This window comes from Pseudomonas sp. NPDC079086, assembly GCF_044542155.1.
GTDB lineage: Bacteria > Pseudomonadota > Gammaproteobacteria > Pseudomonadales > Pseudomonadaceae > Aquipseudomonas.
This window is the reverse complement of the sequence record NZ_JBITTY010000005.1, coordinates 1-55007: the sequence shown is the minus strand read 5'-3', so window position 1 is coordinate 55007 and position 55007 is coordinate 1. Positions and strand designations below refer to the sequence as shown.

The 55007-nt window shown below is 59.5% G+C and carries 55 protein-coding genes, 2 tRNA genes and 2 riboswitches (1 of these 59 running past the window's edge); of the genes, 39 read left to right on the top strand and 18 right to left on the bottom strand.

All coding sequences use genetic code 11. The features are described from left to right. The 4 genes from mgtE to ACIGEK_RS19735 all read left to right on the top strand — a co-directional run. Nucleotides 1–701, top strand: the final stretch of a protein-coding gene (gene mgtE, locus ACIGEK_RS19750) for a magnesium transporter (protein ID WP_397494956.1). 742 nt of this gene lie to the left of the window's left edge; the window shows 701 of its 1443 coding nt (coding positions 743–1443); its start codon lies off the left edge, out of view; its stop codon occupies nucleotides 699–701. A 163-nt stretch (nucleotides 702–864) separates the two neighbouring features. After that, nucleotides 865–1116 carry an OadG family protein gene (locus ACIGEK_RS19745; RefSeq protein WP_397494955.1) on the top strand — a complete coding sequence of 84 codons (252 nt, stop codon included), beginning with the start codon at nucleotides 865–867 and terminating at the stop codon, nucleotides 1114–1116. 25 nt (nucleotides 1117–1141) lie between these two features. Next, entirely contained in the window at nucleotides 1142–2917 is a 1776-nt protein-coding gene (oadA, locus tag ACIGEK_RS19740; RefSeq protein ID WP_397494954.1) for a sodium-extruding oxaloacetate decarboxylase subunit alpha, read from the top strand. 12 nt (nucleotides 2918–2929) lie between these two features. Continuing rightward, nucleotides 2930–4066, top strand: coding sequence for a sodium ion-translocating decarboxylase subunit beta (locus ACIGEK_RS19735; protein WP_397494953.1), 1137 nt, complete (start codon nucleotides 2930–2932; stop codon nucleotides 4064–4066). Between the two features lie 165 nt (nucleotides 4067–4231). On the opposite strand, the gene ACIGEK_RS19730 is transcribed toward ACIGEK_RS19735, so the two are convergent. Continuing rightward, nucleotides 4232–4549 carry an Arc family DNA-binding protein gene (locus ACIGEK_RS19730; protein WP_090382962.1) on the bottom strand — a complete coding sequence of 106 codons (318 nt, stop codon included), beginning with the start codon at nucleotides 4547–4549 and terminating at the stop codon, nucleotides 4232–4234. 393 nt (nucleotides 4550–4942) lie between these two features. Between ACIGEK_RS19730 and phnC the strand changes: the two genes are divergently transcribed. The 14 genes from phnC (at nucleotide 4943) to ACIGEK_RS19660 (ending at nucleotide 16755) form a co-directional block, all read left to right on the top strand. Further along, the gene (phnC, locus tag ACIGEK_RS19725) at nucleotides 4943–5779 is read left to right on the top strand and encodes a phosphonate ABC transporter ATP-binding protein (protein ID WP_397494952.1); all 837 of its coding nucleotides are present in this window, start codon (nucleotides 4943–4945) and stop codon (nucleotides 5777–5779) included. A 56-nt stretch (nucleotides 5780–5835) separates the two neighbouring features. Further along, complete coding sequence (phnD, locus tag ACIGEK_RS19720; protein ID WP_397494951.1) at nucleotides 5836–6840, top strand: phosphonate ABC transporter substrate-binding protein; 1005 nt, start codon at nucleotides 5836–5838, stop codon at nucleotides 6838–6840. Nucleotides 6841–6911: 71 nt separating this feature from the next. Next, the gene (phnE, locus tag ACIGEK_RS19715) at nucleotides 6912–7706 is read left to right on the top strand and encodes a phosphonate ABC transporter, permease protein PhnE (protein ID WP_397494950.1); all 795 of its coding nucleotides are present in this window, start codon (nucleotides 6912–6914) and stop codon (nucleotides 7704–7706) included. 36 nt (nucleotides 7707–7742) lie between these two features. Beyond that, nucleotides 7743–8447 (top strand): phosphonate metabolism transcriptional regulator PhnF, encoded by a 705-nt coding sequence (gene phnF / locus ACIGEK_RS19710; protein ID WP_397494949.1) that lies wholly within the window; start codon nucleotides 7743–7745, stop codon nucleotides 8445–8447. 13 nt (nucleotides 8448–8460) lie between these two features. Continuing rightward, the gene (gene phnG / locus ACIGEK_RS19705) at nucleotides 8461–8937 is read left to right on the top strand and encodes a phosphonate C-P lyase system protein PhnG (RefSeq protein ID WP_397494948.1); all 477 of its coding nucleotides are present in this window, start codon (nucleotides 8461–8463) and stop codon (nucleotides 8935–8937) included. Continuing rightward, nucleotides 8937–9548 carry a phosphonate C-P lyase system protein PhnH gene (gene phnH, locus ACIGEK_RS19700; RefSeq protein WP_397494947.1) on the top strand — a complete coding sequence of 204 codons (612 nt, stop codon included), beginning with the start codon at nucleotides 8937–8939 and terminating at the stop codon, nucleotides 9546–9548. The genes phnG and phnH overlap by 1 nt, the downstream gene beginning before the upstream one ends. Then, a complete protein-coding gene (locus ACIGEK_RS19695) occupies nucleotides 9548–10639 on the top strand; it encodes a carbon-phosphorus lyase complex subunit PhnI (RefSeq protein ID WP_397494946.1) in 1092 nt (363 codons plus the stop codon). The genes phnH and ACIGEK_RS19695 overlap by 1 nt, the downstream gene beginning before the upstream one ends. Beyond that, nucleotides 10636–11514 carry an alpha-D-ribose 1-methylphosphonate 5-phosphate C-P-lyase PhnJ gene (locus tag ACIGEK_RS19690; protein WP_397494945.1) on the top strand — a complete coding sequence of 293 codons (879 nt, stop codon included), beginning with the start codon at nucleotides 10636–10638 and terminating at the stop codon, nucleotides 11512–11514. The genes ACIGEK_RS19695 and ACIGEK_RS19690 overlap by 4 nt, the downstream gene beginning before the upstream one ends. Continuing rightward, entirely contained in the window at nucleotides 11511–12320 is an 810-nt protein-coding gene (gene phnK / locus ACIGEK_RS19685) for a phosphonate C-P lyase system protein PhnK (protein ID WP_397494944.1), read from the top strand. Before ACIGEK_RS19690 ends, phnK begins: the two co-directional genes overlap by 4 nt. 51 nt (nucleotides 12321–12371) lie before the next feature. Beyond that, entirely contained in the window at nucleotides 12372–13085 is a 714-nt protein-coding gene (gene phnL, locus ACIGEK_RS19680; protein ID WP_397494943.1) for a phosphonate C-P lyase system protein PhnL, read from the top strand. Next, nucleotides 13075–14220, top strand: a complete 1146-nt coding sequence (locus ACIGEK_RS19675; protein WP_397494942.1) for an alpha-D-ribose 1-methylphosphonate 5-triphosphate diphosphatase — start codon at nucleotides 13075–13077, stop codon at nucleotides 14218–14220. Before phnL ends, ACIGEK_RS19675 begins: the two co-directional genes overlap by 11 nt. Next, entirely contained in the window at nucleotides 14220–14783 is a 564-nt protein-coding gene (gene phnN, locus ACIGEK_RS19670) for a phosphonate metabolism protein/1,5-bisphosphokinase (PRPP-forming) PhnN (RefSeq protein WP_397494941.1), read from the top strand. The genes ACIGEK_RS19675 and phnN overlap by 1 nt, the downstream gene beginning before the upstream one ends. Then, entirely contained in the window at nucleotides 14774–15538 is a 765-nt protein-coding gene (gene phnP / locus ACIGEK_RS19665; RefSeq protein WP_397494940.1) for a phosphonate metabolism protein PhnP, read from the top strand. Before phnN ends, phnP begins: the two co-directional genes overlap by 10 nt. After that, nucleotides 15535–16755, top strand: coding sequence for a nitrate/nitrite transporter (locus ACIGEK_RS19660; RefSeq protein ID WP_397494939.1), 1221 nt, complete (start codon nucleotides 15535–15537; stop codon nucleotides 16753–16755). The genes phnP and ACIGEK_RS19660 overlap by 4 nt, the downstream gene beginning before the upstream one ends. 105 nt (nucleotides 16756–16860) lie before the next feature. On the opposite strand, the gene ACIGEK_RS19655 is transcribed toward ACIGEK_RS19660, so the two are convergent. Next, nucleotides 16861–17328, bottom strand: coding sequence for an Lrp/AsnC family transcriptional regulator (locus ACIGEK_RS19655; protein WP_069517010.1), 468 nt, complete (start codon nucleotides 17326–17328; stop codon nucleotides 16861–16863). A gap of 201 nt (nucleotides 17329–17529) precedes the next feature. Here ACIGEK_RS19655 and ACIGEK_RS19650 point away from each other — a divergent pair, with 201 nt between their 5' ends. After that, entirely contained in the window at nucleotides 17530–20997 is a 3468-nt protein-coding gene (locus ACIGEK_RS19650) for an indolepyruvate ferredoxin oxidoreductase family protein (RefSeq protein WP_397494938.1), read from the top strand. 79 nt (nucleotides 20998–21076) lie between these two features. After that, nucleotides 21077–22129, top strand: coding sequence for a Glu/Leu/Phe/Val dehydrogenase dimerization domain-containing protein (locus ACIGEK_RS19645; protein ID WP_397494937.1), 1053 nt, complete (start codon nucleotides 21077–21079; stop codon nucleotides 22127–22129). 140 nt (nucleotides 22130–22269) lie between these two features. On the opposite strand, the gene ACIGEK_RS19640 is transcribed toward ACIGEK_RS19645, so the two are convergent. Continuing rightward, on the bottom strand, nucleotides 22270–22749 hold the full coding sequence (locus ACIGEK_RS19640) for a GNAT family N-acetyltransferase (protein WP_397494936.1): 480 nt from the start codon (nucleotides 22747–22749) through the stop codon (nucleotides 22270–22272). 134 nt (nucleotides 22750–22883) lie between these two features. Here ACIGEK_RS19640 and ACIGEK_RS19635 point away from each other — a divergent pair. The 14 genes from ACIGEK_RS19635 to ACIGEK_RS19570 all read left to right on the top strand — a co-directional run bounded on the left by ACIGEK_RS19635 (nucleotide 22884) and on the right by ACIGEK_RS19570 (nucleotide 30665). Continuing rightward, nucleotides 22884–22958: transfer RNA gene (locus tag ACIGEK_RS19635), tRNA-Arg, on the top strand. Nucleotides 22959–23533: 575 nt separating this feature from the next. After that, entirely contained in the window at nucleotides 23534–23842 is a 309-nt protein-coding gene (locus tag ACIGEK_RS19630) for a chorismate mutase (protein WP_397494935.1), read from the top strand. A gap of 75 nt (nucleotides 23843–23917) precedes the next feature. After that, nucleotides 23918–24337, top strand: coding sequence for a hypothetical protein (locus tag ACIGEK_RS19625; protein WP_397494934.1), 420 nt, complete (start codon nucleotides 23918–23920; stop codon nucleotides 24335–24337). Nucleotides 24338–24423: 86 nt separating this feature from the next. Continuing rightward, complete coding sequence (locus ACIGEK_RS19620) at nucleotides 24424–24777, top strand: hypothetical protein (RefSeq protein ID WP_397494933.1); 354 nt, start codon at nucleotides 24424–24426, stop codon at nucleotides 24775–24777. A 79-nt stretch (nucleotides 24778–24856) separates the two neighbouring features. Then, the gene (locus ACIGEK_RS19615) at nucleotides 24857–25279 is read left to right on the top strand and encodes a hypothetical protein (protein WP_397494932.1); all 423 of its coding nucleotides are present in this window, start codon (nucleotides 24857–24859) and stop codon (nucleotides 25277–25279) included. Nucleotides 25280–25356: 77 nt separating this feature from the next. Continuing rightward, entirely contained in the window at nucleotides 25357–25671 is a 315-nt protein-coding gene (locus ACIGEK_RS19610; RefSeq protein ID WP_397494931.1) for a hypothetical protein, read from the top strand. An 89-nt stretch (nucleotides 25672–25760) separates the two neighbouring features. Then, entirely contained in the window at nucleotides 25761–26201 is a 441-nt protein-coding gene (locus ACIGEK_RS19605) for a hypothetical protein (RefSeq protein WP_397494930.1), read from the top strand. 489 nt (nucleotides 26202–26690) lie between these two features. Further along, on the top strand, nucleotides 26691–26912 hold the full coding sequence (locus ACIGEK_RS19600; protein WP_311090656.1) for a DNA-binding protein: 222 nt from the start codon (nucleotides 26691–26693) through the stop codon (nucleotides 26910–26912). Continuing rightward, nucleotides 26909–27079 carry an Arc family DNA-binding protein gene (locus ACIGEK_RS19595; protein ID WP_397494929.1) on the top strand — a complete coding sequence of 57 codons (171 nt, stop codon included), beginning with the start codon at nucleotides 26909–26911 and terminating at the stop codon, nucleotides 27077–27079. The genes ACIGEK_RS19600 and ACIGEK_RS19595 overlap by 4 nt, the downstream gene beginning before the upstream one ends. Continuing rightward, on the top strand, nucleotides 27069–27281 hold the full coding sequence (locus tag ACIGEK_RS19590) for a hypothetical protein (RefSeq protein WP_090255319.1): 213 nt from the start codon (nucleotides 27069–27071) through the stop codon (nucleotides 27279–27281). The genes ACIGEK_RS19595 and ACIGEK_RS19590 overlap by 11 nt, the downstream gene beginning before the upstream one ends. Beyond that, nucleotides 27274–27543 carry a hypothetical protein gene (locus ACIGEK_RS19585; RefSeq protein ID WP_397494928.1) on the top strand — a complete coding sequence of 90 codons (270 nt, stop codon included), beginning with the start codon at nucleotides 27274–27276 and terminating at the stop codon, nucleotides 27541–27543. Before ACIGEK_RS19590 ends, ACIGEK_RS19585 begins: the two co-directional genes overlap by 8 nt. After that, the gene (locus tag ACIGEK_RS19580; RefSeq protein ID WP_397494927.1) at nucleotides 27536–27922 is read left to right on the top strand and encodes a hypothetical protein; all 387 of its coding nucleotides are present in this window, start codon (nucleotides 27536–27538) and stop codon (nucleotides 27920–27922) included. The genes ACIGEK_RS19585 and ACIGEK_RS19580 overlap by 8 nt, the downstream gene beginning before the upstream one ends. A 458-nt stretch (nucleotides 27923–28380) precedes the next feature. Continuing rightward, nucleotides 28381–29664 (top strand): hypothetical protein, encoded by a 1284-nt coding sequence (locus ACIGEK_RS19575; RefSeq protein WP_397494926.1) that lies wholly within the window; start codon nucleotides 28381–28383, stop codon nucleotides 29662–29664. Next, nucleotides 29664–30665 (top strand): tyrosine-type recombinase/integrase, encoded by a 1002-nt coding sequence (locus ACIGEK_RS19570; RefSeq protein ID WP_397494925.1) that lies wholly within the window; start codon nucleotides 29664–29666, stop codon nucleotides 30663–30665. The genes ACIGEK_RS19575 and ACIGEK_RS19570 overlap by 1 nt, the downstream gene beginning before the upstream one ends. A 59-nt stretch (nucleotides 30666–30724) precedes the next feature. Here the strand turns inward: ACIGEK_RS19570 and ACIGEK_RS19565 are convergent. The 5 genes from ACIGEK_RS19565 to ACIGEK_RS19545 form a co-directional block, all read right to left on the bottom strand. Beyond that, nucleotides 30725–30798 (bottom strand) — tRNA-Gly (locus tag ACIGEK_RS19565). Between the two features lie 94 nt (nucleotides 30799–30892). Continuing rightward, nucleotides 30893–31777: an alpha/beta fold hydrolase gene (locus ACIGEK_RS19560; RefSeq protein WP_397494924.1), complete on the bottom strand. Its 885-nt coding sequence runs from the start codon at nucleotides 31775–31777 to the stop codon at nucleotides 30893–30895. 401 nt (nucleotides 31778–32178) lie between these two features. Beyond that, on the bottom strand, nucleotides 32179–32871 hold the full coding sequence (locus ACIGEK_RS19555; protein WP_397494923.1) for a pseudouridine synthase: 693 nt from the start codon (nucleotides 32869–32871) through the stop codon (nucleotides 32179–32181). A 2-nt stretch (nucleotides 32872–32873) separates the two neighbouring features. Beyond that, nucleotides 32874–33080: a cysteine-rich CWC family protein gene (locus ACIGEK_RS19550; protein WP_397494922.1), complete on the bottom strand. Its 207-nt coding sequence runs from the start codon at nucleotides 33078–33080 to the stop codon at nucleotides 32874–32876. Next, nucleotides 33077–34549 (bottom strand): diguanylate cyclase, encoded by a 1473-nt coding sequence (locus ACIGEK_RS19545; protein ID WP_397494921.1) that lies wholly within the window; start codon nucleotides 34547–34549, stop codon nucleotides 33077–33079. Before ACIGEK_RS19545 ends, ACIGEK_RS19550 begins: the two co-directional genes overlap by 4 nt. A gap of 369 nt (nucleotides 34550–34918) precedes the next feature. On the opposite strand from ACIGEK_RS19545, the gene ACIGEK_RS19540 reads away from it, so the two are divergent. Continuing rightward, nucleotides 34919–35581: a class I SAM-dependent methyltransferase gene (locus tag ACIGEK_RS19540; RefSeq protein WP_397494920.1), complete on the top strand. Its 663-nt coding sequence runs from the start codon at nucleotides 34919–34921 to the stop codon at nucleotides 35579–35581. A 4-nt stretch (nucleotides 35582–35585) separates the two neighbouring features. On the opposite strand, the gene uca is transcribed toward ACIGEK_RS19540, so the two are convergent. The 7 genes from uca to ACIGEK_RS19505 all read right to left on the bottom strand — a co-directional run bounded on the left by uca (nucleotide 35586) and on the right by ACIGEK_RS19505 (nucleotide 44925). Continuing rightward, the gene (gene uca / locus ACIGEK_RS19535; protein ID WP_397494919.1) at nucleotides 35586–39227 is read right to left on the bottom strand and encodes an urea carboxylase; all 3642 of its coding nucleotides are present in this window, start codon (nucleotides 39225–39227) and stop codon (nucleotides 35586–35588) included. A gap of 113 nt (nucleotides 39228–39340) precedes the next feature. Then, entirely contained in the window at nucleotides 39341–39976 is a 636-nt protein-coding gene (locus tag ACIGEK_RS19530; RefSeq protein ID WP_397494918.1) for an urea amidolyase associated protein UAAP2, read from the bottom strand. Between the two features lie 11 nt (nucleotides 39977–39987). Beyond that, nucleotides 39988–40716, bottom strand: a complete 729-nt coding sequence (locus tag ACIGEK_RS19525; RefSeq protein ID WP_397494917.1) for an urea amidolyase associated protein UAAP1 — start codon at nucleotides 40714–40716, stop codon at nucleotides 39988–39990. 11 nt (nucleotides 40717–40727) lie between these two features. Continuing rightward, nucleotides 40728–41522 carry an ABC transporter ATP-binding protein gene (locus ACIGEK_RS19520; protein WP_397494916.1) on the bottom strand — a complete coding sequence of 265 codons (795 nt, stop codon included), beginning with the start codon at nucleotides 41520–41522 and terminating at the stop codon, nucleotides 40728–40730. Then, a complete protein-coding gene (locus ACIGEK_RS19515) occupies nucleotides 41519–42334 on the bottom strand; it encodes an ABC transporter permease (protein WP_397494915.1) in 816 nt (271 codons plus the stop codon). The genes ACIGEK_RS19520 and ACIGEK_RS19515 overlap by 4 nt, the downstream gene beginning before the upstream one ends. Before the next feature lie 60 nt (nucleotides 42335–42394). Then, nucleotides 42395–43462: a putative urea ABC transporter substrate-binding protein gene (locus ACIGEK_RS19510; RefSeq protein WP_397494914.1), complete on the bottom strand. Its 1068-nt coding sequence runs from the start codon at nucleotides 43460–43462 to the stop codon at nucleotides 42395–42397. Nucleotides 43463–43528: 66 nt separating this feature from the next. After that, a riboswitch (guanidine-I (ykkC/yxkD leader) is annotated at nucleotides 43529–43637 on the bottom strand. A 211-nt stretch (nucleotides 43638–43848) separates the two neighbouring features. Further along, complete coding sequence (locus ACIGEK_RS19505; RefSeq protein ID WP_397494913.1) at nucleotides 43849–44925, bottom strand: putative urea ABC transporter substrate-binding protein; 1077 nt, start codon at nucleotides 44923–44925, stop codon at nucleotides 43849–43851. A 54-nt stretch (nucleotides 44926–44979) separates the two neighbouring features. After that, nucleotides 44980–45104: riboswitch (guanidine-I (ykkC/yxkD leader) on the bottom strand. Nucleotides 45105–45355: 251 nt separating this feature from the next. Between ACIGEK_RS19505 and ACIGEK_RS19500 the strand changes: the two genes are divergently transcribed. Then, nucleotides 45356–45811 (top strand): hypothetical protein, encoded by a 456-nt coding sequence (locus tag ACIGEK_RS19500; protein WP_397494912.1) that lies wholly within the window; start codon nucleotides 45356–45358, stop codon nucleotides 45809–45811. A gap of 18 nt (nucleotides 45812–45829) precedes the next feature. Here the strand turns inward: ACIGEK_RS19500 and ACIGEK_RS19495 are convergent, their stop codons facing one another. Beyond that, a complete protein-coding gene (locus ACIGEK_RS19495; protein ID WP_397494911.1) occupies nucleotides 45830–46756 on the bottom strand; it encodes a LysR family transcriptional regulator in 927 nt (308 codons plus the stop codon). 97 nt (nucleotides 46757–46853) lie between these two features. Between ACIGEK_RS19495 and ACIGEK_RS19490 the strand changes: the two genes are divergently transcribed. The 3 genes from ACIGEK_RS19490 (at nucleotide 46854) to lapD (ending at nucleotide 51251) form a co-directional block, all read left to right on the top strand. Then, on the top strand, nucleotides 46854–48641 hold the full coding sequence (locus ACIGEK_RS19490; protein WP_397494910.1) for an alkyl/aryl-sulfatase: 1788 nt from the start codon (nucleotides 46854–46856) through the stop codon (nucleotides 48639–48641). Between the two features lie 110 nt (nucleotides 48642–48751). Continuing rightward, complete coding sequence (locus ACIGEK_RS19485; RefSeq protein ID WP_397494909.1) at nucleotides 48752–49003, top strand: DUF1145 domain-containing protein; 252 nt, start codon at nucleotides 48752–48754, stop codon at nucleotides 49001–49003. A gap of 313 nt (nucleotides 49004–49316) precedes the next feature. Beyond that, complete coding sequence (gene lapD, locus ACIGEK_RS19480; RefSeq protein ID WP_397494908.1) at nucleotides 49317–51251, top strand: cyclic di-GMP receptor LapD; 1935 nt, start codon at nucleotides 49317–49319, stop codon at nucleotides 51249–51251. 90 nt (nucleotides 51252–51341) lie between these two features. Here lapD and ACIGEK_RS19475 read toward each other — a convergent pair whose 3' ends face one another. Continuing rightward, a complete protein-coding gene (locus ACIGEK_RS19475) occupies nucleotides 51342–51680 on the bottom strand; it encodes a tryptophan synthase subunit beta (RefSeq protein WP_397494907.1) in 339 nt (112 codons plus the stop codon). A gap of 72 nt (nucleotides 51681–51752) precedes the next feature. Then, on the bottom strand, nucleotides 51753–55007 hold a 3255-nt coding region (locus ACIGEK_RS19470; RefSeq protein ID WP_397494906.1), incomplete at its 5' end, for a cadherin-like domain-containing protein.

The window sequence follows — 55007 nt, the reverse complement described above, 5'->3', positions numbered from 1 at the left end:
GCTACGACGCCGCACAGGCGTTCGAGCGTTATGATCTTATTTCTACGCCGGTGGTGGACAAGAACGGCAAGCTGATCGGTCGTTTGACCATCGATGAAATGGTCGACCTGATTCGTGAGGAAAGCGAAAGCGAAGTTCTTAATATGGCCGGTTTGCGCGAGGAAGAAGACATCTTCGCCTCAGTGTGGAAATCCCTGCGCAACCGCTGGGCCTGGCTGGCGATCAACCTGGTCACTGCCTTTATGGCGTCGCGAGTGATTGGGCTGTTCGAGGATTCCATCGAGAAGTTGGTGGCCCTGGCTGCGCTGATGCCGATTGTTGCGGGCATTGGTGGCAATTCGGGTAACCAGACCATCACCATGATCGTGCGCGCCATGGCGCTGGATCAGGTCAGTACCGGCAACACCTCGCGCTTGATTCGCAAGGAGCTGGGCGTTGGCCTGGTCAACGGCATCGTCTGGGGTGGGGTGATTGGCGTAGTGGCCTACCTGCTCTATGACAGCTGGTCGCTGGGTGTGGTAATGACCGCTGCGATGGTGCTGAACCTGCTGCTCGCTGCGCTGATGGGGGTTTTGATCCCTATGACGTTGGTGCGTATGGGGCGTGATCCGGCCTTGGGCGCCAGTGTGATGATCACTGCGGTAACTGATAGCGGTGGTTTCTTTATCTTCCTGGGTTTGGCCAGTCTGTTCCTGCTCTAACCTGATGACGCTTTCTCTACAGAAAATGTCTCATCGGCTAGGGTTGGGTTTGCTTCAAACGCTCGTTTCACGCTAAGGTTCGCCAGCTTTGCCCGGGATCACCTCCCGGGCGCTCCTATCTAATAATTAACGCAGCTCACACGTAGCTGGTAATGGAGCCAAGATGACCCCTAGTGAACTCCTCCTCGAGGGTGTCGAGCTCATGCTATTCGGCCTGGGCACCGTATTTCTCTTTCTGATTCTATTGGTGCTGATGATCCGCGTGATGTCGTGGGTTATCGAGCGCTTTGCCGTCAAAGCGCCAATTCCCGTATCTGTGCCATTGGCTGTCAAGCCGGCCTCCGACGAGCCGAGCGCTGATGTGCTAGCCGCTATCCAATCCGCTATTCACCAGCACCGCGCCCGCCGTGGGTGAGTCAGGTTCGACAGGGAGCATCTGTATGACTGCCGTAAAGAAAGCACTCGGAATTACTGATGTGGTGCTGCGTGACGCCCACCAGTCGATCTTGGCCACCCGTGTGCGCCTGGAAGACATGCTGCCGATCGCGCCCAAGCTCGATCAGGTCGGCTTCTGGTCCGTGGAGTCCTGGGGGGGCGCGACTTTCGATGCGTGCATCCGCTACCTGGGTGAAGACCCTTGGCACCGCATCCGCGAGCTGAAAAAGGCCATGCCCAATACCCGCCAGCAAATGCTGCTGCGCGGACAGAACCTGCTGGGCTACCGCCACTACGCTGATGACGTTGTGGAAAAATTCGTCGAGCGCGCCGCCTTCAATGGCGTTGATGTGTTCCGCGTATTCGACGCGATGAACGATCCGCGCAACCTGCAGACGGCCCTCAAAGCAGTCAAGCAGCTGGGTAAGCATGCTCAGGGCACCATTTCCTACACTACCAGTCCGGTGCATACCCTGGAAATGTGGGTCGACCTGGCCAAGCAAATTGAAGACATGGGCGCCGATTCGGTGGCCATCAAGGACATGGCCGGTATTCTGACGCCCTACACCGCGTTCGAGCTGGTTACGCGCCTGAAGGCAACCCTGTCGATCCCGATCCATATGCAGTGCCACGCCACTGCTGGGCTGTCGTCTGTGGCCATTCTTAAGGCCGTGGAAGCTGGCATCGACAATGTCGATACCGCTATTTCCTCGTTGTCGATGACTTATGGTCATTCGCCAACCGAATCTGTGGTGGCGATGTTTCAGGGCACTGAGCGCGATACCGGTCTGGATCTGCTGCTGCTTGAAGAAATCGCTGCCTACTTCCGTGACGTGCGCAAGAAGTACGCGAAATTCGAGGGCAACCTCAAAGGTGTCGACTCGCGCATTCTGGTGGCTCAGGTGCCTGGCGGCATGCTGACCAATATGGAAGGACAGCTGAAAGAGCAGGGCGCCCAGGACAAGTTTGACGAAGTGCTCGCTGAGATCCCGCGTGTACGTGAAGACCTCGGCTTTATCCCGTTGGTAACCCCGACCTCGCAAATCGTTGGCACCCAGGCGGTGATCAACGTGCTGACCGGTGAGCGTTACAAGTCGATCACCAAGGAAACCGCCGGCATCTTGAAGGGTGAATACGGTGCGGCACCGGCACCTTTTAATAAAGAGCTGCAGGCGCGCGTACTGGATGGTGCTGAAGCTGTTACCTGCCGTCCGGCTGATCTGCTTGAAGCCGAAATGGACAAGCTGACTGCCGAGCTGAAGGGCATTGCCAAAGAGAAGGGCATCAAGCTCACCACTGATGAAATAGACGACGTACTGACTTATGCCTTGTTCCCGCAGATCGGCCTGAAGTTTCTGGAAAACCGCGGCAATCCTGCGGCCTTCGAGCCGATGCCGACTGGCAAGGAAACCCTGGTTCGTGAAGCCGGCAAACCCGAGGTCTACACCGTAGAGGTGGCAGGCAAGTCCTATGTGGTGCAGGTCAATAACGGTGGCGATATCGAGGGGCTCAAAGCTATCGGTGGTGCGACGTCCGCTGCAGCTGCCGTAGCTGCTCCGGTTGGCGCTGGTGAGCCGCAGAATGCCCCGCTGGCCGGCAACATCTTCAAGGTGCTGGTACAGCCAGGCCAGACCGTGGAAGAAGGGCAGTTGGTGATCATTCTTGAAGCCATGAAGATGGAAACCGAAATCCGTGCGTTCAAGGCTGGCACCATTGGTGCGGTCAACGTCAAGGTCGGTGATGCGGTGGCGGTGGGCGACAGCCTGCTGGCCATCGGTTAAGGGAGCGCGGTAATGGATAAGCTCCTCAAGCTTTGGCAGAGCACCGGCCTTTACCACGTCGAGCCCGGTCAGCTGTTTATGATGGCGGTATGCATCCTGCTGATCTACCTGGCGATCAAGAAAGGCTTCGAACCTCTCCTGCTGTTGCCGATTGGTTTTGGCGGTCTGCTGGCCAATATCCCGGTGGCCAATATGGCCGAGGGGGCGGGCTTCCTGCACATGATCTACGAGGTGGGCCTACCCACCAGTATCTTCCCGTTGTTGATCTTTCTCGGCGTCGGCGCCATGACCGATTTCGGGCCGATGCTGGCCAATCCCAAGACCTTGCTCTTGGGGGCTGCGGCACAGTTTGGGATTTTCGGCACGCTGATGGGTGCTCTGGCGCTGACGGCGTTGGGGATTCCGGGGCTTGAGTTCACCCTCAAGGAAGCCGCATCCATCGCGATTATCGGCGGTGCCGATGGCCCGACCTCGATTTTCGTGACCTCCAAGCTGGCTCCGCATCTGCTCGGTCCGATTGCAGTGGCGGCCTATGCCTATATGGCATTGGTGCCGCTGATTCAGCCGCCGATCATGCGCGCGCTGACCACCAAGGAAGAGCGCAGCATCGTTATGCAGCAGCTGCGCCCTGTTGGTCAGGCCGAGAAAATCATCTTCCCGATTGTGTTGTGCCTGCTGATTGGCATGCTGCTACCGGATGCTGCGCCACTGATCGGCATGTTCGCCCTCGGTAATCTGCTGCGCGAAGCCGGTGTGGTTGAGCGTCTGGCCGATACCTCACGCAATGCGCTGATCAATATCGTCACCATCTTCCTTGGTCTGACCGTGGGTTCGAAGCTCTCTGCCGATTCCTTCCTGCAGCTGAAAACCCTGGGCATCCTCAGTCTGGGTATGGTGGCGTTCTGTGCCGGTACAGCAGCTGGGGTGCTGATGGCCAAGCTGATGAACCTGTTCAGTAAGAACAAGATCAACCCGCTGATCGGTTCCGCAGGGGTATCTGCGGTGCCGATGGCGGCGCGGGTGTCGAATAAAGTGGGGCTGGAGGCCAATCCGCAGAACTTCCTGCTAATGCACGCCATGGGTCCGAACGTGGCCGGGGTGATTGGCTCGGCAGTGGCGGCGGGTGTGCTGCTCAGTTTTGTTGGCTGATTGCGCGCTCAATAAAAAAACCGCCGAAAGGCGGTTTTTTTATTGCCTGCCATCTCTGGCGGCAACCTTTCAGGCGGTTGCAGTGCAACGTTAAAAATGGCTCCTGGCCATTTTTATTGGCAGCAAAAAAACCGGCCTAGGCCGGTTTTTCATTGTGCAGCGCAATCAGGCTTCTTCTGCGGCCATCTCGGCGTCGTGAGCAATCAATGCCACTAGGGCATTTTGCTGACGGCGCGACAGCTGGCGAAAGCGTTGCAGCAGCTCACGCTCGTGCAAGGACAGATCTGGGCTGTCCAGGCGCATATTGAGGTCATCACCCAGAGCGCTTTCCTGGAGCATGCTTTGCTCAAGGCGAGCAATGATCTCCGAGTTCATGCTGCGGTGATGGTTACGTGCGACATCCGCAATACGTTCGCGCATGCCATCAGGCAGACGAACTACGAATTTGTCAGCGGTGCGGCTGGAATAGAGTGCTGGTTTCATAGGGCGCGTACATTAAACCGGTTAGTTCAGGAAAGCGATACTGGCAATGGGCTATAGGATTGTCACCGGTTTGACCGCCTTTAGCACTAACCGTTCAGCCAGAAAGCCGCTTAGATCATGTGTGACTCTATAGTCGCTGGGTCGATAAATTGACGCCAATCGTGTGTCGCATTTTGCGATGGGTAAAGGCGTTATGCCAGCACCAGTCATCAGAAATGCGCCGTACTGTGCAAAAAGCAAGGGAAACCGGCTGCGCGTAGGAAAAACTTCAAGCAATGGTCACGTAAGTGTCACGGCCCATTAATCGGTCTGACACAGGATTTGCCTACCTTGGTCTACACCAGAAGGCGGCTTCACGCCGCGGTGTAACCGCTAATAAAAAGGAGGCATTCCATGAGCGCAGTGATCCGGGTTGAGAGCCTGAACAAAACGTTCGGCCGCAAGCAGGCGCTGTTTGATCTGGCGCTGTCCGTAGAACCCGGTGAAATGGTGGCGTTGATCGGAGCCTCCGGTTCCGGTAAATCGACCTTGTTGCGTCATGTGGCGGGCCTGGCCTGCTGCGACCGCAGCGGCGGTGGCAGCATTCAGGTGCTGGGCCGTGAAGTACAGGCTGCAGGACGACTGAATAGTGAAGTGCGTCGTCTGCGCGCCGATATCGGTTACATCTTTCAGCAGTTCAACCTGGTTGGCCGCCTCAGCGTATTGCAGAACGTACTGCTCGGTTGCCTGGGGCGCATCCCGCGCTGGCGTGGCACCTTCGGTCTGTTCAGTGCCGAAGAAAAACAGCAGGCGCTGCAGGCTCTGGCCCGTGTTGGTTTGGCTGATCTGGCGCAGCAGCGCGCCTCGACCTTGTCAGGCGGCCAGCAGCAACGTGTGGCGATTGCCCGTGCCCTGTGTCAGCGCGCCAAGGTGATTCTTGCCGACGAGCCGATTGCCTCGCTGGACCCCGAATCGGCGCGCAAGGTCATGCAAATTCTGGCCGACATCAATCGCGAAGATGGCACCACCGTGGTGGTCACCCTGCATCAGGTTGACTACACCATGCGCTATTGCCAGCGCGCCGTGGCGTTGAAAGCGGGGCGGATTCATTACGACGGCGCCGCCGCTGAGCTGCATCCCAACTTCCTTAACGATCTTTACGGGGCCGAGCTCATAGCTGAGCCGCAAACCGCCGAGAGACCGCGCCCTGCGCGCAAGCCGAAAGTCCCGCTGGCTCTGGCCAAGGCCTGAGCCGCTTGCCTGTTATGCCAACCCCTGTATGTCCATCTGCACTAGGAGTGCTTTGCATGTTCAAACGTATCAGTCGCGTTCTCGCCGCGTCCACGCTGCTAGCCGGCTCGGTTCTGGGCGCTGCCCAGGCCGCTGAGCAGGAAATCAACTTCGGCATTATCTCCACCGAGTCTTCGCAGAATCTGAAAACCATGTGGGACCCCTTCCTGGCGGACATGAGCCAGCAGACCGGCCTGAAGATCAAAGCCTTCTTCGCCCCTGACTACGCCGGGATCATCCAGGGCATGCGTTTCGACAAGGTCGACATGGCCTGGTACGGCAACAAGGCTGCGATGGAAGCTGTGGATCGTGCCGGTGGGCAGGTTTTCGCCCAGACCGTCGCGGCTAACGGCACTCAGGGCTATTACAGCCTGATGGTTGCGCACAAGGACAGTCCGATCAACTCGATCGAAGACATGCTGAAAAACGCCAAGACCCTGACCTTCGCCAACGGCGACCCGAACTCCACCTCGGGTTATCTGGTACCGGGCTACTACGTGTTTGCGCAGAACAACGCTGATGCCAACAAGATCTTCAAACGCGCCCTTAACGGTAGCCATGAAGTCAACGCGCTGTCGGTGGCCAACAAGCAGGTCGATGTCGGCACCTTCAACAGCGAAGGCATGGAGCGCCTGCAAGTGACTGCGCCGGACAAGGCCGCACAACTGAAAGTGATCTGGACTTCGCCGCTGATCCCGTCTGACCCGATGGTATGGCGCAAGAATCTGGATGACGCCACCAAGAACAAGCTGCGCGAGTTCTTTATGACTTACGGCGACAAACCGGCTGAGTTGAAAGTGCTTGAAGGGCTGCAGTGGGCCAAGTTCAAGGCATCGGATGACGACCAGCTGCTGCCGATCCGCCAGCTGGAACTGTTCAAGAAGCGCACCGAAGTCGCTAACAACGAAAAGCTTAACGCTGCCGACAAGCAGGCTCAGCTCAAAGAGCTGGATGCCGAGCTGGCCAAACTGGAAAAGCGTCTGGCTGAAATCGCCCAGAAGAGCCCGGCAAGCGCTGGTTAATTGCACGTGCCGCCAGCGACTCGCCCAGTGGGCGGGTCGCTCTGTTCTGCCGCTTGATTCGAGATGTTGTTATGACCACTTTGACCACCGCACCCACGCCTGACCTGATCGCCAAGCGTTCCTGGCTGCAGCTGATCGGCTGGGGGCTGTTCTTCGTTGTGCTGGCCTGGTCCTGGCAAGGCGCGGAGATGAATCCGCTGGCGCTGATCCGCGACTCCAGCAACATGGCGACTTTTGCCGCGGACTTCTTTCCGCCCGATTTCAGCAACTGGGAGCTGTACCTCAAGGAGATGGTCGTCACCGTGCAGATCGCTCTCTGGGGCACGGTGCTGGCGATTGTTCTGGCTATCCCGCTGGGTATTCTCTGTTCGGAAAACATCGTGCCGTGGTGGGTTTACCAGCCGATCCGCCGGGTGATGGACGCCTGCCGTTCGATCAACGAAATGGTCTTCGCCATGCTCTTCGTGGTGGCGGTTGGCCTGGGGCCGTTCGCCGGTGTGTTGGCGCTGTTTATCGGCACTACCGGGGTGCTGGCCAAACTGTTTGCCGAGGCGGTCGAGGCCATCGATCCGGGCCCGGTTGAAGGCGTGCGTGCCACCGGTGCCAGCGCCTTGCAGGAAGTGATTTACGGGGTGATCCCGCAAGTACTGCCGCTGTGGATTTCCTACTCGCTGTATCGCTTCGAGTCCAACGTGCGTTCAGCCACCGTGGTCGGCATGGTCGGTGCCGGCGGTATCGGGGTGATTCTCTGGGAGGCTATTCGCGGCTTTCAGTTCGCCCAGACTTGCGCCTTGCTGCTGGTAATCATCCTGGTGGTAAGCCTGCTCGACATCATCTCGCAGCGTCTGCGCAAGCAATTTATCTGACGGAGATCGGGCATCTGCGGATGCCCTTTATTAGCCATGCACTTGTCTAGACAACCTGAGCCGCTGTACCGCGAACTGGCCGCCGTGCTGCGCGATGAGCTGCAGCGCATGAGCCCCGGTGATTACCTGCCGGCCGAGGTGCAGTTGGCAGCGCGCTTTGCGGTCAACCGCCACACCTTGCGCCGCGCGGTGGATGAATTGGTGTTGGAAGGCCGCCTGCTGCGTCAGCAGGGCAAGGGCACGCGGGTGTTGGCCAAGCCGCTGATCTACCCGATGCAGGCCGGCAGCGCTTACAGCGCTTCGCTCTCGGCGCTCGGTCACAAGGTTGAGGCGCAACTGCTGGAAAGTCGTCTGCGCCCGGCCGGTTGTGAAGAACGCGAATATTTGCAGCTGCCGAGTGGTGCGCAGCTACTGGAGCTGAGCACCTTGCGTCTGATTGAGGGCCAGCCAGTCAGCCTGATTCGTCACGCCTTCAGCACCGAACACTGCGAGTTGCTCGCCGACTATCAAGGCGGCTCGCTGCGTCAGTACCTCAGTCAGCGCGGCTTGCCGCTGACTCGCACCTTCAGCCTTATCGGTGCGCGCCTACCCAGCCGTGACGAGGCCTCACGTCTGTTGATGCCACGCCACGCGCCGCTACTCAGCGTGCAAACCCTTTCCCGCGATCTGGCCGGGCGGCCGGTGGAGCTGTCGTTATCGACCAGCCGTGCCGACCGCTTCCAATACCAGCTCGCCCTTTGATGGAGGCTTGTTGATGAACCGCGAAATACCGCAAAGCAACTTGCTGCACAGCGACCCGCACATCGCCACCCGCCAACGCTGGATGGGCGTACTCGCCCGCGCCGGCGGCCAACTGGCGGCCTATGAGTCAGCGTTGAAGGAGGCTGAATACCGCCTGATTCGCGCCCCGGAAATCGGCATGACCCTGGTGCGCGGGCGCATGGGCGGCACTGGGAGCCCGTTCAACCTTGGTGAAATGAGCGTGACCCGTTGTGTAGTGCGCCTGGCCGATGGCTGCACCGGTTACAGCTACGTGGCTGGCCGCGACAAGCAGCACGCCGAACTAGCGGCTCTGGCCGATGCGCATTTGCAGGGGGCCGAGCAGGCTCACTGGCAGAGCCGGTTGATCGAACCCCTGGCCGCTGCACAGCGCGCCCAACAGGCGGCCAAGGCCGCTGAAACCGCCACCACCCAGGTGGAATTTTTCACCCTGGTCAGAGGAGAAGACTGATGAACGCGGCGAATAGCTCGCAATGGCTGCAACCGGCCTTCAACGACCCGGTATTGGATGCGCAGACCAGCTTCCGCAGCGCCCTCAAGGCCCTGGCCGAGCCAGGCCTGGTGCAACCGCTGAACCGCGCCCTGGCCCTGGAAAACCTGCACCCGGCGACGTACGCCCTGTGCCTGGCGTTTCTCGATGGTGATACGCCGCTGTGGCTGGCACCGCGTTTCGACACTCCGGCGATTCGCGCCAACCTGGCCTTTCACTGCGGCTGCCCGATTGTCGCCGAGCGCGAACTGGCACTGTTTGCCCTGCTTGATGACCGCGAACTGACAGACCTGTCGGCCTTCGACAATGGCAGCGAGCGCTACCCGGATCAGTCCTGCACCTTGCTGATTCAACTGGATGCGCTGAGCGGCGGTACACCGTTGCGCTGGCGTGGCCCTGGCATCAGGGACGTGCGCAGCGTCGAGTTGCCGCTGCCGGCGCTGTTCTGGCAACAGCGCCAGGCACGCAGCGCCTTTCCCCGTGGCCTGGATGCCTTCTTCGCTGCCGACGAGCAGGTCATCGGCCTGCCGCGTAGCACTCACGTGCTGGTCAATGCAGAGGAGGCTGCCTAATGTACGTCGCCGTCAAAGGTGGCGAACGCGCCATCGATAATGCCCATTTGCTGCTGGCGAAAAAGCGCCGTGGCGATACCAGCATTCCTGAACTCAGCGTTGAACAGGTTCGTGAGCAGATGCCCCTGGCCGTGGCTCGGGTGATGAGCGAAGGCTCGCTGTACGACCCGCAGTTGGCTGCGCTGGCGATCAAGCAGGCGGCTGGCGATTTGCTGGAAGCGATCTTCCTGTTGCGCGCCTACCGCACCACGCTGCCGCGCTTCGGTGCCAGTGCTGCGCTGGAGACTACGCAGATGCAGCTGACTCGGCGCATCTCGGCGACCTTCAAGGATCTGCCCGGCGGCCAGCTGCTCGGCCCGACTTTCGACTATAGCCATCGCCTGCTGGATTTCGCCCTGCTGGCCGACGGCGAACAGCCGGGACCGCAGGTCGATCCGCAGGCTGAACTGTCGCCGTGCCCACGGGTGCTGGATTTTCTCGCCGACGAAGGCCTGATGGCCCGCGAGGCGGATGACGGCGCCGCCGTGCCGGATATCACCCGCGAGCCGCTGGATTTTCCCGCCAGCCGTGCTCAGCGCCTGCAGGCCCTGGCCCGTGGTGATGAAGGCTTCCTATTGGCCCTGGGTTATTCCACCCAGCGCGGCTACGGGCGCAATCACCCCTTTGCCGGGGAGATTCGCATCGGCGACGTTGAGGTCTGGCTGGAGCCGGAAGAACTCGGTTTCGCCGTACCGCTTGGCGATATCGAAGTGACCGAGTGCGAGATGGTCAACCAGTTCGTCGGTGAGAGTGCCGAGCAGGCGCAGTTCACCCGTGGTTACGGCCTGGCCTTCGGTTATGCCGAGCGCAAGGCCATGGGCATGGCCCTGGTTGACCGTTCGTTGCGCGCCGCCGAGTACGCAGAAGAGGTGGAAGGCCCGGCGCAGCAGGAAGAATTTGTGCTGATGCACTGCGACAACGTCGAGGCCGCCGGCTTCGTCTCGCACCTGAAATTGCCGCACTACGTCGACTTCCAATCCGAGCTGGAGCTGATCCGCAAATTGCGCAAGCAGACGTGCGAGCAGCCAGCCGCCGAGGAGCAACGCGCATGAATGCCCAGGCCCAAACGCAGTATGCAACTGAGGTTGGCTATAACTTTGCCTACCTCGACGAACAGACCAAACGCATGATCCGCCGTGGCCTGCTCAAGGCCGTGGCCATCCCCGGTTACCAGGTGCCGTTCGGTGGTCGCGAGATGCCGCTGCCCTATGGCTGGGGCACCGGCGGTATGCAGCTGACCGCAGCGATTCTCGGTGCTGAGGATGTGCTCAAGGTGATCGACCAAGGCGCGGACGACACCACCAATGCAGTATCGATCCGGCGCTTTTTCGCCCGCACGGCCGGGGTCAAAACCACCACCCGTACACCAGAAGCAACGGTGATTCAGACTCGCCACCGCATCCCGGAAACGCCGCTGAGCAATGATCAGATCATGGTCTATCAGGTGCCGATTCCTGAGCCGCTGCGTTTTATCGAACCGTCGGAAACCGAGACCCGCACCATGCACGCGCTGGAGGATTACGGCGTGATGCACGTGAAGCTGTACGAGGACATCGCCACCTTCGGCCATATCGCCACCAGCTACGCCTACCCGGTGACGGTTGATGAACGCTACGTGATGGACCCCTCGCCGATCCCCAAATTCGACAACCCCAAGCTGCATATGAGCCCGGCGCTGATGCTGTTCGGTGCGGGTCGCGAGAAGCGCCTGTATGCCGTGCCGCCGTATACCCGGGTGGTGAGCCTGGACTTCGCAGATCACCCGTTCGAGATCCAGCGCTGGGAAGAGTGCTGCGCCTTTTGTGGCAGTCACGATTCCTACCTGGACGAGCTGATCGTCGACGACGCCGGCAGCAAACGCTTTGTCTGTTCCGACACCGATTACTGCATGCAACGCCGTGACCTTGAAGAGGAGAGCGCGCAATGAGTGCTGCCGAGAAGTTGCACCTGCACAACGACACGGCGCAGCCGCTGTTCAGCGTGCGTGACCTGACTCGCTTATACGGCCCGGAAAAGGGTTGCCAGGGCGTGTCGTTCGATCTGTATCCGGGCGAGGTGCTGGGCATCGTTGGCGAGTCCGGCTCGGGCAAGTCGACCCTGCTCAGCCTGCTGTCCGGGCGCTGTCCGCCGGATCGCGGTGCAGTCAGCTATCGCGATACAGCCGGTAACTGGCTCGACCTGTACAGCGCCAGCGAAGCGCAGCGGCGCACGCTGCTACGCACCGAGTGGGGCTTTGTCGAGCAAAACCCGCGTGACGGCCTGCGCATGGGCGTGTCGGCCGGCGCCAATATCGGCGAACGGTTGATGGCCCAGGGCGTGCGCCATTACGGCAAATTGCGCGCGGCCGGTATCGACTGGCTGAGCCAGGTGGAGATCGACCCGCTGCGTATCGACGACCTGCCGCGCACCTTCTCTGGCGGCATGCAACAGCGCTTGCAGATCGCCCGCAACCTGGTTTCCAGCCCACGGCTGATCTTTATGGACGAGCCGACTGGCGGCCTCGATGTGTCGGTACAGGCGCGCCTGCTCGACCTGTTGCGCGGCCTGGTGCGTGAGCTGGACCTGGCGGTGGTGATCGTCACCCACGACCTGGCGGTGGCGCGCTTACTGGCCGACCGGCTGATGGTGATGCGCCGCTCCCATGTGGTCGAGGCCGGTCTCACCGATCAGATTCTCGATGATCCGCAGCATCCCTATTCGCAGTTGCTGGTGTCGTCTGTCCTGCAGCCCTGACGTGTGTGCAGCCCGGATTGCATGGGGCTGCCGGTCAATATGAGGTCAATCATGAATACGCTTATCGAGGTCTCCGGCCTCAGCAAGACCTTCACCCTGCATCAGCAGCACGGCGTGGTGCTGAATGTATTAAGTGGGCTGCATTTCAGTGTGCGTGCCGGCGAGTGCCTGGTGCTGCACGGCCAATCCGGGGCGGGCAAGTCGACCTTGCTGCGCACCCTGTACGGCAACTACCTAGCCGCTGGCGGCAGTATTCGCATACTGCACAACGGCGCCTGGGTTGATCTGGTCGGTGCTGAACCACGCCAGGTACTGGCCGTGCGTCGGCAGACCCTGGGCTATGTCAGCCAGTTTCTGCGGGTAATTCCCCGCGTTGCGACACTGGATGTGGTGATGGAACCGGCGCTGGCCCGTGGTTGGAGCAAGGCGGATGCCGAAGCGCGGGCCAAGAGCCTGCTTAGTCGTCTGAATATCCCCCAGGCTCTTTGGCAGCTGGCTCCCGGTACCTTTTCTGGCGGCGAGCAGCAGCGGGTGAATATCGCCCGCGGTTTTATGGTCGCCTGGCCGCTGATGTTGCTGGATGAACCCACCGCCTCGCTGGACGACGCCAACCGCCAGGTGGTGTTGGAACTGATCGATGAGGCCAAGGCCGCCGGTAGCGCACTGATTGGCATCTTCCACGACCGCGCTGCCCGTGAAGCTGTTGCCGACCGCTTTCTTGATATGAGCGCTGCGGCGCAGCAGGAGTATGTATATGCCGGTTGAACAGATTCTTACCAACGCGCGGATCGTCACCGCCGAGCAGGAGTTCGTCGGTACCCTGGTGCTGCGTGACGGCCTGATTGCCCAGGTGGAAGAGGGCGTCAGCGGTTTGCCCCAGGCGCAGAACCTTGGCGGTGATTACCTGCTGCCCGGCCTGGTCGAGCTGCACACCGATAACCTGGAGAAGTACATGAGCCCGCGCCCTGGCGTGGATTGGCCGTCGGCTTCGGCGGTGCTGACCCATGATGCGCAGATTGCTTCGGCGGGCATCACCACGGTGTTCGATGCCTTGGCCATCGGCGACGTAAACCCGCGCGGCAAACGCATGCAACAACTGCCGGCGATGCTCGAAGCGATTGCCGAAGCCGCAGCGGCCGGACATTTGCGCGCCGATCACCGTCTGCACCTGCGCTGCGAGCTGTGTCACCCGGATACCCTGGCGGTGTTCCGCGATCTGGTCGAGCACCCACTGGTACAGCTGGTGTCGGTGATGGACCACTCGCCGGGCCAGCGCCAGTTCGCCAGGGAAGACAAATACCGCGAGTACTACATGGGCAAGTACCACCTCAGTGAAACGGAGATGGACGACTTCGTCCGCGAGCAGCAGGCCAATTCCATCGAGTTCAGCGACCGTCATCGCCGGGCGATTGTCGCGGACTGCCACGCCCGTGGTCTGTCCCTGGCCAGCCATGACGACGCGACCCTGGCTCATGTGCAGGAATCGGCCGGTTTCGACATGTCCATCGCCGAGTTCCCCACCACCCTGGAGGCCGCCAAGGCCAGCCACGAGCTGGGCCTGAAGGTGCTGATGGGCGCGCCGAATATCGTGCGTGGTGGTTCCCACTCGGGCAACATCGCCGCCGCCGAGCTGGCCCAGCATGGCGTGCTGGATATCCTCTCCAGCGACTACTACCCGGCCAGCCTGTTGCAGGCCGCTTTACTGCTGGCCGGTCAGGATAACGGCTATGATCTGCCGCGAGCGATTGCCACCGTCAGCCGCGTGCCGGCACAGTCGGCAGGGCTGGATGATCGCGGCGAAATCCGTGTCGGCCTGCGCGCCGACCTGGTGCATGCGCAGGTGCATTCGGGCCAGGCGGTGATCCAGCAAGTCTGGCGACAAGCGAAAAGGGTGTTCTGATGACTGGCCGGTTGATCTATCTGATGGGGCCTTCGGGTTCGGGCAAGGACAGCCTGTTGAATGCTGCGCGTGAGCGTTTGGCCGAACGCGGTTGCGTGATTGCCCGCCGGGTCATCACCCGCTCGGCGGAAGCGGTGGGCGAGGACGCCATCGGCGTCTCATCTGCCGAGTTCGACCAGCAGGAAGCAGCCGGCGGTTTTGCCCTGAGCTGGCGCGCCAATGGCCTGGCCTATGGCATCCCACGGCAGATTGACGACTGGCTGGCGACAGGACAGGACGTACTGGTCAACGGCTCGCGGGCCTACTTGCCACAGGCCCGACAGCGCTATCCCGATCTGCTTGGCGTGTTGCTTACGGTCGAGCCGGCGGTGTTGCGTGAACGCTTGCTCAGGCGTGGTCGGGAAAGCACTGAGCAGATTGAGCAGCGGCTGGCGCGTAATGCCCAGTTTGACGCCGCTAGCGCCGAGCGTGATGGCCTGCATCTGCTGGACAACTCGGCGTCGATTGAGCGGGCAGGGGACAACCTGCTGGCACTGATCGGAGCCAGCCGCACATGCGCCTGACCCTGCTCGGTACGGGTGATGCGCGGCAGGTACCGGTATACAACTGCTGCTGCGCGGCTTGCGCCAGCGCGCGGGCGAATCCTGCGCGGCGTCGCGGGCCGTGTTGCGCCGTGATCGAATGCGGTACGCAGCGCTGGTTGATCGACTCGGGCCTGACCGATCTGTGCGAGCGCTTCCCGCCCCATAGCCTGAGCGGCATTCTGCAAACCCATTACCACGCCGACCACGCTCAGGGCTTGCTTCACCTGCGCTGGGGGCAGGGGCTGATTATTCCGGTACATGGCCCGGATGACCCGGAAGGCCTGGCCGACCTGTACAAGCACCCCGGTATTCTCGATTTCAGCCAGCCGTTTGCTGCTTTCGAGCGGCGGCAATTGGCTGAGTTAAGCGTGACGGCGCTGCCGCTCAATCACTCCAAACCGACCTTTGGCTATCTCTTGGAAGGCCCTGCGGTAAACGGAGAACGGCGACGTATTGCCTATCTCACCGATACCCTCGGCGTGCCGGACGCCAGTGCCGAGGTACTGCGCCAGCAGCCGCTGGACCTGCTGGTGCTGGATTGCTCCACGGCACCGCAACCCATCGCCCCGCGTAACCACAACGACCTGACCCGCGCCCTGGAGGTGGTGGAGCAGTTGCAGCCCAGGGAAACCGTATTGACTCATATTGGCCACAGCTTTGACGCCTGGCTGCTGGAACACCCCGATGCTTTGCCTGCGGGGGTTAGCCTGGCCTGCGATGGGCGAGTGCTATGAACGCCCGCCGCATCATCCTGCTGCTATGCGGCGCGGAAACCCTGGGCATGGCCGGCTTTGCCCTGTTTGCCGCTTTGCTACCGGACTTTCAGGCGCTGTGGGGGCTCTCCAATACTCAAGCTGGCTGGATTGGTGGCGGCTTCTTTCTCGGCTATATGGTCGCGGTGCCGATCCTTACCGGGCTGACCGACAAATACGATGCGCGGCTGATCTATCTGGCGGCGATGCTGCTGACTGCCGTGGCCAATGCCGGCTTTGTGTTTGCCGATGGCTTCTGGTCAGCGCTGGCCTGGCGGGTGCTGGCGGGCGTTGGCCTGGCCGGCACCTATATGCCGGGGCTCAAGGCGCTGTCCGAACGTATCGAGGGGCCAGCGCAGTCGCGTGCGGTGGCGTTCTATACCGCGAGCTTCGGCTTGGGCACTGCGCTGTCGTTTATCCTCGCCGGCGAGCTGGCCAAGTTCGGCGGCTGGCAGTTGCCGACGCTGCTCAGTGGCGTTTGCGCCTTGCTGGCCTGGGCCATGGTCTATTGGGGCTTGCAGCCGAAGGCCGTGGTGCAACATGCGCCGCGCAAGCTGCTGGATCTGGCCCCGCTGAAAAGCCGCGCGGTGGCGGCTTACTGCCTGGCGTATGCGGTGCATAACCTTGAGCTGTTTGCCCTGCGCGCCTGGATAGTGGCCTTTGTGGTGTTTTCCGGGCAATTGCAGGGCCATGATTCCTGGCTGTCCGGCACCTGGGTGGCGATGCTGGTAACCCTGATCGGCATGCCGGCGAGCATCTTCGGCAACGAGCTGGCGCTGCGTTTCGGTCGGCAGCGCTGGCTGATCACCGTGATGCTCAGTTCGGCCGTGCTGGCGCTGTTTATCGGCCTGAGTGCCGCCTTGCCGTTCTGGCTGATGCTGCTACTGGTGCTGCTCTACAGCATCACCGTCACCGCCGATTCGTCATCGCTGACGGCTGGTTTGATCGCCGTGGCACCGGCCAGCCACCGCGGCACGGCCATGGCGCTGTATTCCTGCACCGGCTTTAGCGGCGCCTTTCTCGGTCCGCTGCTATTCGGCATTAGCCTGGACTTACTGGGCGACAAGAGTTTGCTCGGCTGGTGGGCCGCGTTTGCCCTGATGGGCCTGCTACTGCTGCTCGGCCCGCTGGCATTGTGGTGGGCGGGCAAAGCACAGCCGGAAAGCGCCCTTGTGCAGCCGCGTGCGGAGGCTGTGTAGATTGGGTGTGTGGGAGGGCTTTAGCCGCGACAAGCTGTAGCCTTTAAAAGCTGTCGCGGCTAAAGCGGAGCGCCGCCCGGCCCCTCCACAATGTTCAAGCCATTTTCAATCCAGCGGCAACTCGGTGGTGCGTTTGACCTCACTCATGGCGATATGCGAGTGGGCTTCGTGCACATGCGGGCGTTGCAGCAGGTGGTCGCGCAGAAAGCGCTCGTAGCTGGCGATGTCCTTGGCCACCACCTTGAGCAGGTAGTCCGAGCCGCCGGCCATGGTGAAGCACTCAAGTACCTCGGGGTACCCGACCACCGCCTGCTCGAATTCTTCCAGGTTGCTGCGCCCGTGCGCCGACAGTTTGATATCGACAAACACGGTGATGCTGAAGCCCAGTTGCTTGTGGCTGAGCAGGGCAACCTTGCGCTCGATAATGCCGTCTTCCTGCATGCGGTGAATACGCCGCCAGCAGGGCGATTGTGACAACTCCACCTTCTCGGCGATCTCGGCGGCGGAGAGGTCGGCGTTATGTTGCAGCAGGCGAAGAATCTTGCGGTCGATGGGGCTGAGCTTTTCTTGCATGACTTCTTCCGGTTTTTTGTTCTTGTTGGATTAATCATGCGCAGTATCTGTAAAACGGCCAGAAAAAAGAAATAAAAAAGCAGCGCGCTCCGTTCATATTCTTGGTCATGCGCCTTGTGTGGTGATCCCGCACTAGGCTTAACAAGGGTGGCATTAACCGTTGCCAACCCAGCTCTCGATAAAAATAACAGGAGCACCACCATGTCTCTGGCCGAGATCCGCCTGGATGACAAGTACCGCCTTGCTACCGGTCACCTCTACCTGACCGGCACCCAGGCGCTGACCCGCCTGCCCATGCTGCAGAAGCAACGCGACGCAGCTCATGGCCTGAATACCGCGTGCTTTATTTCCGGCTACCGGGGCTCGCCGCTGGGCAACCTCGACAAGAGCCTGTGGGATGCCAAGCAGTACCTCAAAGAAAATCACATCCACTTCCAGCCGGGCGTCAACGAAGAGTTGGCCGCCACCGCCGTGTGGGGCAGCCAGCAGACCAGCCTGTTCCCCGGCGCGCGTTATGACGGTGTGTTTGCCATGTGGTATGGCAAGGGCCCAGGCGTGGACCGCTGCGGTGATGTGTTCAAACACGGCAACTCGGCCGGAGTTTCCGAGCATGGCGGCGTGCTACTGCTGGCCGGCGACGACCATGGCTGTAAGTCATCGAGTATCGCCAACCAGAGTGAGCATGCGTTTATCGCCGCTTCGATTCCGGTGCTCAACCCGGCCAACGTTCAGGAAATTCTCGATTACGGCATCATCGGCTGGGAGCTCTCGCGCTACAGCGGTTGCTGGGTGGCGCTGAAGACCATCGCAGAAAATGTCGATTCCTCGGCCGTGGTGGATGTCGACCCGCTACGCATGCAAGTGAAAGCCCCCGAGGATTTTCAACTGCCAGAAGACGGTGTGTATATCCGCTGGCCGGACCCGCCCCTGGCCCAGGAAGCGCGCCTCAATACCTATAAAATCTACGCCGCCCGCGCCTTCGCGCTGGCCAACAACCTCAACCAGATCAAGCTCGATTCGCCTAACCCGCGCCTGGGCATTATCACCACCGGCAAGTCCTATCTGGATGTGCGCCAAGCCCTGGATGATCTCGGCCTGGATGACGCCTTGTGCGCCCAAGTGGGTTTGCGCGTATTCAAGGTTGGTATGAGCTGGCCGCTGGAGCCGGTGTCGGTGCATGAGTTCGCCGAGGGCCTGGACGAGATTCTGGTGGTCGAGGAAAAGCGCGGCATTATTGAAGACCAGCTTACTGGTCAGCTCTACAACTGGCCCGTGGGCAAGCGCCCGGTAGTGGTCGGTGAGTTCGACGAGGCCGGCCATTCGTTGCTGCCGAACCTTTCCGAACTGACCCCGGCGATGATCGCCCGTGCCATCGCCAAGCGCCTCGCACCGATCTACAGCAGCACTCAGATCGAAGAACGTCTGGCCTTTCTCGCGGCCAAGGAAGCTTCCCTGGCTGCACCGAAGCACACCACCGTACGCACCCCGCATTTCTGCTCGGGTTGCCCGCACAACACCTCGACCAAACTGCCAGAAGGCAGTCGCGCCCAAGGCGGTATTGGTTGCCACTACATGACTCAGTGGATGGACCGCAACACCGACACCTTCACTCAGATGGGCGGTGAGGGCGCGACCTGGATTGGTCAGGCGCCGTTTACCGACACCGCGCATATCTTCCAGAACCTCGGTGACGGCACCTACTTCCACTCCGGCCATCTGGCTGTCCGCGCTGCCGTGGCTGCTGGGGTGAATATCACCTACAAAATTCTTTATAACGACGCGGTGGCTATGACCGGTGGCCAGCCGATTGACGGTGAGCTAAGGGTCGATCAACTCAGCCAGCAGGTATTTTTCGAGGGCGTTAAGCGCATTGCTCTGGTGACCGATGAACCGGAGAAATACCCGGATCGCAGCACCTTCGCGCCTATCGTTACTTTCCATCATCGCCGCGATCTGGATGCGGTGCAGCGTGAGCTGCGCGAGTTCAAGGGTTGCTCGGTGATCATCTATGACCAGACCTGCGCCACCGAGAAGCGCCGCCGGCGCAAGCGCGGCAAGCTGGTTGATCCGCAGAAACGCGCCTTTATCAACTCAGCGGTGTGCGAGGGTTGTGGTGATTGCAGCGTCAAATCCAACTGCCTGTCGGTGCTGCCGTTGGAAACCGAAGTAGGGCGCAAGCGCGAGATCGACCAGAACTCCTGCAACAAGGATTTCAGCTGCGTTGAAGGCTTCTGCCCAAGTTTCGTCACCGTGCACGGCGGCAACCTGCGCAAACCTGAAGCGGTAGGTTTGAGTGCGCTGTTTATTGCCTTGCCAGAGCCACGTCAGCCGACACTGGAGCGGCCTTGGAATATCCTCCTGCCCGGCGTTGGCGGCAGCGGTGTAACCACCGTCGGCGCATTGCTCGGCATGGCTGCGCATATCGAAGGCAAGGGCTGCAGCGTGCTCGATCAGGCTGGCCTGGCGCAGAAGTTCGGCCCGGTGATCACCCATATCCGCATCGCCGCCAAGCAGGACGATATCTTTGCTGTGCGTATCGCCGCTGGGGAAACTGACCTGCTGCTGGGCTGTGATCTGGTGGTGTCTGCCAGTGAAGAAGCCTTGGCCAAGCTAAATGACAAGATCGCCCATGCGGTAGTCAACAGTCATGAAGCGGCCACCGCCGAGTTCACCCGTAACCCCGATGCCCAGGTGCCCGGCGCGGCCATGCGTGAAGCGCTGATCGAAGCCGTGGGGGCGAGCAAGACTCACTTTGTCGACGCCAGCCGCCTGGCCACACGCCTGCTCGGCGACAGCATCGCCACCAATATGTTTATGCTCGGTTTTGCTTACCAGAAGGGCCTGGTGCCGGTATCTGCTGATGCCATCAACAAAGCCATCGAGCTTAATGGCGTGGCTGTGCCGCTCAATCAGCAGGCTTTCCTCTGGGGCCGTCGTGCGGCCCATGATGCGGCCGCTGTGGAGCGTCTGGCCAAGCCTGAGATGGTCGAGGCACCACATTGCCAGACCCTGGACGAAATCGTTGCTGACCGCATGGTGCGTCTGACTGCTTACCAGAACGCCGCCTACGCCGAGCGCTACCGCGAGCAGGTGGCGCGCGTGCAGCAGGTCGACAAGAGCGCCGACCAAGCCCTGAGCAAGGCCGTGGCGCGTTACTACTTCAAACTGCTGGCCTACAAGGACGAGTACGAAGTGGCGCGGCTCTACAGCGACGGCAGTTTTATCCGTCAGCTGGAGGCGCAGTTCAGCGGCGACTACCGCCTGGAGTTCCATCTGGCACCGTCCTGGCTGAGCAAACCGGACGCCAGCACCGGCGAGCCGCGTAAGCGTCAGTTCGGCGCCTGGATGCTCACGGCCTTCGGCGTGCTGGCCAAGTTCAAGTTCTTGCGCGGCACACCGCTGGACCTGTTCGGCTACAGCGCTGAACGCAAGCTGGAGCTGCAGCTAATCGACGACTACGAGCAGGATCTGGACTACCTGCTCAAGGAACTCAACGCAGACAACTACCGCACCGCGCTGGCCCTGGCTGAGTTGCCGGAGCAGATCCGCGGCTATGGCCACGTCAAGGAACGCAGCCTGACGAAGGTGCGCGAGCAAAGCTGCCAGCTCAAGGCGCGCATGGTCGTCAGCGAGATTGCTGCGGTGCAGTTGTTCGAACCGGCTGCGTAGCGCCAACCGATACTCATAACGTTCACCTTCTCCCTAATAGGGAGAGGGCGACCTCTTACAACAAAAAAACGAGGCACCTATGTCCGTGTTTTCCCATATCGATTTCGACCACCACGAACAGGTGGTCTACGGCCACGACAAGGCCAGCGGCCTGCTGGCGATTATCGCTATTCACAACAGCAACCTCGGCCCGGCGCTCGGCGGTTGCCGCATGTGGCCCTACGCCAATGACGATGAAGCGCTGCGCGATGTGCTGCGCCTGTCGCGCGGCATGACCTACAAGTCGGCCCTGGCCAACCTGCCCCTGGGTGGCGGCAAAGCGGTGATCATCGGCGACCCGCATACCGGCAAGAGCGCGGCGCTGTTCCAAGCCATGGGCGATTTTGTCGACAGCCTAGGCGGCCGCTATATCACCGCCGCCGATTCCGGCACCGGCGTTGCGGAAATGCAGATCATGGCCGAGCGCACCCGCCACGTATCCGGCGCCGAGCTGCGCGAAGCCTTTTCCGGCGGCACGCGCAATGGCGACCCATCACCGTCCACCGCTTATGGCGTATTCATCGGCATCCAGACTGCGGTAAAGCATCGCCTGGGCCGTGATGATTTGCGTGGCCTCAAAGTCGCGATTCAAGGGGTAGGGCAGGTGGGCTTCGATCTGGCGCGTCAGCTGAAAGCTGCTGGGGCCGAGCTGTGGGTGACCGATATTGTCGAGGCCAATGTGCGGCGTGCGGTCGAGCAACTGGGCGCAACCGCTGTAACCCAGCAGGCAATTTTCGGCCTGGATGTCGATGTGTTCGCGCCGTGCGCCATGGGCGCAATCATCAACCAACAAACCCTGGAGGCCCTGCGCGCGCCAATTATCGCCGGGGGCGCCAACAATCAGCTGGCCGATCCCAGCCTGGCGGAAACCCTGCGTCGTAACGAGTGCCTCTATGCGCCGGACTACGCGATCAATGCCGGCGGCATTATCGATGTTTACTACGGTCGTAGTGGCGGCAGTGCTGCGCAGCTGAAAGCGCATATCGAAGGTATCGGTGCGACGCTGGAGCAGATCTTTCAGCGCGCAGATGCAACGAGCAAAACCACCGTAGAAATCGCCGATCAGTTGGCCGAAGAACGGTTCGGTCGTTAAAACGCCTGACTGTGTCCGCCCTACTGGCACGTTTTACAAAACCTGTAGGAGCGGGCTTGCCCGCGATGTTTTTCCGGTTACCTCGGTTCGCGGGCATGGAGTGGGCGTCCCCCGCTCCTGCAAAAGCCTTCGACAGCTTCTTAGTCCAGCATCAACGCCAAGCTAATCCCATGCGGCTTAAACCCCAGGTTGGCATAAAACGCATGGGCGGCCTCACGGCTCTGGCTGCTGGACAGTGCCACCTTGTAACAACCCCAGGCGCGCGCGCGTTCGATGGCTTTGCCCATCAGCGCCTGGCCAATCCCCAGGCCGCGTGCCTCAGTATCTACCACCACATCTTCAAGAATCGCCGAGCGGGCAAAATTGTGCGCCAAGTGCTCGATCAGGTTGACCGTGCAAGTGCCAAGCAACTTACCTTCACGCTCGGCTACCAGCACCACCCGGCTGACCGGTAGCTCACTCAAGCGCAAGGCCAGTAACTTGGCGTCGGCGCGCGGCTCTTCGGGCGCCAGTTGTTGCAGCAACGCGGCGAGGGCAGCGGCATCGTTGATGCTGGCCGCGCGCAGATGAAAGTCGGCAAAGGGCGAGTCCGGCAGATGATGCGAGGCAGCGGGGCGCATGGCGATCTCCTCTCCTTATGACAACCGGTTGGCAGTCAGTTGGCAGTATGGCGCCGAGATGATGGCAGCGGCATGACAAACGCCTGCGGTCTCGCTAAGATGCCGCCCGCTGGTGGCCCGTCTACCCAGTCTCGGTTCCCATAGTTCAATGGATAGAATAAGCCCCTCCTAAGGGCTAGATACTGGTTCGAATCCAGTTGGGAACGCCATCTACTGCAGCCCGTCAGGGTGTTATCAAATACTCGGCGGTGCGCTCGCGCTACTTAGCGCTTACGTCGTTTATCACTGGATTGTCTCGTTCAGCCAAATGCTGCTTTTACTTTGGCCTACGCGCGCCGCTTTAACCCAGAAAGCAAAAGTCCCGAAACTGGTTGGTTTCAAGGTTTTAGGTTCGTCAATTTGGAGCGGGGGATGGGAATCGAACCCTCTGTTTCTGTCTGCGTTATCCCGCAAAGCCTTGCTATTCCTGGGCTATAGCTGGCTCACACCTGCTTTGATCCGCTTTTCTTCGCTGTGATTTCGACACTTTTTCGACACGATCGCTAGACAGCCTTGAGGCCGATCAGTAGCGTCTAGCCATCACCGCACCTTGGCTTAACTAGACCGTGGGCCATCCATGTCGCTTTTTCGCCTACCTGAGTCGCGTTTCTCATTTGTGCATCTTTGCAAATCAAGGGATTACAGTATGACAAAGGACGTTATCAGACACTTCAAGGTGTGTTATGTGACAGCAATGTCGTCTAATTATAGTTAGGGTCAGAGCAAAAATAGGAGTACGACGCACATGGATGTCAGGTGTAACTCACTAAACGAAGTCCGCGAAAACATCGACAACATAGATCGCGAAATCGTGGCATTACTCGCAACACGCGGTAATTTTGTCACCCAAGCAGCATCATTCAAAAAGACAACAAGCGAAGTAAAAGCTCCCAACCGGGTAGAGCAAGTCATTTCAAAAGTCACAGTACTTGCACAAGAGCAAGGAGCTAACCCTGCGGTAGTAGAAAGCGTCTATCGCGCGATGATCTCGGCCTTTATTGAGGCAGAGCTTAAAGAGCACTCGCGGCTTAACGAAAATCGTGGGGAACCCTAACAAGTGGTTCAAGTCGTTCGCTTCGCTCACTCGGGACGGGCTAAAGCCCGCCCCTTAACCAAACGTTAGGCAAATATGGATATCGAAGAAATCTACAATTTTCTTGAAAAAAGCCAGGGAGTAAGCAGGACCAACCTTTCTCCTAAAGCTGATCTATGCCGCGACCTAGGCATAGATGGAGATGATTTCTTTGAGTTGGCTGAAGATTTTGCGTCAACATACAATGTTGCCATGAATACTTACTATTGGTATTTCCATCACAACGAAGAAGGTTTTAATATCGGAGCTCTATTTTCACCAGCACCGTACCAGCAAGTAAAGCGCATACCAGTAACCCCTGAAACATTACTCCTTGCGGCCACAGAAAAAACATGGCCTATAGTTTATCCAACCCACAAAATCAGCAAAAAACGCACCGACATTTTGATAAATCAACTTATCGTAACCGCATTATTATGCTTTGTTGCCATATGCCTACTAATAGAATTCGCCTAACAAGTGGTTCAAATCGCTCGCTTCGCTCACTGGGACGGGCTAAAGCCCGCCCCTTAACCAAACGTTATGCACCTCAGGAGTGGCACATGAAAAATCTCGCAATTACGAAATTTAGTTGCACTGCTGAGTATTCCACAAGCGAAATTGAGGAAGATGTACCTGGCGAAAAAATTGAACGCTTGCGTGAAGAGATAACTGCATTATTCTCAAAATACGGCCTCGAATATCAGTACGGCGAAACGTATTTCCTGAACAAGCCAAAATACTCAATTTGCAACTGCGAAAAATGCGGGCATTACATGGTTGATCGATCATCTAATCCAGCAGGGCTTGACCTAAATGACGATGTTCAAATCATAATCTTCGACGGTGCATTACTAAACGGCAAATTGCTTTGCGAAGAGTGCTTGCCATTAGGGCATCGGTGGTCAGTCGCATAACAAGTGGTTCAAATCGTTCGCTCCGCTCACTGGGACGGGCTAAAGCCCGCCCCTTAACCAAACGTTAGGTGCCTTCGGCATGAGTCCAGATATCCACGATGCAGTTCACGAGATAGTTCTGGAAATCGTCAACGCATCTGAAATTGAAGACAAACAGACGCAGTGGTCTGCTTATCAGCGGCTCCAAGCTATCTGTGAAAGCAATGAAAAATCAGAAAGCAACCATCCCTTCCAATGGGAAACTTTAGGTGATTTCACAAATGACAAAAGACTGGCGCTAGGCTTCTATGAAAAGGCATTGGGCTATGCCGTTACAGGTTCGCTTGATGGATATATCGCGTCAATATGCCTGGCAATTACCGAAATTCACATTAGCTTGGGCAACACCACTAGCGCTAAAGATTTTGCTGCACAAGCCAACGATGCAGCATTAAGAACAGATGATTTAGAACTTAGAAAAAGCATTAGTGAAGTATTACTTCAGCTATCGAACGGCACCTAACAACTGGTTCAAACCGTTCGCTTTTCTCACTGGGACTGGCTAAAGCCAGCCCCTTAGATTAATTGTTAGGCTTTACCATGAAAGTAATCTCCGTAAGCAATAGTAAAAGTAACAAGCTGACTTATGGTAAAACATATGAAGTCATTGGCATCGAAGCTAATAGTTTTAGAATCGTAAATGACCTTAATGATCCATGTCTTTATGAGCCATCAGACTTCGAGATTTCAGATCCAACGGAGCCATTATTTTGGATTTCTTCTCTAGGAGAAGATGGTGAGCGCTATGCCTACCCTATCTCTTGGAGTTCTCCGGGTTTCTTTGAAGACTTCCATGATCATATAGCAGGTGTTGTTAAACAGTTCTGGCAAGAATATAGACAGTTGTATGGCTAAACGCCTAACAAGAGGTTCAAACTGTTCGTTGCGCTCACTGGGACGGGCTAAAAAACAGTCCCTTCACCAAACGTTAGGAACGTTATTCCATGAGCATTCGACAACACAAGCTTGCGTGGCGCTGGACGGACAGTCGATACGCTGTGCTGCCTGACGACGTGCTCAATGCATTGCTACCGGTAGATGAAGTTGAGGCCGAGCTACTTCATGAGCGTGCGCTGTCTTTTCTTGGTATAGACTCGCTCAGCCGAGATTTCAGCGTGAGTACTACAAGCACCGAACATCTTGCTGGTGGTGCTGGTCTCAACTGGTTAGTGAATGAACAACCGCTGTCTGAAACAGAGGTTGTTCTTTCCTGGGGGCCAACAGTCGCACTCAAAACTTCCTGGGCGCTGTTTGTAGGGTATTGGCAGGAGTTCTGCTATCCAGCCTCTGATGATCTGGTCGTCTTTCCTCCCGCTGGAAACTGGGTTCTTCTTTATCACCACGAAGAAGAGTTTCACTTCGGCAATCGGAAAATCGATACCTAACCCCTCCATCGGAGGGCTGCTACGGCTAATCGCACTTGAGTCCATGTGCTCGGGCATACCAGCGCCTAGTCACTTCCTGGGTGATCGCTATCCCGCGTTGGGTTGGCTCAAGTTTCTGTTGGCTTCGTCGTAGTCAGGACTTGTTTGGCCTATCTCCGGCGCTACTTGCCCGCTCGCAATCCAGAAAGCGTATTGAGGGAACATCTGCACGATGGCCTCAATGTCCTGTTCGTTGGCACGCCGCTTTCCATTTCTCAAGTGATACCAGCTGCTCCGGTCTATGCCTGTCAGCTTCTCAAGCTTAGGGGCCGAAAGCTTTTCCTTATCCCATACGGATATCAATCTTTCTCTTATCATTCCGAAAGCATCTAAAAAGCTTGCATATAGTGGTGGTTTCTTTGTGGTGTCTTGGCTTATATTTTGTCCGAGACTTGCATTATGTGTAAGGCATTTAATGCAAGATATAGCGGAATATAGCGGAGCAAGCTGATGCTACCACCTGAAGGTCTTGACCCCCAAAAGCTGCACGGTGCACCGCCCTTGATGCCGTGGCAGAAATTCGCCGAGTGGATCGGCATGGGCGACGAACCCGTCGTTGTACGTACTTGGGTGGAGCGTAATTACCTGCCTTCGCAGAAGCTGGGCAAACGCACCATGGTCAACGTGGCACTGTTGCATCAACAGCTTCTGGAACAGGAGTGGACGCTGTGAGCCGAACAGACCCGCAGTTCAAACTGCGCGTGCCGCAAGCACTGCGCCTGCAGATCGAACAGGCCGCCCACGCTGCGCGTCGCTCGATGAACGCTGAAATGGTCATTCGCCTGGAAGCCAGCTTTGCCAAGGAACAGCCCCTGCAGGAGAAACCTCATGATCAGTGACGACAGCCTGGACCTGTGCAGCGTGAAGACCTTCGCCGAAATGAGCGGCATATCAATCGAGGAAGCAATCGACTGGGTGGATAACGGCACCGTGCCGAGCATGCGGCTGGCCGACTTCCGCATGGTCAACCTCGCCCGCCTGCGTGCGGATCTGCTCAAGGGTAAAACCGAGTTCAAAGCGGGGGACTACAGCCATGCCTAGCCCAACTCATACCCTGGATGCTGTCACCGCTGTTGGCTACATCGGCAAACCTGTCCACGTCGAGCTGGAGTGGGACAATGATCCCGAGCCGTTCTGCCGCTCGGGGTATGTCATCGGCATCGTTCTGCCGGTTAAAGGCGTGCAAGAGCAGGCCTATCTTATGGTCATGAGCCCTGGCGAAGATTTCCCCGTGGAAGCCTACCTAGAGGACATTCGCTCCATCCGCATTGCCGATCAGATTGAGGGCTGCAGCCATGTCTAGCCCAATCTCCCTGGATGCCGCCACCGCTGTTAGCTACATCGGCCAAACTGCCCTTATGGAATTGCGCTGGGACGATGAACCGGAACCCATGTGGCAGCTCATGCACATTGTGGGCGTAGTCCTGCCCATGGACGGGGTCTGTGATCACTCGTGCTTTATGGCTGTGTACTACGGGACGTCTGATCCTTACCCGGAGCGGGTGTTCTTCCACGAAATCCGTACCCTTCGGGCGATGCAGCACCGCGACCGGCATGGTTTCGGCAACGTACTGGGCTGCATCGCCCACCCTGACTCGGCCGGGTCAAGGGCCGCGCTCCCGGCTCGTCGGAACAGCTCCACCGTTCCGTCGAACGGAAGCACGGGCGCAGCGCACCCTTGACGCGGTATGCCTATGAACAGCCTATCAACGGGAGCATGGGGTAGCTTTTCCGCCCCATGCTCCCGAGCCCTCTGCGGCAAGAGCGGGATGACAAGGGCCGCGCCCTTGGTGTGCTTTGCCTTGTATCGCCAGCGCCACCCACAGCAAACCCCTGCGCCCGGCCCTGAGCGTTCCCGCCTGCCGCAACGCCCACTGCGCGCCCCCGACTTTCGTCCGCCTCTGCTCGCGCTAATCCTGCTGCTGATCCTCCTATCACCCTGGAGCGGCCGAGTAGTGCCCGTAGTGCCGGAAGGAAAGCAGATAGGCCTATGGATGGATCAAGAGAAAGGATGCGAGCGCGCAGGCACGGGTGCACGCGAGGGACGAGCGCGCGGATGCGCCGCGCGCTCGCTGACGTCCATGTAACACGTCAGATAACCAGAAATTAACTTCCGCATTACTCAGCAATAGGTAAAGCAATGGCAACGGTAAAAGATCATCAGCGTTTGAATGCTCTGACTGCAGAGGATGACAAACACGGACGTCTGTTTGTTGACCCTGGCAACTTCACGTTTACTGACCTGTCAGGCGTTCGCCTGCTGCGCTGTGGCGTCGATACCGTGCGCCAGCTTTACCGGGGCATGATCCGCCCGGAAATCATGGCGCTGTTTGAAAAGCCGGGCACCCTGGTCGACTTCGCTGGGCAGCGCTGGCACTCGGGCCGTGTAGGCCGTGACTCCAGGTATCAGTACAAGCTGCAGAATGCAGACCTGGGCATCATCCTGCTGGTGAAGAACTTCAACGCCAAGCTGGAGAACATCGGGCCGCACCTGAAAATCGAAGTGTCGCCCCATGCAATCGACAGCCTGTCGCCTGAGCGACTGCAGGCCCGGTTAGATTTCTATGCCTCCCAGGTGCTGACCCATTTGGAGATTAACCAGTGTGCCGTCCACCTTGCATTAGACCTGCAGGGCTGGACGCCTCCCGCTGATCTAGTGGCCCGCATGCACTGTAAGGCCCGCACGCAACGTGACATTACCGGCATCAACGAAATCAACTGGGCGACCAAATCCAGCACCTACGGGCGGGGGGAAACGTCGATGTTCGGCTCTGCCAGTGGCGTGCAGTTGTGTATCTACAACAAGACCGAACAGGCCAAGGCCGCGGACAAGCTCGACTACTGGGAAAGCGTCTGGCGCCGCCGTGACAGCTTCGATACTGCAGACCCGGAGAACTACAACCCGGACCAGCCCGTATGGCGTGTAGAGCTGCGCTATCACCACTCGATCATCCAGCAGTTCGCTAGCGGCTCCCTGGATGTGAAAACCGGTGAGGCTATCGACACACAATCGTTTGCCGCATTTTCCGGCCATCTGGAAGGCCTGTGGCGCTATGGGTTACGCCAGTTCAAGTTCCTCTCCCGACCGGGCTACTTCGCCCCGATTTGGACGCTGATGCGCGATGACGTGCGTGTGGATCTGCCGGTGGATTCGCTGCTGGATGACACGCAATACAAACGCTACTACAAGACCTCGCGGGGCTTCTCCGGCAAGAACGTGGAACTCTTCCTGGGAAACTTCGTAAGCCTGCTGGCACGGGAGCGAGTGGGCGCTAGACGAGCATTTCACACCCTCAAGGATTGGGACTGCTGGCCAGTAATCCGTGATCACTATGCCGCCAAGGGCATGGATGAAGACGGGCTGTATAAGCACATCAAAGGCATCTTGGAGGAGCGGAATGTCAGATGGGGCAGGGCGGTCTGATGGCTATTGAGCAACTGGCTGACGGTCGCTGGAAAGTCGATGTAGAGCCCATCAAGGGCAAACGCTTCCGTAAGACCTTCAAGACCAAGGCTGAGGCATCACGCTTTGAAGCCACCTGCAGGGCCAAGGTGATTGAAACGCCGGACTGGGCACCCAAGCCAAAGGATCGCCGCAAGCTCTCCGAACTAGCCCAGCGTTACTACGATCTGCACGGCCACACCCTTGCGGATTCGGTACGGCTTAAACAGGTACTGGAAAAGCTGGTGCGCGAGCTGGGCGACCCGGTTGCCGTCAAGTTCACCGCTGATCAGTTCTGCAGGCTCCGTGGTCAGCACCTAGCAGACGGCATCCACGGCAAGACCCTGAACAACCGACTCGGTTACCTCAAGTCGCTGTTCAATGAGCTGCACCGCTTGGGCGATATCGACTACCCGAATCCCTTGGCCAAGGTTCGCCCGCTGCGCCTGCAGGAACGCCCGCTATCGTTCCTTTCCCATGCCCAGGTAACTGAGCTGCTGCAGACATTCGACACTTACCCGAACTGCGAACACTTGGCGCTGATCGCTCGCGTCTGTCTCGCTACCGGGGCGCGTTGGGGTGAGGCTCAAGGGCTTGCACCAGAGCGTGTGAAAAACGGGGCTGTGACCTTCGCCAATACCAAGTCGCGGCGGACTCGCAGCATCCCGATTCATCCAGATTTGGAGAGGGCGTTACTCGACTACTTCAAGGCGTATGGCCCGTTCCCGAACTGTATCCGGCATTTCAGCCGTGTCCTGGACTCTACGTCGATCAAGCTGCCCAGAGGTCAGGCAACGCACGTGCTTCGCCACACGTTCGCCAGTCACTTCGTCATCACTGGCGGGAACATCCTGACCCTGCAGAAGGTGCTTGGCCATGCATCCGTCACGATGACCATGCGCTATGCACATTTGGCCCCTGATCACCTGCAGGATGCTTTGCGCCGAAATCCCATCTTCGACACTTTCTCGACACCGACCTAGGCCAGAAAGCAAAAAGCCCCGAAATCTTGTTAGAAATCAGGGCTTTAAAAACTGCGATTTGGAGCGGGCGATGGGAATCGAACCCACAGCTCTAGCTTGGGAAGCTAGGGTATTACCACTATACGACGCCCGCAGCGGGTGCCTTTATACCGGAAGTCTTGGTTGAAATGAAGTCCGCACCGCGGTTATCTGCAATAACGCGGTGCGGGCGCGGGTGTGTATAGGCTTCATACGGCCAGCGCGTGCAACACGTCCATCTGTGGGCGGTAGTGGGCCTGGCGCAGTGGCTTGCTCTGCAGGAAGCCCAGCAGTGCGGCCTGGCTCTGCAGCCATGCGGCTTTGTGTTCCATGTCGAGGAAGTGTCCGGCGTTGTCGATGGTGACGAACTGGCAGTCGTTCAGGTGCTTGGCGAACAGGCGCACGTCGGCTGGCGAGGTGTAGGCGTCGTTTTCGCCGTTGACGAATAGCAGCGGGATATCGATGCCTGCCAGGCACTGCATCTGGCAATGGGCGTCGAGGTGCAGGACCTGGTGCACATGGGCATGCATCTGCTGGTATTCGTGGCTGTCCAGGCTGCTGATATGGCGGTGGTTATAGCGTTTGAACAGCGATGGCAGGTAGCGCCCGATGGTGCTGTTGACCAGGTGGCCGAGTTGGTCGCCGTCGAGGGCGTGCAGATGGGCCAGGCCTTGTTCTAGGTAGTCGACCATCGGCTCGTTGAGCAGCGGCGAGAAGGAGGTGATAACCGCCTTTTCAATACGCGCCGGGCGCTGGGCCAGGGCCAGCATGGCGGCGACGCCTCCCCAAGAGAACGACATCAGGTGGTTGGCGCGGAACTGTTCGATCAGTTCGAGCAGGATGCTGGCCTCGTCTTCCTTGGTGATCGGCTGGTGGTGATGGTTGTGCGGCTTCGACTGGCCGGCATAGGGCTGGTCGTAGAGCACCACATTGAACTGGGTACGCAGGTATTTGACCGTTTGCGCGAAGGCTGCGGTGGTGGAGAGTGAGCCGTTAACCAGAATGATGGTCTTGCGCGCGCTCGGATTGGCGTAGAACTCCGTGTAGATATTGTAGATTCCGTGAACATCGACGACAGCGGTAGCTGGCTTCATGTCGTTTCCTCCTGGCGCAAAAGTGGGCATGGCAAAACGGCGGTGCCGTTAAACCGGGCTAAGCAGGACAATCAGGAAAGCGCCTGGACGTGACAGCAAGATGTCAGGCTGGAGGATTTTATAAGTTATTTATTTTCAATCAGTTAGGGCTGAAATAGAGCATCCGTCCACGACCTTTTGGCAGGTGTGGAGTGGCGTCTTTGACCAGGCAGGAACCCATTTCGCGCAGTGCGCAAGTAACCGATGGAGCGCTTAGATGGCTTTCGTGACTGTTCAGTCACGATAAGACCTTATGGTTTGATTTAAGCAGCCGTGTTCTTGCCGGCGCAAGTGAATATTGGAATATCGAACAACCGTTTGTCGGTTAGCTAGCTAAGTATGTGACTTGAGCGCGGACTGTCTTAGGTAGAGGCGATTTCCGCTTCTGTCAGGGCGCGGTACTGGCCGGGGGTTAACTGCGGGTCGAGTTGGATGGCGCCCATGCTCAGGCGGTGCAGGCCGATGACCTTGTTCTGGAAGTGGCCAAACATGCGCTTGACCTGATGATAGCGGCCTTCGTGCAGGGTCAGCAGGGCGCTGTGGCTATCGAGAATGACCAGCTCGGCGGGCAGGGTGGTGAGGTCTTCATAGGCGAAGTACAGGCCGCGGGCGAACACCTCAATGTACTCAGGAGTAATCGGCTGTTCGGTCTCGACGCGGTAGACCTTGCCCAGGCGGCTGCGCGGCTCGGTGAGGCGGCGTGACCATTGGCCATCATTGGTGAGCAGCAGCAGCCCGCTGGTGTTCAGGTCCAGACGGCCGGCCAGGTGCAGATCGGCTTTGTCCGGCTCCTCAAGCAAATCCAGCACGGTGCGGTGTTGCTCATGTTCGGTGGCGCTGACCACGCCGATGGGTTTGTGCAGCATAAAGTAGCGTGCGGCTTTGCCGGCTTGCAGCACCTCGCTATCGACCTCAATGCGGCTGAACTGGCTGACTTCGCACAGACCACCGCAAACCACCGCGCCGTCCACTTGCACGCGGCCGCTGGCCAGCAGTTGGCGGGCGGCTTGGCGATTGAGTTGGGGCAGGTTGCTGAGAAAACGGTCGAGGCGCATGGCTAGTCGACGGACGGTTCAGGTAAGCCCTGAGCGCAGCGTGGGCACAGGCAGCTGCGGTTGCGCTGCTCGGGCGGCAGCTTGGCCAACTGCGCGGCATCGATGGGCACGCTAAAGCACCAGCACTCGGTTACCGGTGCGTCGGCGCCAGCCTGGGCGCACTGGTTAAGCTGCCCGCAGCAGGGGCAGCGGCTGGTGTCAGCATTCATGCGATTTCTTCACACAGGCGGTTGCGGCCGCCCTGTTTGGCCCGGTACAGGGCGCGGTCAGCGCGGGTGATCAGCTGCTCCAGCGACTCATCGGCATGCAGTTGCGCCAGGCCGATGCTGGTGGTGATGCGCAGCTGCGCGCCGTTGAAGCTGATGCTGCTTTGCTCGGTTTGCTGGCGAATTTTCTCGCCCAGCTCGCGAGCCTGCTCGGGCGAGGTGTCCTTGAGCAGCAGAATAAATTCCTCGCCTCCCCAGCGGCAGATGATGTCGGACTGGCGCACGGTGCTGCGCAGGTCGCTGGCAAAGCGGCGCAGCACTTCATCACCGGCCATATGGCCGTGGCTGTCGTTGAGTTGTTTGAAGTTGTCCAGGTCGAGCATCAGGGCGCACAGCGCGCTTGGGCTGCGCCGGGCTTCCTGCACGGCCTGATTGGCCAGCAGGTCAAAGCCACGGCGGTTGGGCAGCTCAGTGAGCAGGTCGGTGGTGGCCAGGGCGCTGATGCGGCGCTGATAGCGGCGCATCGCCAGGCTGACCAGGCTGATGACGATAACGGTGACCACTAGGCAGATCAGCAGGTTGAGGTACAGCGATTTGCGAATGCCAGCGACCGCGCCGTCTTCATGCTTATCGACAAACAGGTACCAGTTCAGCTCGGGAATAAAACGCACATTGAGGAAGTGATCGCGGCCGTGTTCCTGATACTCGAAGTCGCCACTTTGCGGATGCGGCAGCTTGGCCTGCAATTCTTCCAGGCCGGGGATTTCGCTGAGTGACTGGCCAACTCGCGCGCCCATCGGCCCGCCGCTGGCGCCGGTGAGCACCAGCAGGCCATTGGTGTCGACGAAGAACACGCTGCGCTGATAGCGCTGCTGGTAGGTGTCGATCAGCTTGACCACCGCATCCACGGTCAGGCCAACGCCGGTGGCGCCGATAAAGCGCTGCTCGTAGTCGAACACCTTGTAGTTGATAAACACGGTCATGCGGTCGTCGTTGGCCATGTCGACGTCGACGTTGATTTCGTAGGGCGCCTGCATGTCGCGCACACGGAAATACCAGTCATCACGCGACTGGTCTTCCTTGACCTGCTTGAGCACGCCCTTGGCCTGGTAGTAGGTGTGGGTGTTCTCCGAAACGAAGAAGCTGGTTACCGTGGCGTAATGCTCCTGCACCTCGCGCAGGTAGCGGGTGATCTGCTCAGGGTCCTTCTCGCCGCCCAGCACCCAGTCGCGCACGTAAGTGTCGCGAGACATCATCGAGGAAATCAGGATGGGCCGAACCAGGTCCTTCTGGATTTCCGAGTAGACGTTGTCTGAGGTTAGCGGCAGCTCGGTGTTGATGATCCCGGCGCGGATTGAGTCGAGCGCGGTGTAATAACTGGCCAAAGAGGTGGCGAGGAAGCCACAACCGAGCAGAACCAGCAGCAACACAATCAAAGACCATTGGCGGGGCAGCGGGGATGGATGGGGCATGCAAGGCTCTGTTGGTTAAATAATCGCCGCATTGTAGCGCCCGGCACCGGCTGCCGCTGCTGAAACATCGGCGCCTGGCCGATTTGCCGGCAGCCATGGCGCTTGCTGCGCCAGACCTTGAGGACTAAGGTGCGGCGATCAGACCGTTGAAAAAACGTTGGCGAGGCAGGCAGCGCAAGGCAAAAGCAGGCGAGAAGCGGAGTTTACGAGCTGTAAATGAGCATTTGAGCCTGTTTTTAACGCCGCGATGGCAACGTAGGTAGTTTTTCAACATCTGGTACACGAAGAGTCTCCTTGGTGACCCGTACGCTGCTCGTACGCCTTGCTGATCTGCCCCTGACCGCAGTCCTTTCAGCACACCGAGCCCCCATGCCCAGCGCGCCTGCCAGCTATCGCATCAAATATTCCACCCTGAGCATCGGGCTGGAGGACTTTCACCTGTGTTCACTGCGCGACAAGCAGCAGTTCGCCGACCTCGACGGCCTGGCGGAAAAAGCCGGGATCTCCTCGGCCACCTGGTCGTTGTTCGGCCAGTTATGGCCATCCGGTGAAATATTGGCGCAGACACTCAGCGGCATGCCGGTAACCGGTTTGCGCATTCTTGAGCTGGGCTGCGGCTTGGGCTTGACCAGCCTGGTATTGCAGCGCTTGGGCGCGGATATCACCGCCAGCGACTATCACCCGCTGGCCGGCGAGTTTTTGCTGCGCAACAGTGAGCTTAATCAGTTGGCGCCGATTCCTTATCAGAGCTGTGACTGGGCCGAGGAGTACCTGGAGCTAGGCCTGTTTGATCTGGTGATCGGCAGTGATCTGCTTTACGAGCGCGACCACCCCCAGCTGTTGGCCGGTTTTATTGATCGCCACTGCAATAGTCACGCGGCGGTGCTGATTGTCGACCCGGGTCGCGGCAACAGCGCGCGGTTTTCCCGGCATATGCTGGAGCACGGCTATCTGCAGCTGGCCGATAGCCTGAACCTGCTGGATAACCCGGATGCGCCGTTTAAGGGGCGCATCCTCAGTTATCGGCGCTAGCCCCTTAGACTTCCTCTAGCACCACTACGCGTTGGCCCGCGCGCACCGGAGAGCCGGGCTGCACGCGCACCTCACGCACCACGCCGTCGCGCGGGGCAAGCAGGGGGATTTCCATCTTCATCGACTCCAGTATCACCAGTACATCGCCGGCTTTGACCGTGCTGCCGGCTTCTACCTGCACCTGCCAGAGGTTGCCGGCGATATGGCTGTCGATGCTGTGCAGGCCGGCATCGAGCGGCGCGTCTTCGCCAAGATCGGCGGCGACTTCCTCGCTGTCGAAATGCGCCTGGCCAGAGGCGATCCAGCGCTGGCGCTCGGCGTCGAAGGCCGCGCGCTGCTGGTTGCGGAAGGCGTCGATGCCCTCAGCTTCGCGGTCGAGAAAGGTCTGATAATCGGCCAGGGCCAATTCGCTGTGCTCGATACGCAAGTCATAACGGCCGAGGGGGAAGTCACGACGGATACGCAGCAACTCGTCCGCCGAGACCGGGTAGAAGCGGATCTGGTCGAAGAAACGCAGCAGCCAGGGCTTGCCGTCGAAGGCGGCGACTTCGCGGTAGCGGTTCCACATCTGCAGGGTACGGCCGACGAACTGATAACCGCCGGGGCCTTCCATGCCGTACACGCACATATAGGCGCCGCCGATGCCCACCGAGTTTTCTGCGGTCCAGGTGCGCGCCGGGTTGTACTTGGTGGTGACCAGGCGATGGCGCGGGTCGAGCGGGGTGGCCACTGGCGCGCCGAGGTAGACGTCGCCCAGGCCCATGACCAGATAGCTGGCTTCAAAGATCGTCCTGTACACCTCGTCGAGATTGGGCAGGTCGTTGATCCGGCGGATAAATTCCAGGTTGCTTGGGCACCAGGGCGCGTCCTTGCGCACGGTGGTCATATATTTCTCGATGGCCAACTGGCAGGCCGGGTCATCCCAGGACAGCGGCAGATGGACGATCCGCGACGGCACGCGCAGGTCCTGCGCGGCGCAGACAGCGTCCCACTCGCCGGCGACTATGCCGAGCAGATCGCTAAGGGCCAGGGTTTCCGGCTGGTAATGCACCTGCAGCGAGCGGATGCCGGGCGTGAGGTCGATCACCCCAACCAGCTGCTTGGCTTCCAGCGCCTGCATCAGCGCATGACCGCGGAAGCGCAGCACCAGATCCAGCTCCGCCGCGCCGATTTCCAGCAGCAGATGGGTATCGCCAGACAGGCGCGCGACCAAGCGTTTATCCGCTTCGCCGATATCGAGAACGATGGGGGAGGTGAGGGTATTCGCTTTTGTAGGAGCGGCCTTGGCCGCGATTACGTTGTCAGCTTGATCGCGGCCAAGACCGCTCCTACGAAGGCTCGTACATTCAAGATTGCCGGTCTTGGCCAGCTCCCGTGCTGTAGCGATATCCACCGGCGCAAAGCGCACTTTATCGCCCGCTTTCAACTGCCCCAGCTGCCACAGATCCGCCTCGATAATCGTCACCGGGCAGACAAAGCCGCCCAGGCTTGGGCCGTCCGGGCCGAGGATCACCGGCATATCGCCGGTAAAGTCCACCGCGCCGATGGCGTAGGGGTTGTCGTGGATATTTGAGGGGTGCAGGCCGGCTTCGCCGCCGCTGTCGCGTACCCATTCAGGCTTGGGCCCGATCAGGCGCACGCCGGTGCGGCTGGAGTTGAAGTGCACTTCCCAAGCGGTGCTGAAGAAGGTCTTGATGTAGCCTTCGGTGAAGTATTCCGGCGCGCCGTGCGGGCCGTAGATCACTCGGATTTCGCGTACCGCTGGCAGAGAGTTGCACAGCTCGGCAGGCAGTTGTGCGCCGGCCTCTCGGTCGGTCAGTGCCGGGATATGCAGCACGTCACCGGCACGCAGGGCACGGCCGCCGTGGCCGCCGAACTGGCCGAGGGTAAAGGTGCTTTTGCTGCCCAGATAATCCGGCACCTGTACACCGCCGCGCAGGCTTAGATAGCTACGTGCGCCAGCGCCATGGATGGTGCCAAGGCTCAGGGTGCTGCCGGCTTTGATCAGCAGCGCGGTATTCAGTGGCTGCTCAATACCATCGACGCTTAGCGGGATTGGTGCACCAGTGACCGCCACCACTGCATCGGTGTTAAAGCGCAGGGTCGGGCCGCTCATGGTGATTTCCAGGCCGGCGGCATCTGCCTCGTTGCCCAGCAGGCGATTGCCCAAGCGCAGAGCGCGGCTGTCCATTGGCCCGGATGGCGGTACGCCGACTGCCCAATAGCCGAGGCGGCCGGGGAAGTCCTGCACGGTTGTCTGGGTACCGGCGCTTAGCACTTCGAAGGTGTTGGCCTGATAAATCAGGCCTTCCAGGCAGCGGGTCCAGGGGTTGCCGCTGGCGAACGGTGCGTCAGTGAGGATCTGCCGCAGGTACTGGCTATTGGTTTCCACGCCATACAGCAGGGTATCGGCCAGGGCCTGGCCTAGGGCGGCGCTGGCCGCTTCGCGGCTATCGGCCCAGGTGATGACCTTGGCGATCATTGGGTCGAAGTAGGGCGGAATTTCGCAGCCGGCTTCGACCCAGGTGTCGATACGCAGCGTTTTGCCGTCGGCCTTGGGGAAGCTGACTGCGGTAAGCAGACCGGGGCTTGGCTGAAAGTCGCGGCCTGGATCTTCTGCGTACAGGCGCGCCTGAATGGCATGGCCGCTGGGTTTCAAACCTTTCGCCAGTTCGCTTAACGGCGCCAGATCACCAGCCGCCAGTTCGATCATCCAGCGCACCAGATCGACGCCCCACACCTGTTCGGTAACGCCATGCTCGACTTGCAGGCGGGTGTTCACTTCAAGGAAATAGAAGCGCGCTGCCTCGCTGTCGTAGACAAATTCCACGGTGCCGGCGCTGCGGTAGCTGACCGCCTTGGCCAGCTTGATCGCTGCGGCGCACAGCTCATCGGCCATGCCGGCCGGCAGGTTGGGTGCCGGGGTTTCTTCCAGCACCTTCTGGTTACGGCGCTGTACCGAGCAGTCGCGCACGCCGAGGGCCAGTACTTCACCGCGACCATCGCCAAATACCTGAACTTCCAGGTGGCGGGCGCGCTGGATGTATTTTTCGATAAACACACCGCTGTCGCTGAAGTTGTTCTGCCCTAGGCGTTTGACCGCTTCGAAGGCGTCACTGAGCTCGGCGGCGCTGTTGCATACGCGCATACCGATGCCGCCACCGCCGGCGGTGCTTTTCAGCATCACCGGGTAACCGACCTGTTCGCCTGCGACCAACGCGGCCTCGAGGTTTTCCAGTAATTCGGTGCCTTCAAGCATCGGTACGCCGTGCTGTTTGGCCAGGGCGCGGGCGGTGTGTTTAAGGCCGAATACCCGCAGCTGTTCCGGCGTTGGGCCGACAAAGGCAATACCGGCGGCTTCGCAGGCTTCGGCAAAGGCGGCGTTCTCCGAGAGAAAACCGTAACCAGGGTGGATGGCGGTGGCACCGCTCTGTTTGGCCACGGCGAGAATCTTCTCGACCACCAGGTAGGTGTTGGCTGCCGGGCCTTCGCCCAGGCTGTGCGCCTCGTCCGCCTGCTGAATATGCAGGCTGGCGGCGTCGGCTTCGGAGTAGACGGCCACGCCCTGTACATCAAGGGCGCGTAGCGTACGCAGGATGCGGCAGGCGATGGCGCCACGGTTGGCGATCAGCAGTTTGTTGAACATGGCGATGCCCTCGAAAGGGTGGGCGGGCCGTCCCGCGGTATTCGGTCTGCACCACGGTCGTCCGTGGTTGAAAGGCGTTTACTCGCTCTTCGCTCAGGGGCGAAGGGCGGCCATCAATCCCACACCAACACTTCAGCCGGAGTCGGGTTGTAGCCGTTGCACGGGTTGTTCAGTTGCGGGCAGTTGGAGATCAGCACGATCACATCCATATGCGCCTTGAGCTCGACGTATTTGCCGGCGGCGGAGATGCCGTCTTCAAAGGTCAGGCCGCCTTCTGGGGTGACCGGCACGTTCATAAAGAAGTTGATATTGGCGCTGATGTCGGCCTTGTTCAGGCGGCCGTCATGCAGGCTCGCGTGCAGGAAATTGTCACGGCAGCTGTGCATATAGCGCTTGTCCAGGGCGTACCTGACGGTGTTGCTCTCCTGGGCGCAGGCGCCGCCGAGGGTGTCGTGGCGCCCGCAGGTGTCGGCGCTGATGGTCAGCATCGGCTGGCCCAGGTTGGAATACAGCACGCTGCCGGTGGTCAGGTACACGCGGTTCTGTTTGCGCAGGGTGCGTTGCACGTCATAGCGCTCGCGCGGGTTGGCGGCGCTGTAGAACAGCGTATCGACCGCTTGATTGCCTTCCAGATCGAGCAGGCGCAGGGTCTGGCCGGCTTTTACTTCGCAGAGAAAGGGTTCGCCAGCGGCGATGGTGGCGCGGTACACCGCAGCTTCCGCGTGCTTGTCGCTTGAGATAAGAGTCATGCTGGCCGGCCTCAGATATACAGACGTTCGGTGTTATGGAAGCCACGGGCGTTTTCCGGGCGCGAGGTGCGGCACAGCACGCTGATGCCGTCGCTTTCCACCTTGTGCCAGCTCAGTTGCAGCGGCTTGGGCGCGTAGTCGGGGCTGGGGTCCATGGGGTGCTGCAGGGCGGTGAGTACCACCAGGGTGTCCATCGGAGCGTACAGCTCGATGTAGTCGCCGGCCTTGGAGTTGCCTGGCTGGAAGTGGAAGCAGCCGTCGCTGTCGACCGTGACCTTGCTGAACAGATTCAGGCACATCAGCAGGTCCGCAAGCCCCAGGTTCCACTTGCCCATTTCCACCAGCAGGTTGTCCACGCCGTTGCGGAAGAAGCCGTTGCGCAGTTGCTGATAGCTGCCGCTGCCGTACTTCTCCTGCACCTCGGTAGCGTTGAGTACGCCGCCGAAGCTGTCATGCCAGCCGCAGGTATCGGCGGTGATGGCGGCGAGCACGCGGCCCATGTCCGAATACAGGCAGTGGCCGGCGGTGAGCTTGGCGGTGTGCTGGCATTTGAGGCTGTCGGGCAGGTTCAGTCGCTCGCTCTTCTCATTGGCGTTGAGCAGCAGAAGGCTGGCATTGGCGCCACCCTCAATATCGCTGAAGCGCAGCAGTTGTCCGCGCTTGAGGACAAAGGAGGTGTGGCCGCCACCGGGTACGAGTTCTTCGTAGAGGGTGGGGCGCAGGGTGAGTGCGGCGGTCATTGTGGTCGTCCTCAGAGGGCTGGTTGCAGGTTGCCGCTGATATGCGCGGGCAACGCTTCTACGGCGGCGCGAGTGGCGCGGCGGTCGCTGTTGAGAGGGATGTCGTAGGTGATGCGCGCGCCGAAGGCGTTCGGGGCATGCGGGTCAATACGGGTTTTGTCGAACACCAGTAAGCGGGTGCCGAGGCTGAAACCCTCGCTCAGGTCGTGGGTGACCATAAATACGGTGAGCTTGGTTTCGTGCCACAGCTCCAGCAGCAGGCTGTGCATGTCCTTGCGGATGCCGGGGTCGAGCGCACCAAAGGGCTCGTCGAGCAGTAACACGCGCGGCTGCATGATCAGCGCCTGAGCAATCGCCAGGCGTTGCTGCATGCCGCCTGAGAGCTGGCTGGGGTATTTATCCAGGGCGTGACCAAGGCCGACCTTCTTCAAAATGACCTCAGCCTGCGCGCGGGCGTCGCGCTTGGCGGCGCCGAACAACCGGCCGAGCAGTTTTGAGCGAGGCAGCTCCAGGCCGATGGCAACGTTATCCAGCACGCTCAGGTGTGGGAACACCGAGTAGCGCTGAAACACCACACCACGGCTGCTATCGGGTTCGGCAGCCAGCGGCTGGCCGCCCAGCAGAATCTCGCCGCGACTGGCGCGCTCCTGACCTAGCAACAGGCGCAAGAAGGTCGATTTGCCGCAGCCGGAAGCGCCGACCAGGGTACAAAACTCGCCTTCACTGATGCTCAGGTTCAAGCGCTCAAGCACCACTTGGTCGCCGTATTCCTGGCAGACGTTTTTTACTTCGATAAAGGCGCTCATGCTTTAGCCCCCTCGTACCAGGGAAAGCACAAACGGGTCACCTGACGCAGGCCCAGGTCCATCAGCCAGGCGAGCAGGGTGATCCACACCACGTACGGCAGGATCACATCCATGGCCATATAACGGCGCACCAGAAAGATCCGATAGCCAAGGCCGTCAGTACTGGCGATGGCCTCAGCGGCAATCAGGAACAGCCAGGCCGAACCGAGCACCAGGCGCAGGGCGATCAACAGGCGCGGCAGCAGTTGTGGCAGCACTACGCGCAGGATCAAGGTCCAGGTGCTGGCACCCAGGGTCTGCGCCTTGATCAGAATTTCCTGCGGAATCTCCCGTGCACGTTGTTCCAGATCACGAGCCAGCACCGGGGTGATGCCGATTACAATCAGCATGACTTTGGACAACTCACCCAGGCCGAAGGTGATAAATAGAATTGGCAGAATCGCCAGCGGTGGCACCATTGACAGCACCGTGAGCAATGGCGAGAGCGGTGCACCGAACAGCGGCAGGATGCCGGCCGCGATACCCAGGCACAAACCTGCCAGTGCGGCGATACCAATGCCCAAACCGAGGCGTTTGAGGCTGGAGGCGCTGTCTTCCCAGAACAGATAGTTGCCGCTGCGCTTGTCTTCGGTAAACGCCAGTCGATCAACGGCAGCGGCCATTTGCGCCGCGCTTGGCAGCAACTTGTCATTCGGGTTTTCCGCCAAGCGTGCCGTGGAGCCCGCAAAGTAGGCGAACAGCAGCAGGGCGAAGGGCAACAGGATCAGCAGCAGGCGAGCGCTGCGATCCGGGTGGCGATTGATCAGGCGCATGGGGAATCCTTTTGGTAGGAGCGGGCGGGACACGTAGTCCCGCCCGCTCCTACGCTCTCATTACAGCGTGCCGTCAGCCGCCATCTGCATATAGCTGGGGTCGAAGCGCAGCTTGAGGTTGCCGGTGTCACCGGTGATCACGCCCTTGGCGAAGCCCATGCCGATGGCCTCGGCACTTTGCGCGCCTTCACCGAGCAGGCCGTGGCCGAAGGAGAACTCCGCGACTTTGGTCATGGTGGCGGGCAGTTTCGGGCTGGTGGCAAAGGCCACAGCGTCCTTGGCTGAATAGAACATTTTGGTTGCGGCCAGTTGCGCTTCGTAACCGGCCAGATCAGTGCCGGAGGCCTTGGCCATCTGCTCGCGGGCGGCAATGCCGGCCGGAGTGTCGGCGCTCATGGTGGCCATGATTTCGTACCAGGCACCGGTCAGTGCCTTGCCGAAGGCCGGGTTGTCCTTGAGGGTGTCGCTGTTGACCACCATCAGGTCAATGATCTCACCAGGGATCTGGCTGGAATCGAACACCTTGGTCACGCCAGGCGTGGCTTCAATCTCGGCCAGCAACGGGTTCCAGGTGGTCACGGCGGTGACGTCGCTGGTGGAGAAGGCGGCGACCATGTCGGCGTCGGAGGTATTGACCACGGTCAGGTCTTTTTCGCTGAGACCGGCTTTTTCCAGGCCGCGTGCCAGCAGGTAGTGGGAAACCGACAGCTCGACCAGGTTGACGTTCTGGCCCTTGAGGTCGCCCAGGGTTTTCTTCTCGCCCTTGAGCACGACGCCGTCGTTGCCGTTGGAGAAGTCGCCGATGATCAGCGCGGTGCTGTCCACGCCGCCAGCTGCCGGAATGGTCAGCGCATCCATATTGGTCATGGTGCAGCCGTCGAACTGGCCGGCGCTGTATTGGTTGATCGACTCAACATAATCGTTGATCTGCACCACATCGATGTTGATGTCGTACTTTTTTGCCCATTTCTCGACGATGCCTTCGGCGGCACCGTATTCCCAGGGCATCCAGCCGGCGTAGATGGTCCAGCAAACGCTGAAGTCGGTTTTGGGTGCAGCGTGGCTATTGAGGCTGATGGCGGCAGCAAGGCCGGCGGCGAGCACTGAACACAGACGGGTCTTACGCATGGTGGAACCTCCAGTTCGAAATGGGCGGGCAGGAGTGCGCGGCGGTTTCCCCACGAGTGGGGCGCGTTCTCCCGGGCTTTTATCCCGCCGTGTAACCTCGAAGGAGGTCGCCAACTCTCGGACCAGTCACCCGCAGATCGTGTGATTGCGGATCGGAACCCTAGTCAGCTATTGCAAATTGTGGTGCCGCGATCCCGCCGGAGCGGGTTGTTCCTGCACAACTTGGTTATTGCGAACATCGTGCCATTTCGCTCAGCCCCGCTGACACTGGGTTTCTGCCGCAGCGCCTGCCAGGTACTGCGCCCTGGCGGTGCGTGATGAATCTGCTGTGCTGCATTGCGGGGCGTTGGTTGCGGCTGGCGGCGCAGCAGACTGCAGGCGGCTTTTTAGAGGTTCTTTTCGGCAGCCATCTGCATATAGCTGCCATCGAAGCGCAGCAGGATATTCTCGGCATTGCCCAGGCTGCGTTCACCGCTGAATGCGATGCCTAGCTTGTCCAGGCCCCTGCCGTCGTTACCGAGCAGTTTTTGCTGGTCGGCGAACTGGGCGACTCGCTGCATGAGCTCGGGCATTTTGTTGGCACGGGCAAATGCCAGGGCATAACGCGGCGAGTAGAACGAGCGCAGGGTGTCGAGTTGCTGACTGAAATCCTCCGGCGTGGTGCCGGCGGCGCTGGCCATTTTGGCCTGTGCCGCACGCCCGGTGTCGGTGGGCATGCCCATCAGCCGTTGGGTTTCGAACCAGGCGCCGGTCAGCGCTTTGCCCAACTCTGGGTGCGCGGCAAGGACCTTGCTGTTGACCACGGTGAGGTCGACGATTTCGCCGGGAATCAGGTTGGAGCTGAACACCTGGCTGACCTGAGCCTGCTGCTTGATCTTGGCCAGAATCGGGTTCCAGGTAATCACCGCATCGCCCTGGCCTGCGAGAAAGGCCTCGGCGATCTGCGTGTCAGAAACGTGCTGGATGGTCACATCCTCAGGCTTGAGCAGGGCCCATTCCAGGGCGCGGCTGAGCAGGTAGTGCGATACCGAGTTTTCTACTAAAAGCACCGTCTTGCCTTTGAGATCCTTCAGCGTCAGGCCGGGGCCGCGCAGCAAGATGGCGTCTGCGCCGTTGGAGAAATCGCCAATGATCAGGGCAGTGGAATCCACACCCGCAGCAGCTGGGATGGTCAGCGCATCCATATTGGTCATCGAGCAGGCATCGAACTCGCCGGCGCTGTAGCGATCAATGGAGCCTACGTAATCCGGTACCTCGCTGATTTCGACGCGGATACCGTATTTGTCGGCCCACTTCTGCATGATTCCTTCATTGGCGGCATAGCCCCAGGGCATCCAGCCGGCGAAGATCGACCAGCACAGTTTGAAGGTTTTCGCATCAGTTGCCGCAACGGCCGGTTGCAGCAGCAGGGCGGCGAGCAGGCAGGTGGCAGTCAGGCGGGCGAGCAGGGTGGGTAGTGGCATGGGTAACCTCGGGTCAGTCAGCGGGAACAGGAAAGCGAACAGCAGTGCTGTGCGTTCTCCCGGGCTTTTATCCCGCCGTGTAACCCCATGGCCGTTGCCACTGCTTGAGGTCGTCGACTCTTGGACCAGCCATTCGCTGCAGGCTTGCTCAGCGAACCGGAACCCTAGTCGACCATTGCAGATTGTCTGGCTGCAAGCTGCTTGCCGCCGTACGCATTTCCTTTATGCACAGAACCTTAAGCGAGGACTGTGCCAGGTTGTTCTGGGTCTATCGAATTGAGGGTGTTGGGCCTGCGCTTGAAATAATTTGTCATGAAATCTGCCGCGCAGCACCAACGCACTGCAAGGCTTGTCCCGTTGTCTACTCAGTGGGAGCAATCCCTGGCAGCGACAACGGTCGTTGCCGCACCCGCGGTCGAAGGAGGCCGCTATGTCATACAAATCCATGCTACTGGCGTTGTTGGTTTTGTCGTTAAGCGGTTGTGCGGTCTATGGCGGCGGTAGTGGTTATGGTCATCGTGGCTATGATCGCGGGCCGTCGACTACCTATTATCAGGTACAACGCTACCCGGTTTATGTGGTGCCGCAGCCGCAGCGTTACAGAGCTTACCAGTACGACGGACGCCGCTATGATGAGCACCGTCGTCCACCGCGCTATTACGTGCCGGCTCCGCAGCCGCGCCATTACCAGTCGAACCAATACCAGAAACGCCATGATTACCGCGTGGCGCAACCGCAGGCTGGCTGGGATGGCCGCCGTGAGCGCGACTACTCCCGCAACAATCAGCAGCAGCGCCCGCAGCGTCACGATGCACAATGGCGTGGAGAACGCCGTGGTGATGACCGGCGCGATGAGCGTAAGGGTTGGGAGCGGCAGCGCAACTGACCACCATTTCTAGGCGCGCTACGATCCCGGCGCGCCCTCTAGCTGAAGACCGAAGAGTCGATCTTCGGCCAGTATCTCTTCCCGCATGGCCTGCGCCGCCGGCGACAGGCTATGCCCGGCGCGGCTGATGAGGGCGTAGGCGGATTGCTCGGTCAACGCACCTGCTTCCAGCGGCAGTCGAGCCAGGCGGCCGGTCTGGATATCCTCGGCCACCACATCCCAGGGCGCCATGCTCAGCACATCGCTATCTGCCACCAGGGCTTTGAGCACCATAAAGTTGTCGCACTGAATACTCAGCGGCTGTTCGCGGTCGCTGAGTGCGCGCAGGTTCTGCTCGACCGCTAGCGGTAGTTGAGTGCCCGCAATTGGGTAATCGAGCAGGTCATGCATACCCAGCGTTGGTTGTTCCAGCAGTGGGTGTCCGGGCCGGCAGAACAGCACGCCGCTATGGCGTTGCAGCGGCTCGATGCACAGCGTGGGGTCGTCGAGCAGCTCACGGCTATCGGCGACAAACAGCTCGAGAGCGTCATCCAGCAGACTGCTGCGCAGTTCCAACCAGTTACCAATCTGCAGATTGACCCGCACCCGTGGATAACGCTGCGCCATGCGCCCCAGCGCTCGTGGCACCAAGCGCGCGGCCGGATAGGGGCCAGTGCCCAGGCGCAGCTCACCTGTTTGCAGATTGCCCAGTTGGCTGACGGCGTTTTTCAGTGCGCGGCTGCCGGCCAGTAGACGTTGAGCATGCTCCAGTACCAACTGGCCATGGGTGGTCAGGCTGATGCCGCGGCTGTGCCGGTCGACCAGGTTACAGCCGAGGCTGGCTTCCAGTGCCTGGATGCTGCGGCTCAGGGCAGGTTGGCTGAGGTGTACGGCTTCGGCGGCACGGGCGAAATGGCCGTGTTCGGCGAGGGCGACAAAGTGGCGGAGTTGGCGAAGATCATTCATGCGTTTTTTGCATCGCTATTGGTTTCGGAATGCATTGGAATTATTGACTTCGATTGGCCAATCTTCCAGCACATCCAATAACAATGAGCGTCTGCGCATGTTTTCACTCAATCGAACTGCCGCCGTACTGCTGAGCCTGGCATTGCCATTGGCAAGCCAAGCGGCATTGCCTGAAGAACAGATAACCGCCTCGATCAATCCAGAGCTGGCCGAGCACACCAAGCACTTTACGCAGAAGGTCTACCAGGTGGCCGGCAACGTCTATTCCGCCGTCGGCTGGCAGCTGGGCAACGTGGCGATGATCGAGGCGCCGGAAGGGTTGATCATCATCGACACCGGTGAGGCGGTCAGCGAGTCGCGCAAGATCATGGCCGAGTTCCGCAAGATCAGCGATAAGCCGGTCAAGGCCGTGGTCTACACCCATTTCCACCCGGACCATATCAACGGCGTAAAAGCCTTCGTTACGGAAGAGCAGGTGCGCAGCGGTGAGGTGCAGATCATTGCCCACGAAACCCTGCTGGCCAATGTGGTGGCCCAGGGCGCGCTGGTCGGGCCGATCCTCTCGGTGCGCTCCGGCTATAGCTTCGGCGCCGGCCTGCCGGACAGTGATCACGAGCAGATGAACGCCGGTATCGGCCCGCTGGCCAAGGTCGAGGCCTCAACCTTTATCGCGCCGACCCTGACCTTCAAGGACAAGCTCGACACGCGCATCGCCGGCCTGGACCTGCAGTTTTTGCATGTACCCAGCGAAGCGCCGGACGAGATCACCGTTTACCTGCCCGATAACCGCGTGCTGATCAGCGCCGAAGTTGAGCAGGGGCCGACCTTGCCGAATATCCACACGCTGCGCGGCACCAAGTTCCGCGACCCGGTGGTGTGGGTCGAGAGCCTGGACAAGCTGCGCACCTATAAAGCCGAACATATGGTGCCGCTGCACGGCCGTCCGGTCAGCGGCCAGGATAAGGTCGAGGAAGTGCTGCGCATGACCCGCGACGGCATCGCCTATATCCACGATCAGAGCGTGCGCTGGATGAACAAGGGCCTGACTCCGGACGAGCTGGTCGAGAAGGTCAAGCTGCCGCCACACCTGGCCGGCTACACGCCCTATCTACGCGAGTACTACGGCACGGTGAAACACAGCGTGCGGCAGATCTACAACGGTTACCTAGGCTGGTATCAGGGTGATCCGGTGGCCCTCGATCCGCTGCCGCCGAAAGACAAAGCCGAGCGTCTGATCGCCTTGATGGGCGGCCGTGAAAAACTGCTGCTGGCCGCCGGTGACGCCTACCTCAAAGGCGATTACCAATGGGCCGCTGAGCTTTCCAGCTATGCCATTCAGGTCGACAACGAGGACATGCTGGCCCGCGATATCAAGGCGCGCAGCTTCCGCAAGCTGGGCTACGCCAGCATGAACATCAACTGGCGCAACTGGTATCTGATGAGCGCTATGGAGCTGGAAGGCAAATTTACTGGTGATGAGGTGCAGCAGATGGCGCTGAGCATGCGCAGCGCGTTTCTTTCGGCGGACATGCTGAAGACCTTCCCGGCACGGATCTTTCTGCAGAACTGGATTACCCGTGTCGATCCGGACAAGGCCAATGATGTCGAGCTGACCCTGGGCTTCAGCTTCCCGGATATCGGCGAGGAGTGGGCGCTGGAGGTGCGCCGCGGTGTAGTGCAGTTGCACCACGGCATCCCTGAGGGCACCACGCTTAAGCTGACCCTCGACAAGACGTACCTGGACACCGTGATGAGCGGCGAGAACGGGCTGCTCAAGGGCGCGTTACTGGGCGATGTAAAGGTCGATGGCCGCTTGCTGGATATCAAGACCTTCCTCGGCTGCTTCGATTTCAGCGATGAGCCGATTGCTCTGACGCTGCGGTGAATTTTGCTGCGTCACTCTACCCGACCAAAGTGCGGACGTACTTGAGGCGCTATCAGGGCAGACTGATCAGGTTTTTCACCTGGCTGACTTAGCTGATAAAGGAGTGGCTTATGCATGTTCTGACATTCGCCAAAGGCGCGCTGGCCGCATTCTGGTTGCTGGCGCTGCTTAACCTGCTCTACCCCATGGGCGAGGGTTGGTATCTGGCGGTAAACCTGATTGCCGGCGGCATGCTGCTGGCGCATCTCGGCGAGCTGCTGTTGTTCAAGGCGCGCCTGGTTGGTCAGCCGCAGCCCTGGTTGCAGCGGGTGCAGGTGTTGTTGTTTGGCTTTGTGCATTTGCAGGGGTTGGCCCGCGCCTAAGTTGTTGCTTTTGCCTCCCGATCAACGGTCGCTTACCTGCAACGGGTAATGCGACCGGTATCGCAAACAGCCTGCTCCCCATCGGCGAATTGCCCCCGCAGCGGCTGTGGACATTGTGTTTTGTCCCCGTGCCCCGCACCATGACGGCCGTCGTGCCGACGGCACTTTCCAGTGCCGTGCCTGAGCCTGCCAAGCGCTTGATGCTAACGGGTATCGTCCCGTATCAACCAAGTGCTTGAGCCTGCACCTATCTGTATTGTTGACGCGTAATCGAGCCCGTATTTATCTGCAGTTGGCTCGACAGGAGTGGTTGATGTCGTTGTTCAAGCAGTTGTTTATCGCCATCTGCGTGCTGATGTTGGTGAATTTCACCGGCAGTTTTCTGGTCAGCGTCGAGAGCTCACGCGAACAACAGGTCAACCAGCTCCGCGCCCATGCCCAGGATGCCGCAACGGCACTGGGCTTGTCGCTCAGCCCGCATGTCAACGACACCGCGATGATCGAGCTGATGGTCAGCTCGATTTTCGACAGTGGCTACTTTGAAAGCATCCGTGTGACCGATCCTGCCACTGGCGAGCTGCTGGTCGAACGCAGCGGCGTGCCGGTCAGCGGCGAGGCGCCGCAATGGTTTGCCCAATTGGTCGATCTGGACGCCGCGCAGGGCGATGCAATTGTCAGTGATGGCTGGCGGCAAGCCGCGCAGGTGCAGGTGATCAGCCATCCGCTGTTTGCCGTTAGCAAACTCTGGCAGAGCACCCTGGGCAATCTGCTGTGGCTGACCCTCAGCGGCGTGCTGTGTATTGCTCTGGGTGTGCTGCTGCTCAAGCGTCAGCTGCGCCCGCTGGATTATATGGTTGCGCAGTCCAATGCGATTGCCCGCCGCGAATTTCTCAGCTTACCGGAGCTACCGAAAACTCCCGAGTTTCGCCGGGTGGTCAACGCCATGAACCAGATGGTCGGCAAGCTCAAGGCGCTGTTTGCCGAGGAGGCTGCGCGCAGTGAAGTGCTGCGTGCCGAAGCCTACCAGGACAGCCTGACTGGGCTGGCTAACCGGCGCTATTTCGATTTGCAGCTGCATGCGCGGCTCAACGTTGAGGAGCAGGCCTGCAGCGGCTACCTGCTGTTGCTGCGCGTTAATGACCTGAGCGGCCTCAATCAGCGTTTGGGTGGACAGCGCACGGATCAGTTGCTGGTCAGCATCGCCGAACAGTTGCAGCAGCTCAGCCAAGGCCGTTTTGTTCTGGCGCGCAACCGTGGTGGCGAGTTTGCCTTGCTGGCCCCGGGGCTTGCCCGCAACGACGCGCAACAACTGACCGAGCAGCTTGAGCAGAGGTTGTGCAGCCTGCAGCAGACCGGTGCCAGTGACTGCCTGCCGGTGGCTCACATCGGCCTGACCAGCTTTGCCCCAGGCGCTGCGGAGGATGAGCTGTACCGCGCGTTGGATGCGGCTTTGGCCCTTGCCGCCAGTCAGGCGCAGCCGAGTTGGGCGTTCAATGAATTGGCTGAGCAATCGCTGGCCGTGGACGAGGGGCAAAGTTGGTACAACCTGCTGGATCAAGCGCTGGAGCAGGGGCGTATTCAGTTGTTCTTCCAGCCGGTAGTGGCTGCCGATGAGCCCTCGCGGGTGCTGCACCACAAGGTGCTGGCGCGGGTAATTGATGAGCAGGGCGGGGTGATTCCTGCTGGGCGTTTTCTGCCCTGGGTGGAGCGTTTCGGTTGGGCGGCGCGACTGGATCGGGTCATGCTCGGTCTGGTGTTGACGCAACTGCACAGCCATCAGGCGGCCGTGGCGCTGAGTCTATCCGGCAGTAGCATACGCGACCCACAGACCCTGACGGCGTTGTATGCCCAGTTGCAGCAGCACAGGTCGCTGGGACCGCGCCTGACTCTGGAACTGGATGAAGATCAATTACCTGATCAGGCAGCACTAGAAAGCCTGACCCTGCGTCTACGTAGCCTGGGTTTTGGCCTCGGGTTACAGCACTTTGGTGGACGCTTCAGCATGATTGGCAACCTGGCCAAACTTGGCCTGAGCTACCTCAAGGTCGATGGCAGCTATATCCGTGATATTGATCAGGAAAACGACAAGCGCCTATTTATCGAGGCCATGCAACGCGCAGCCAACAGTATCGATCTGCCGTTGATTGCCGAACGAGTGGAAAGTGAAGGGGAGTGGCAAGTATTGCGTGCCATGGGTATCAATGGCGTACAGGGGCGTCTATTCGGTGAGCCGGGGCCTTGGCGCTAAAAGCGCTATCAGCTTTCTAGGAGCGGGCTTGTTCGCGAACTGCTCTTAGACCGACGCGACAACAGCTCTGAATAGCTGGCCCAATCAGGGTTAGATCAGCCCCGACTCATCGTCGTTGATCAGTCGATGCAAGCCACCCAAGGCGTCTCGTGCCTTGCTACGGCCGACCAGCTTGCTCTGCGCTGCTTCTGGTAGATCGGTAATACGCACCACACCCTTGCGGATCAGCACGGTAATCAAGTCTTCCAGTACCCGGATCATGTCCAAGTCGCTCTGCTTAAGCTGCAGCAGGCTGCTTTCTACCGTTTGGTTGGCGTACCAGGCTTCTGCTTCTTCGCTGTCGGCCAGGAGCTCGCCATCCATACCCTCGAAAGGCGCCGCCTCAACCTGTTGCAAATTGCCCCAGGCATCCCGCTTTACATACAACATCGACCACTCCTTGCCTTGTTGGCCACCCTGAATAAACAACCCCGCTTCCTTATGGTAGCGGGGTTGTGGCCATCAGTTATGATCGATTTTGATCAGCGGGTCGGCACCTGCAATCAGCGAATTGACCAAGTCAGCCTGGCTCAGGTTGCCAGGGTTGATGTTGACCGGATTACCGCCGTTTTCCAGCTTTATCGTGACATCGGCATTGCTGCCGCTAGCGTTGAGTACCCCGGTGCTGCTTATCAATAGAGTGGATGTAGAGGTGTCGACACGCAGATAGTTGAGAATGTTGCCGTCATTTTCGCCTTGCAACAGATCATGCAGATCGATGGTGTCTCGCTCTGCACCGGTCAGGGTGAAGTCCTTGATAACGTCACGTCCGTTGCCCGTATTCAGATCACCGCGTTCCCAGAGGTAAATATCCTTGCCTGTGCCGCCAGTCAGTGTGTCATTGCCAAGACCACCACGCAGAATGTCATCGCCGTCGCCACCGTTGAGGATGTCGTTGCCAGCTTCGCCATTTAGGAAGTCGCTGCCGGTTCCACCATTCAAGGTGTCATCGCCAATACCACCGTATAGATGGTCGTTACCGGCACCACCGTTGAGGGTGTCATTGCCGGCGCCACCATAGATCAGGTCGTTACCATCACCGCCGTTGAGGGTGTCATTACCGTTATACCCACGAATGAGGTCATTGCCCGTTGTACCGGTAAGTGTGTCGTTGCCGGAGGTCGCATTAGTCAGCGTATTAGTGGTTTCACTAACGGTTATGCTGAACGATTGCGAGCTGCTGGTTGTGTGGTTGTTAGCTGTTTCTGTGGCAGTGCCGGTTAGCGTCAGGTTCAACGTACCGGTATAGCCAGCAGGCGGCAGCAGATGCAGGTTGTTCAGGTCGCTGGCAGTCAGCGTCCAGCTGCCGTTGCCATTATCTGTACCTGCGCTCAGGCGTGCGCCTGCAGGAAGACCAGAAAGCACTAGGCCTAAAGTTTCGGAGCCATCCTTATCAGCCAGTTGTGCCGCAAGTGATAGTGCTATCGGTGCACCGTATAGCGTGGCGCTACCACTTTGGGTGAAGCTGGCCTTCGCTAAGGACAGCGATGAGTCCTTGGCCGAGTCACCACCGTTTAGCACCAACCAACTAAAACTGTAATTACCACTTTGCGTCGCGGTATAGCTGAAGCTGCCATTGCTGGTGAGGCTAGGGAATTTGGATTCCGAAGAGTCGACTAGGAAGGTTTCGCGACTGCCATTTGGGCCTGTAACGATGACTACAACCAAATCGTTATAGCCACTCTGTACTTCGTTTGTGAGGTTTTCACCATTGGTAAAGGCGAAGTTCCACTTAACCGTGGTGCCATTTGCCATGTCGTAGTCGGAGTGCGTGACTTTACCGTCAACGACATTGACATTGCCGTTGTGGTTGACATTTGGTCCCGTTGGGTTGAAACGGCCATCCAGGAACCCCGATGTAAGACCCAGCTCTGCTTCCAAGTCAGCTTGTGAGATACCGCTTCCTGCATCGAACGCTGCAGTGTTGATCGCCGTATCGGTGCTGCCAGTCGAGATAACTGTGGCGCCTGGATTGAGTGCGAAAATATTCGCAACTGGCGATAGCAGCGGGGCATCCGCTTGCGGTGTGACCGTCACGGTAACTTGGGAGCTCGAAGTCCCACCCTTGCCATCACTGACGCTGTACTGAATCAGCGCTGTGCCGCTGAAGTTGCCGGTTGGAGTAAAGCTCAGGGTGTTGTCGGCATTGACCACCACGGTACCGTTACTGGCTGTAGCCCCTGTAACGATCAGGCTGTCGCCATCGACGTCAGTATCATTTGCCAGCACGTTAATGGTGACTGGAGTATCTTCATTCGTTGTGGCGCTATCGGCGGCTGCAACGGGCGCATCGTTAACTGCTTTAATGCCAACTGTCACTGTGGCCGAAGATAAGCCGCCTTTGCCGTCACTCACGGTATAGGTGAAGGTGGCCGGACCGTTGTAATTGGCATTTGGGGTGAATACGACATTACCGCCAACCAGCGCGACCGTGCCGTGTGTAGCAGCTTGCACGCTGGTAATGCTTATTGGGTTGCCATCTGGATCAGTGTCGTTACCCAGCAGCGTGGCTGGGCTGATGGTCAGGGCCTGATCTTCGTTAGTTACCAATGCCGGGATTTCATGCTGCAGTGAACTGCCGCCCAGCACACTGTATGAACCGCCTTGAGGACGCAGCTCGACTTTCAGTTGCGCAGCACCACCCTGATCCCAGTAGACAATCTCTATTTGTTGATTGCCACCCTGTGGGACCGTGAAAGTCAGCGATTCTCGAGCTGTTGCGCCCTGGTTGCCGTTGTACTCAGCAACAGTCTGACCATTGATGCGGATGCTATAACCATCATCTGCAGTGACGCGGAATTGATAAGTGCCGGCGGCCAGATTGACGACGCCGCTGAGTTTGACAATGGCATCAGAGGTGTTGCCTGGATCGCTTGACAGGCTTGCCGCATCAACGCCCAAGAAGCTTTGCAGGTTGCTGCCATTACCTAAACCATCATTACTCACTGGTCCGTAGTTCACGTTAGTAGTTGTGAAGGTGGCAGTAGGCGTGTGGCCATTGATGAATGTTTCAACCTGGCTGAGGTTGGTCAGGTTGCCGCCATCGGGACCTTCGTTGTAACCAAAATACTGGCCGACCAGTCCAGAGACCAGGTAGTTGTCATTTACGGCAATCGGATCACTGTTGAGGTTCAAGCTGCCAGCACCGCCCGCGTTCCCTGCGAGGTCGGTGTAGCTGCCCGCAGGTAAGCTGACACTTGGCGAGCCACCGCCCGTTGAAGTGAAGGTTGCGGTCCAAACAGCCGGATTACCCACCGACTGCACCAAGTTGCTGATAGTGCCGCCCGCTGTACTGATATCGCTTGCAGTAAATCCGGTGACCGACTCGCTGAAAGTGAAGGTCAGCGTGGTGGCGTCCCCGACCGAAAGGTTGCTGTCTGTGGTGCTGATAACAACAGTTGGACCGGTGGTGTCACCGACCACAGCGCTGTCCGAGCCCGGTGCCGAGGTGTTGCCGGCGGTATCGGTAACGGTGGCGGTGGCGCTGACGCTCTGGCCATCGGCCGGACGGGTGACATCAAAGGTCACGCCATTGGTGATCTGCGCCTGGGTCAGCACGATCGGGGTCTGGGCCACGCCATTGAGGCTGACGTTCAGGGTATCGCCGACGGCGGCACCGGCCGGCAGTGCGACGCTGACAGTGACGGTGGTGGCGGCGCCCAGTTCAGTGTTGCTGAGGGTGCCGTCGTTGTTGGTGTCGGTGTCGATGGTCACGGT

What these genes read in the sequence shown, in the direction of transcription:
- ACIGEK_RS19500 (WP_397494912.1), top strand. Translation starts at nt 45,356, where the DNA reads ATGTCATACAAATCCATGCTACTGGCGTTGTTGGTTTTGTCGTTAAGC.
- ACIGEK_RS19605 (WP_397494930.1), top strand. Translation starts at nt 25,761, where the DNA reads ATGAGCATTCGACAACACAAGCTTGCGTGGCGCTGGACGGACAGTCGA.
- ACIGEK_RS19545 (WP_397494921.1), bottom strand. Translation starts at nt 34,549, where the DNA reads ATGCCCCATCCATCCCCGCTGCCCCGCCAATGGTCTTTGATTGTGTTG.
- phnH (WP_397494947.1), top strand. Translation starts at nt 8,937, where the DNA reads ATGAACGCGGCGAATAGCTCGCAATGGCTGCAACCGGCCTTCAACGAC.
- uca (WP_397494919.1), bottom strand. Translation starts at nt 39,227, where the DNA reads ATGTTCAACAAACTGCTGATCGCCAACCGTGGCGCCATCGCCTGCCGC.
- ACIGEK_RS19585 (WP_397494928.1), top strand. Translation starts at nt 27,274, where the DNA reads ATGCCTAGCCCAACTCATACCCTGGATGCTGTCACCGCTGTTGGCTAC.
- phnP (WP_397494940.1), top strand. Translation starts at nt 14,774, where the DNA reads ATGCGCCTGACCCTGCTCGGTACGGGTGATGCGCGGCAGGTACCGGTA.
- ACIGEK_RS19600 (WP_311090656.1), top strand. Translation starts at nt 26,691, where the DNA reads ATGCTACCACCTGAAGGTCTTGACCCCCAAAAGCTGCACGGTGCACCG.
- ACIGEK_RS19590 (WP_090255319.1), top strand. Translation starts at nt 27,069, where the DNA reads ATGATCAGTGACGACAGCCTGGACCTGTGCAGCGTGAAGACCTTCGCC.
- ACIGEK_RS19485 (WP_397494909.1), top strand. Translation starts at nt 48,752, where the DNA reads ATGCATGTTCTGACATTCGCCAAAGGCGCGCTGGCCGCATTCTGGTTG.
- ACIGEK_RS19555 (WP_397494923.1), bottom strand. Translation starts at nt 32,871, where the DNA reads ATGCGCCTCGACCGTTTTCTCAGCAACCTGCCCCAACTCAATCGCCAA.
- ACIGEK_RS19530 (WP_397494918.1), bottom strand. Translation starts at nt 39,976, where the DNA reads ATGACTCTTATCTCAAGCGACAAGCACGCGGAAGCTGCGGTGTACCGC.
- ACIGEK_RS19655 (WP_069517010.1), bottom strand. Translation starts at nt 17,328, where the DNA reads ATGCAAGAAAAGCTCAGCCCCATCGACCGCAAGATTCTTCGCCTGCTG.
- ACIGEK_RS19620 (WP_397494933.1), top strand. Translation starts at nt 24,424, where the DNA reads ATGAAAAATCTCGCAATTACGAAATTTAGTTGCACTGCTGAGTATTCC.
- phnG (WP_397494948.1), top strand. Translation starts at nt 8,461, where the DNA reads ATGAACCGCGAAATACCGCAAAGCAACTTGCTGCACAGCGACCCGCAC.
- ACIGEK_RS19525 (WP_397494917.1), bottom strand. Translation starts at nt 40,716, where the DNA reads ATGACCGCCGCACTCACCCTGCGCCCCACCCTCTACGAAGAACTCGTA.
- lapD (WP_397494908.1), top strand. Translation starts at nt 49,317, where the DNA reads ATGTCGTTGTTCAAGCAGTTGTTTATCGCCATCTGCGTGCTGATGTTG.
- phnK (WP_397494944.1), top strand. Translation starts at nt 11,511, where the DNA reads ATGAGTGCTGCCGAGAAGTTGCACCTGCACAACGACACGGCGCAGCCG.
- phnL (WP_397494943.1), top strand. Translation starts at nt 12,372, where the DNA reads ATGAATACGCTTATCGAGGTCTCCGGCCTCAGCAAGACCTTCACCCTG.
- phnF (WP_397494949.1), top strand. Translation starts at nt 7,743, where the DNA reads ATGCACTTGTCTAGACAACCTGAGCCGCTGTACCGCGAACTGGCCGCC.
- ACIGEK_RS19560 (WP_397494924.1), bottom strand. Translation starts at nt 31,777, where the DNA reads ATGAAGCCAGCTACCGCTGTCGTCGATGTTCACGGAATCTACAATATC.
- ACIGEK_RS19505 (WP_397494913.1), bottom strand. Translation starts at nt 44,925, where the DNA reads ATGCCACTACCCACCCTGCTCGCCCGCCTGACTGCCACCTGCCTGCTC.
- ACIGEK_RS19475 (WP_397494907.1), bottom strand. Translation starts at nt 51,680, where the DNA reads ATGTTGTATGTAAAGCGGGATGCCTGGGGCAATTTGCAACAGGTTGAG.
- ACIGEK_RS19675 (WP_397494942.1), top strand. Translation starts at nt 13,075, where the DNA reads ATGCCGGTTGAACAGATTCTTACCAACGCGCGGATCGTCACCGCCGAG.
- ACIGEK_RS19520 (WP_397494916.1), bottom strand. Translation starts at nt 41,522, where the DNA reads ATGAGCGCCTTTATCGAAGTAAAAAACGTCTGCCAGGAATACGGCGAC.
- ACIGEK_RS19645 (WP_397494937.1), top strand. Translation starts at nt 21,077, where the DNA reads ATGTCCGTGTTTTCCCATATCGATTTCGACCACCACGAACAGGTGGTC.
- ACIGEK_RS19640 (WP_397494936.1), bottom strand. Translation starts at nt 22,749, where the DNA reads ATGCGCCCCGCTGCCTCGCATCATCTGCCGGACTCGCCCTTTGCCGAC.
- ACIGEK_RS19510 (WP_397494914.1), bottom strand. Translation starts at nt 43,462, where the DNA reads ATGCGTAAGACCCGTCTGTGTTCAGTGCTCGCCGCCGGCCTTGCTGCC.
- ACIGEK_RS19660 (WP_397494939.1), top strand. Translation starts at nt 15,535, where the DNA reads ATGAACGCCCGCCGCATCATCCTGCTGCTATGCGGCGCGGAAACCCTG.
- ACIGEK_RS19690 (WP_397494945.1), top strand. Translation starts at nt 10,636, where the DNA reads ATGAATGCCCAGGCCCAAACGCAGTATGCAACTGAGGTTGGCTATAAC.
- ACIGEK_RS19515 (WP_397494915.1), bottom strand. Translation starts at nt 42,334, where the DNA reads ATGCGCCTGATCAATCGCCACCCGGATCGCAGCGCTCGCCTGCTGCTG.
- ACIGEK_RS19630 (WP_397494935.1), top strand. Translation starts at nt 23,534, where the DNA reads ATGGATGTCAGGTGTAACTCACTAAACGAAGTCCGCGAAAACATCGAC.
- phnE (WP_397494950.1), top strand. Translation starts at nt 6,912, where the DNA reads ATGACCACTTTGACCACCGCACCCACGCCTGACCTGATCGCCAAGCGT.
- ACIGEK_RS19575 (WP_397494926.1), top strand. Translation starts at nt 28,381, where the DNA reads ATGGCAACGGTAAAAGATCATCAGCGTTTGAATGCTCTGACTGCAGAG.
- ACIGEK_RS19540 (WP_397494920.1), top strand. Translation starts at nt 34,919, where the DNA reads ATGCCCAGCGCGCCTGCCAGCTATCGCATCAAATATTCCACCCTGAGC.
- ACIGEK_RS19730 (WP_090382962.1), bottom strand. Translation starts at nt 4,549, where the DNA reads ATGAAACCAGCACTCTATTCCAGCCGCACCGCTGACAAATTCGTAGTT.
- ACIGEK_RS19495 (WP_397494911.1), bottom strand. Translation starts at nt 46,756, where the DNA reads ATGAATGATCTTCGCCAACTCCGCCACTTTGTCGCCCTCGCCGAACAC.
- ACIGEK_RS19570 (WP_397494925.1), top strand. Translation starts at nt 29,664, where the DNA reads ATGGCTATTGAGCAACTGGCTGACGGTCGCTGGAAAGTCGATGTAGAG.
- ACIGEK_RS19625 (WP_397494934.1), top strand. Translation starts at nt 23,918, where the DNA reads ATGGATATCGAAGAAATCTACAATTTTCTTGAAAAAAGCCAGGGAGTA.
- oadA (WP_397494954.1), top strand. Translation starts at nt 1,142, where the DNA reads ATGACTGCCGTAAAGAAAGCACTCGGAATTACTGATGTGGTGCTGCGT.
- ACIGEK_RS19695 (WP_397494946.1), top strand. Translation starts at nt 9,548, where the DNA reads ATGTACGTCGCCGTCAAAGGTGGCGAACGCGCCATCGATAATGCCCAT.
- phnN (WP_397494941.1), top strand. Translation starts at nt 14,220, where the DNA reads ATGACTGGCCGGTTGATCTATCTGATGGGGCCTTCGGGTTCGGGCAAG.
- ACIGEK_RS19490 (WP_397494910.1), top strand. Translation starts at nt 46,854, where the DNA reads ATGTTTTCACTCAATCGAACTGCCGCCGTACTGCTGAGCCTGGCATTG.
- phnC (WP_397494952.1), top strand. Translation starts at nt 4,943, where the DNA reads ATGAGCGCAGTGATCCGGGTTGAGAGCCTGAACAAAACGTTCGGCCGC.
- ACIGEK_RS19735 (WP_397494953.1), top strand. Translation starts at nt 2,930, where the DNA reads ATGGATAAGCTCCTCAAGCTTTGGCAGAGCACCGGCCTTTACCACGTC.
- ACIGEK_RS19550 (WP_397494922.1), bottom strand. Translation starts at nt 33,080, where the DNA reads ATGAATGCTGACACCAGCCGCTGCCCCTGCTGCGGGCAGCTTAACCAG.
- ACIGEK_RS19615 (WP_397494932.1), top strand. Translation starts at nt 24,857, where the DNA reads ATGAGTCCAGATATCCACGATGCAGTTCACGAGATAGTTCTGGAAATC.
- ACIGEK_RS19610 (WP_397494931.1), top strand. Translation starts at nt 25,357, where the DNA reads ATGAAAGTAATCTCCGTAAGCAATAGTAAAAGTAACAAGCTGACTTAT.
- ACIGEK_RS19580 (WP_397494927.1), top strand. Translation starts at nt 27,536, where the DNA reads ATGTCTAGCCCAATCTCCCTGGATGCCGCCACCGCTGTTAGCTACATC.
- ACIGEK_RS19650 (WP_397494938.1), top strand. Translation starts at nt 17,530, where the DNA reads ATGTCTCTGGCCGAGATCCGCCTGGATGACAAGTACCGCCTTGCTACC.
- ACIGEK_RS19745 (WP_397494955.1), top strand. Translation starts at nt 865, where the DNA reads ATGACCCCTAGTGAACTCCTCCTCGAGGGTGTCGAGCTCATGCTATTC.
- phnD (WP_397494951.1), top strand. Translation starts at nt 5,836, where the DNA reads ATGTTCAAACGTATCAGTCGCGTTCTCGCCGCGTCCACGCTGCTAGCC.